Here is a 53,003-nt window from a genome sequence, read left to right on the forward strand (position 1 = left end):
CCCGAAGACCTTGTCGGCCGCCTCCGCGAACCAGCGGATCGACTCGATCGCCCCGGGCACGTCGCCGGTACGGCACTCGGTGATCGGCTTGCCCGCGTCCTCGCTGTCCAGCCGGGCCAGGAGTTCGGCGTCCCGTTCCATGAGGCCGGCCAGGCGCAGCAGCACCTCGGCCCGCTCCCGTGGGGACCTGCCGGACCAGACTCGGCTCTCGAAGACCCGGTGCGCCCGCTCGGCGGCGGCCGCGGCCTCGTCGGCGCCCACGGCCGGCACGCTCGTGATCAGCTCGCCGTTCGCCGGGTTGACGACGCGCAGGGTCTCCCCGGTGTCCTCGCTCCCGCCGCTCATGCTTCCTCCACCAGTTCCCAGCGGCCGCCGACCTGACGTGCCAGTCCCCTGCGGCGCAGGTCGTCCAGATAGCGGGCCATGCCCCGCTCGCCGCGCTTGCGGAACAGCGGGAGGAGCGTGGGCAGGAGGTTCGGCGCGAGCAACGCGAACCGCACCAGGCGGGACTCACCGGGCCGGACATAGGCTTCGAGCCGCGGCTTGTCCAGCAGGCTCACGACCGCGCGGACGACGTCCGCCGGCTGCTGCGGCCGGTCCTGGAACTGCAGGGCGTTCCCGCCGTCCACGGCCTCCTGGCGGAGCATCTGCGTGTCGGTCGCCGACGGCAGCACAGAGCCGGCCTTGATGCCCTTGCCCCGCAGATCCAGCCCGATGGCGAGCATCGCACCGCGCAGCCCGAACTTCGACGCGGTGTAGATCGGGGTCTCGCCGAGCGGGAAGATGCCGCCCAGGGACACGGTGGTGACGACGCGCGGGTCGCCGGAGGCCCGCAGCAGCGGAAGGGCGAGGCGGGTGGTGACCAGCGGGGAGAGCAGGTTGAGGTCGACCTCCCGCTCGATGCTCTCGACGCTGCGCACGTCGAAGCGTTCGGCGCTGGTCATGCCCACGTTGTTGACCAGGACGTCGATCCGGCCGTGGGCCGCGGCGACGGTGTCCACCGTTCCCTGCACGGCCGCCCGGTCCAGCAGGTCGCAGCCCAGGCCGGCATGACCGCTCCCCGGCAGGTCGGCCGCCGTCCGCCCGGCCCTGGTCTGGTCGATGTCGACCACGACGAGCCGGGCCCCGCCCAGGGCGAAACGGTGACACATCGCACTGCCGATGCCCCCGGCGCCGCCCGTCACCACGATGACCTTGTCACGGAAGTCGTACGTCACGACGCCACCGCCTCGTCCGTCCTGCTCGGCACGGCGTTCGCCCGGGGCGGCAGTCCCGTCGTACGCCAGCCCATCCCCGCGGCGATCCTGCCGAGGTGCTTCACGATGGCCTCGCTGTGGACGTAACCGGTGTGGCGCGGCGAGTCGACGAACTTCAGTCCACCGGTCAGGTCGGGCCGGTCGCTGCGGATCATGCGCGCGAACCGCTCGGCCGTCGGCAGCCCGCTGCGGGCGTCCCGGATGTAGGAGGCGATCAACTGGGCCTGAGTGTCGAAGAGTTGGTAGGCACCCGAGTTCGTCTCCACGAAGCCGACGCCGAACAGGCCCTCGTGCTCGCGGGAGAACGACGACAGGTAGAGGTCGGGGTGCTGTTCGTCGCCGAAGTACTTCTGGGCGGCGGGCACCTTGTGCACGTATCCGGTCGCCAGCAGGATCAGGTCGAAGTCGTCACTGCTGCCGTCGGTGAAGTGGACCGTACGGCCGTCGGTGCGCGCGATCCCCGGCTTGGCCGTCACGTCGCCGTGCTGCAGATGGTGGAGGAGCATCGAGTTGATGGCGGGGTGGGTCTCGAACAGCTTGTGGTCGGGCCTCTGCAGGCCGAGGCGGCGCGGATCGCCGTTGACGATCCGGAGCAGGGTGCCGAAGAGCTTCTGCTGCAGCCACATCGGCAGATGGGGGCCGCCGGCCGCGATGACGTCCACGGGTCGCCCGAACAGATGCTTGGGGATGAACCAGTATCCGCGCCGCATGCTGATCACCGCGTGGTCCGCGGCGCGGGCCGCGTCGCAGGCGATGTCGAGGCCGGAGTTCCCCGCGCCCACCACGAGCACCCGCCTGCCGCGCAGTTCGTCGGCGCTTCGGTAGGTGACGGTGTGGCGGATCTCGCCGGCGAAGTCGCCCGGAAGTCGGGGGATGTTGGGGTGCCACTGCGAGCCGGTGCACATCACGACTTGGCCGTGCACGCTCTCCCGCCCGTCGGCCCGGGTGACCGTCCAGGTGCCGTCGGCGTTCTTCGCCACGCCATGGACCTCGGTGCCGAACTCGATCCGCTCCCTCAGCCCGTACGCCTCGGCGAACGACGTCAGGTAGGCCAGTATCTGCCGGTGGGGCGGATAGTCCGCGAAGTGATCCGGCATGGGGTAGCCGCCGAAGCCGGACAGGGTCCTGCTGGAGATGAAGTGGGCCGACTCGTACATCGGGCTGCCCGGGTTGTCGATGTCCCACAGCCCGCCCGGCCCGGTGTGCCGCTCGATGTGGGTGTACGGCAGGTCGCGCTCCGTCAGCGCCCTCGCAACCGCCAGCCCGGCCGGCCCGGCCCCGATCACGCATGTGTCGTACTGGTTCTCGCTCACCAGTCGCCTCCTCTCCCTGCCCGCGTCGCAGGCCTCGCAGGGAACCTACGCACCGGTAGGTCGGGAGGGACTGACCTCTGCGGCCACGGAGGGGACCTCAGCGGCCAGGCCGCCGGTGCGGGCCCAAGGGACGGGCGACCACTCGGCGCGTATGCGACTCGACGGACCGGCCGCTGACGGCGGCACGCAGGTGCCTCGCCCGGCGCCGGCGGGCCGACCACCGGGCGCCGGCCTGCTCCGGCGGAGACCGGCGGGCTCCGCCGGAGCAGGCCGGACGGCCACGCTCCTCTGCCGTCACCCGCGCCGCGACACCCTCCTGCGTGCTGGGTGGGGTGGATCAGCGGGTGTAGGTGGTCCGGTGTTCCGCGAGGGAGCCGCAGTTGGAGCCGGTCACCTGTACGTAGGTGTTGGCGATACTGCCGCCCCAGTCGACGCAGTGGCCCCTGCCGATGACGTAGGCGGGTCCTGCGTAGGAGCCGTAGTGCCCGTAGTCGTCGTCGCCTTCGTTGGTGTCGGGGACGTAGATCCAGGCGGACATGTCCACGGCGGTGCCGGGGTTGTTGCGGATGGTGACGACGCAGTTGTTGCCGTTGGCGGCGTTGTAGGCGAGGTAGACGGTGCCCAGCGTGCCGACGGGAGCGGAGTTCACGGTCTTGTAGCCGCTGCCGCAGACCTTCTGCGGTGTGGTGTTGGGTGCGGCGGAGGCGGGTGCCGCCAGGGCGGTGGTGGCGCCCAGCGACACAGCGGCCAGTGTGGCGGCGCCCAGTATGGAGTGAGTCAAACGCATATTTCCCCCGGTGTGGTCTTTAGGAGCTGTTTGTTCCTGCCTTGTGTGACGGGCGCGCCCTTCGGATGGTTGTGCCGGAGTTACCGGTCTTTTCGGCCATAACCGGCGTCACGAATGGCCGAGACGGGGCGCAACCGGAGACGTGTGAGCGGTGCGCATGAGGTGCGGGCAGCCCGTATCGCCGCATCCACGAGGTCGTGGTCACTCGCCCAGCAGTCGGCGCAGCCACCGCAGTCGTGCCGCGCGGGCGTCCTGGGAGAGTGCGGCCTGCGGGACCATCCCGTCGAAGCCGTGGAATCCGCCCGGCCACACGTGCAGTTCGGCGATGCCGCCCGCCTGCCAGATGCGGTCGGCGTAGGCGACGTCCTCGTCACGGAAGGTCTCGGCCGAGCCGACGTCGATGAAGGCCGGAGGCAGCCCGGACAGGTCCTCCGCGCGGGCGGGCGCCGCGTACGGTGAGACGTCGGCGGTGCCCCGCGCCTCGCCCAGCAGCGCGCCCCAGCCGGTCTCGTTGGACGTGCGGTCCCACACGCCGAGGCCCGCCATCTGGTGGGCGGAGGGGGTGTCGTTGCGGTCGTCGAGCATCGGGCACATCAGCACCTGCCCGATCGCGCGCGGCCCGTTGCGGTCGCGGGCGAGCAGCGCCACGGCCGCGGCGAGCCCGCCTCCGGCGCTCCCGCCCGCCAGGACGACGCGGTCCGGGTCGCCGCCGATCTCCTTGGCGTGCTCGGCCGTCCACAGCAGGCCCGCGTAGCAGTCCTCGACCGGCGCGGGGTGCGGGTGTTCTGGGGCGAGCCGGTAGTCCACCGAGACCACGACCAGGCCCAGTTCCTCCGCCCAGTCGAGCGGCATGCCCAGTCGGTGGCTGCCCGCCACCATCCCACCGCCATGGATGGTGTAGACGACCGGGCGCGGTTCGCTCTCGGAGCTGGGCCGGCAGATCAGCAGCGGCACCTCCGGCGCGCCGGGCGGACCCGGGACCGACCGTTCCTCGACCTCGAAGAGACCGTCACAGGCCAGCTCCTCGTTCGTGGGGGGCGCGAACGGGCCGTCCGTCCGCCGTCCGGCCCCGATCATGTCGGGGGTGATCGTGGGCGGAAGCCAGGCACCGATCGCCTCGAGCTCGGGGGCGAGTTCGGGGTCGAAGGGCGGGGGGCGCATGACCATCTCGGGTCCTCCTCATGGCGTGTGCGGGGCAGCGGCGACCGTGGGCTTCCGGCGTGGGCGCGGGTGCTGTCTTCGTCGGGACCACGACAGCTCCATGGCCAAGACGACGACTGCCCGCGATCGTCCCCGACCGGACTGGCGAGCTCAGGTCGACGAAGCGGACGGTTCGGCCGGCCGGCGGTCGGCGAGCGCCGGGCGATCAGCCGTCGGGGCGGGCTGTTGTGCGGATCCGGGGGCCGGGGGCAGTCGGGGCACCCAGGCCAGGCCGATCACCGCCGCGAGCAGCATGAAGCCGAACAGCAGGCCGAAGAAGAGCCGGGTGTGGCCCAGGGCGAAGGCGGGCGTGCCCAGGGCGGCCAGTCCGGCGACGGCCCGGGTGAAGGCCATGGTCACGCCGGTGGCGGTGGCGCGCAGCAGGGTGGGGAACAGTTCCTGGGTCCAGACCTTGTAGACGGACTCGCCTGCGAAGGCGTTGCCGACGCCGGACAGGAGCATGACGGCGATCAGCGTGAACCTGTTCGCGCCGAGCAGGGCGGGCAGCGCCCACGCGATGACGATCAACGCTGAGCCGGCGGCGAACCAGAGGTGCCGGGCGGGCTTGTCGACGACCCGCAGGAAGGCCAGGCCGGCCAGGAAGCCGACGGGCAGTCCCAGCAGGGTGAGCCGGGAGAACTGCTCGACTGCTCCCCCGGCGAGGGCGGTCCACAGGAAGGTGCCGAACTGGCCGAGGGTGTTCGCGCCGAGGTTCCAGGCGGCGTAGTAGAGGCCGGTCGCGAGCAGGGCGTGGACCACCGGCGGCCGGAACAGCTCCCTGCCGCGGCGGAACTCGACGGCCTGCGAGGCGGCCGCGGAGTGGGCACCGGCGCCCTGGCGTGCGGCCGTCCACTCGGCGGATTCGCCGAGGGTGAGGCGCAGGAGCAGCACGGCGAGTGCCACGAGGAGCAGGTGGGCGAAGAGGATCCGGCCGCCGAGCATGCCCCGGGCTCCCATGAAGGAGCTCAGGCCGAGCACGGCGACGATGCCGGCGAGCCAGAGCATGCCGGAGAACACCACCATGGTGCCCTTCCTGCCCGGCGGTGCCTCTTCGTTGGCGAGCGCGAGCGAGACGGGCAGGTCGGCGCCGATGGCCACACCTGTCGCCAGGACACCGCCGTACAGCAGGGCGGGTCCGGCTGCCAGGAGGAGCAGCAGGACGCCGGCGGCGTAGAGCAGGAGGGAGAGGGTGAAGACCTTCCGGCGGCCGAACCGGTCGCCCAGCCGGCCGCCGAGGAGCGCACCGGCCGCGAACGCCAGGGTCTGCAGTCCCAGCAGGGTTCCGATGGTTCCGGCGCCGAGCCGGAGCGGGGCGGCGTAGTAGCCGCCGATCGCGATGCCCGAGGTCACCAGCGCCCCGGCGTCCAGGTAGGAGGCCATGCCGGCCAGAACGGCCGTCTTCCAGGGGCTTCTCGCTCGGGCCTTGAGGTCGGGCATGGGCCTCCTCGCTGAGGGCCGGGAAGAGGGGCTGGTGGCCTGGCCCCGCGTCGTTTGCGACCACGGAGAGGGCGGGGCCGCGGGCGGGACCTACTCGTTTCACTTACGCGTGCCAGTCAGGCAATCTGGCAGGTAAGCTAACCGCGGCCGTGGGCTTTGACAAGAGGTGGACCGAGGGCAGGGCGGGTGACCGGAGTGTCCGAAGGCAGGCGAGTGACCAGCGCGGATGTGGCGCGGGAAGCCGAGGTCTCGCGCGCGACGGTGAGTTACGTCCTCAACGACACCCCGCACCAGAAGATCCCCGAGGCCACGCGGCAGCGGGTGTGGGACGCGGCCAGCCGGCTCGGCTATGCGCCCTCGGCGGCCGCGCGGGCCCTGCGGATGGGGCGTTCGGACATCGTGCTCGGTCTGCTGCCGGACTGGCCGATCGAGCACGTCCTCGGGCGGCTGATCCAGCAGCTGACCAACGCTTTCGCCGAGCACGGGCTGACCTTTGTGGTGCATTCGTCGGCTCGCCCCGCGCGCCCCCTGCGGGAGCTGTGGAAGTCCGTGACGCCGGCGGCCGTGCTGGCCCTGCAGGAGTTCGCCGAGCCGGAGGCCCGGGCGATGCGGGCCGCCGGTGTCGAGGTGGTCATGGCGATGCACGGTGCGATCGCGGGGGAAACGCGGGCGCCCCTGGTGTCCGAGCAGCCGATCGGCGCGGTGCAGGCGCGCCACCTCGCGGCATCGCACCGGCGCCTCGGCTACGCCTACCCCGACCTGCCGGAGCTCGATGTGCTGGCGCAGCCGCGGCTGGACGGTGTGCGCAAGGTCTGCGCCGAACTGGGTCTGCCGGATCCCGATGTGCGAACGGTGCCGCTCGATGCGCAGGGTGCCGCCGAAGCGGTGAAGGCATGGCTCGCCCAGGAGCCGGCGGTGACGGGGGTGTGTGCCTTCAACGACGACGTCGCGCTCGCGGTGCTCGCGGGCCTGGGCCGCCTCGGGCTGCGCGCGCCGCGGGATCTGGCCGTGATCGGCGTCGACGACATCCCCTACGCGTTGCTGGCGCAGCCGCCCCTGACCACCGTCTTCCGCGACACGAACACCATCGCGCGGAACATGGCCCGCCGCGTCGTCGACACCCTCGACGGCAAGGCGATCCCCACCGAACCGGTCCAGGACGACCTCGGAATCCGGATCCGGCAGTCCGCCTGACCGGCGCCGCGAGGCCGGCTCCCTGTCGAAGGCCGCGCCGCCTTCAGGCTCCGCCCCGGTGAGCGGCAGGCCGGGCCGCACGTCTCGTGGCAGCGGGCGGGACGTGGCCCTCGGGCGGCGCGGCCGGCTCAGTGAGCGGTTGCTTCGAACTCCGTCCGCTGTCGGCGGCGGGCGCGTTGCAGGACCGGGTCGGGGACGGGCGCGGCCGCCACCAGGCGGCGGGTGTACTCGTGCTGCGGCCGGTCGCACACCTTGGTGCTGGGTCCCTCTTCGACGATGCGTCCGTGCTGCAGCACCAGGGCCCGCGCCGCGAACTCCTTGACGACGGCGAGGTCGTGGGTGATGAACAGGTACGCGCACCCGAGCGTGTCCTGGAGTTCGGCGAGCAGGCTCAGCGCCGCCGCCTGGGTGGTGACGTCCAGGGCACTGGTCGGCTCGTCGCAGATGATCAGCCTGGGCTTGCGGGCGACCGCGCGGGCGATGGCGATGCGCTGCCGCTGCCCCCCGCTGAACTGGGCCGGGTACCGGTCTGCCGCGTCCTCCGGCAGACCGACGCGGCGCAGCAGATCGCCGATCTCCTCACGGACCTCACGGGGCGAACCGCTCGCCCCCGCGAGCAGGGGCTCGGCCAGCGTCCGGCCCACGGGCAGCGCGGGGTTGAGCGACCCGTACGGGTTCTGGAAGATCGCCTGAAGGTCGCAGGACAGCAGCCGGCGGGCCCGGCCGGTGAGACGGGTGATGTCCCGCCCGCCGAGCAGGACGCGCCCGCCGCTGACCGGGGTGAGCCCCAGCACCGCCCTGCCGATGGTGGTCTTGCCCGAGCCCGACTCACCGACGAGGGCGACCGTCTCGGCGTGACCGACCTCGAACGACACGTCCTCGATGACGGTGGTCGGGGGCTTGCGGAAGCCACGGCCCGGGTAGCGGACCGCGAGGCCGTCGATCTGGAGTACGGGGGTTCCGGTCACGCGATCCTGCCCTCGGTGCGAGCGATGCTGGGGGTGCTCTCGATGAGCTTCTTCGTGTACGCGTGCCGGGGCCGGTAGAAGATGTCCTCGACCGAGCCCTCCTCCACGATCCGGCCCTGCTCCATGACGATCGCGCGGTCGCAGCTGTCCGCCACCACGCCCAGGTCGTGGGTGATCAGGACGATCGCCATGCCGTGCTCGTCGCGCAGCGACCGCAGCAGGTCCAGGATCCCTGCCTGGACGGTCACGTCCAGTGCCGTGGTGGGTTCGTCGGCGATCAGCACCTTCGGTGAGCCGGCCAGCGCCATGGCGATCACCACGCGCTGGAGCATTCCGCCGGACAGTTCGTGCGGGTGGCGGCGCGCGACGTCGTCCGGGTCAGGGAGGTGGACGCCGGCCAGCAGCTCACGGATCCGCCGGCGTACGGCGTCCTTGCCGCCCGGCACGTCACTGGTGCGCCGGATGACCTCGCCCAGCTGGGAGCCGATGGTGAAGTACGGGTCGAGCGCCCCCATGGGTTCCTGGGACACCAGTGCGATCTCACTGCCCCTGAGGCGCCGCAGCTCCCGTTCCGGCAGGCCGCTGATGCGGGTGCCGGACAGCCGGGCCGAGCCGCTCGTCACGGCCCCGTTGGGCGGGAGCAGCCCGAGCAGGGACAGGCCCGTCACGGTCTTTCCGCTGCCGGACTCGCCCACGAGACCGAAGATCTCGCCGGGACGGACCGAGAAGCTGATGGAGTCGACGACCTCGCGGGTCCCTTGCGCGGTGGCGAAGGCGATCGAGTAGTCGCGTACGGCGAGTACCGCCCCGGCCGGCGAGGTGTCCGACGGCTCGGCGGCATCGTGCGGAGCCACCGCAGGAACGGGCCGCCGCGACCGGCCGCCGGTCCCCTGCCTCCGGTCCTGTTCGAGGTCCCGCAGTCCGTCGCCGACCAGCCCGAAGGACAGGGCCATGAGGCCGATGACACCACCGGAGACGAACAGCAGGTAGGGGTCCTGCTGCATGATCTGCGCGGCTTCGCCGACCATGCCGCCCCAGCTCGGGGCGGGGGCCGGAGTGGCCAGTCCGAGGAATCCCAGGCCGGTCTGGATGGCGAGGGCGCTGCCGGAGAACAGGAACACCGGGACCAGCAACTGCCCGGTCAGCCGGGGCAGGATGTGCCGCGCCATGATCCGTGCCGGGCCGAGCCCGGACACCCGGGCGGCGTCCACGAACAGTTCCTCGCGCAGCGCGATGCACGAGCTGCGGATGATCCGGGCGAGGCCCGCGGAGGCGAAGAAGCCGAGCGTGAGCATGGCGGCGACGTTGCTCTGGTAGAAGATCGCGAGGACGGCGAGGGTGATGATGACCGCGGGAACGGAGAGCATGACGTCCAGGACGGCGACGATGATCCGGTCGGTCCAGCCGCGCAGGTAACCGGCCAGCATGCCCAGCGACATGCCGACGACGGCGTAGACGAGTACGGCCACCGCCACCCCGACCAGAGTGGGCCGTCCGCCGTACAGCAGTCGGCTCAGTACGTCGCGGCCGAGGACGTCGGTGCCCAGCGGATGGTCCGCCGACGGGCCGGCCAGGGTGTGGAGCAGATCCTGTGCCAGTGGAGGATGCGGTGCCAGGAGGGGGGCGAGGATGACGGCGACGCTGGTCCCCACGACCACGGCGAGTGCCGTTGCCGCGAGGGGACGGCGCCCTATCCCGGAGAAGGGGTTGGTCCTCGTCCGTGATCGCGCCTTCGGGGGTGCCTCGGCAGTGGTCATTCCGTACGTACCTTCGGGTTGAGGAGGCTGTAGAGGACGTCCACGAGAAGGTTCACCACGATCACCATGACCGTGAAGGTGACGGTGAGGCCCTGGACGACCGGCAGGTCGTGCTGGTTGGTCGCGTCCACGACCGTGGTGCCCAGACCGGGCAGGGTGAAGACGTTCTCGATGAGGATCGTGCCGGGAATGAACGTGATCATCATGAGGCCGATCGTGGTCACCACCGGCAGTCCGCAGCCCCGCAGGGCGTGCTTCCAGACGATCGACACGGGCCCGATGCCGGAGGCCCGCAGCGTTCTGATGTGGTCGAGGCCGAGGGTCGACAGCATGGCGTCACGGGTGACCTTGGAGATGAAGGCGACTCCGCCGATGGACAGCGAGACCACCGGCAGGACCAGGCCGTTCGCCCACTCCCCCGGCGACTCGGCGAACGGGGTGTACCCGGTGGCGGGGAAGAGCGCGAACTTGACGGCGAACACCGCGACCAGCAGCAGCGCGATCCAGAAGTTGGGCACCGCGCTGCCCAGCAGGGACACGATGTCGAACAGCCTGCGGCTGATCCGGCCGCGCGTCGCGCTGAACACGCCGAGCACGACACCGACCAGGCTCGCCAGCACGGTCCCGCCGACCACCAGCGCCAGGGTGACCGGCAGGCGTTGCCCGATCAGCCCCAGCACGGATTCACCGGTGAACAGCGAGCTGCCGAGGTCACCCCGCACCAGGTCACGGAGGTAGAGCCAGTACTGCACGGCGACCGGTTGGTCCAGGTGCATCGCGGCTCGCAACGCGTCGTACTGCTCCGGCGTCGCGTTGATGCCGAGCACCGTTCGTGCCGGATCTCCCGGCACGAACGACTCCAGGATGAAGGTGATCGCCGAGACGATCACCAGGAGTGGCACGGACAGCGCCAGCCTGCGGAGAATGATGGGAAACATCGGCCCTCGTCAGCGGGTGGTCCACAGGGTGTTGGAGGTCAGCTGGGCGCCGCCCTCCGGGAACTTCACCCCGTGCAGCTTGCTGTTGAACAGGGCGATCGTGTCGGTACCGGACACCGGAAGGGCGAGGGCCTTCCGCACGATCACGTCGGTGAGGTCCTTCGACGCCGCCTGGCTGGACTTCGCGTCCGAGGCGGCGAGCCGGGCGTACGCGGCGTCGACGTCCGGGTCGTCCACTCCGAAGACGTTCATGATGCCCGTCTTGGTGAATCCCGCCTGCTGCGCATAGAAGTTGGCCTCGCCACCCGTGCCGGGCGAGAGCACGGTGGCCGCGTACTTCTTCGTCAGCAGGTCGTTGATCCAGCCGCCGAAGTTGGTGGCGGCCCGCAGCTCCAGTTCGACGCCGACCTTGGCGAGCTGGTCCTGCACGGCCTGGACCATCTTGGTCGTCGAGGGGTCGAACGACCCGTAGTTCACCGGGATGGTCAGCCCCTTGGCGTATCCCGCCGCCTTCAGCAACTGCTCGGCCTTGGCCGGGTCGTAGGGGTACATCTTCGCGGCCGCCGGGCTGTAGCCGTCGTAACCGGGCATCTGCGGCTGCGCGACCGGGGAGCCGTAGTCCCCGTAGACCGCCTTCGTGATGGCGGAGCGGTCGACGGCGAAGTTCAGCGCCTGCCGGACGCGTTCGTCGCCCAGTCCCTTGACGACGGTGCCGTTCCGGTCCAGCAGGAACAGGCCCGCCCAGGTGGTGGGCTTCTGGAGCGTGGTGATCGACTTGTTGCCCTTGACGGTCGGCGCCACGTCCGGGGTGCCGTACATGAGGTCGATCTGCCCGGACTTCAGGGCCTGCACCTGGGAGTTGACGTTCGGCATCACCCGGACGGTGATCTTCTTGAAGTGGACGGCGGCCTTGTCGTAGTAGTTCTTGTTCGGGACGTAGACGTAGTGGTCGCCGGAGACCGACTGCTGGGCGCTGTACACGTACGGTCCGGCGCCGAAGGTGGTGGAGGCCAGCTTCTTGTGGGACTTCAGTCCAGCGGGGCTGATGACGGCGCCGCCCATGTACGCGGGAGTGAACAGGGTGCCCATGTCGGGGTTCGGAGTCGGGCTGCTGACCACCACGGTCGAGCTGTCCGGCGTGGAGAAGGACAGCGGACGGAAGTAGGCGACGGTGGGGCCGCTGCCCTTCTGGAAGTACTTGAACGAGTTGACGACGCCGGTGGCGGTGATCGGCGTGCCGTCGGCGAACTTCACGCCCTTGCGCAGGTGGAGCTTGAACTGGGTGTTCTTCTTGCCGACGTAGCCCCACTCGTCGGCCAGCCCGGCGCCGAGGGCGCCGTCGGCCTTGCGGGTGAGCAGCGTCGCGTAGGCGGGGTCCATGTAGTTCAGGAAGGGCCCCACGGCGACCTGGGCGGGGTCCAGGCTGTTGGGCGCCGAGGACAGGGCGATGGTCAGGTTCACCGGGCCGGCACCGCGGCCGCTGGTCTGTCCCCCGCCACAGGCGGCGAGCGTGAGCGCTGCGACCGCTCCGATCGAGGCGTGGAGGACGGTTCTTCTCTTCATCGAGGTCTCCGTGGTGTCGGGAGGGTGCGCCCAGCGCGGAAGGCTGCTGGAGGTGATGCCCCCGTGGATCCGGTGGCCGGGCGGATGATCGTCCGGACCTTGAACCGGTACGCGTGTGCCCAGGTCTTCGTCGCTTCCGGTGCGTCTCACCTGAGCAACTTGCACGTTTCACTTACACGTTTAATCCAGTGCCGGGTAACGTAACCGCGTCATCCGCATTGCGCAAGAGGTTCAGGAGACGATTTCGCGGAAACCGTCGAGCGCACGCGCGGCGAAGTCAGGCGGACATCCGCACGAGAACCCGCAGCGGGTCCTGCAGCGGATCGACGGGAACCCGCCCGCCGTCGAGAGCGTCGACGACGCGCCGGGCCAGGCCGCGCGCGAGAGCGTCGGTGTCGCGGACCACCGTGGTGAGCGCGGGCTGCGCCAGCGCCGCCCCGGGGATGTCGTCGACGCCGATCACGGCCATGTCGTCCGGGGCCCGCAAGCCCAGCGACCGCAGGGCGACCAGCACGGACAGGGCGACGGCGTCGTTGAACGCGCAGATGCCCGTCACCGGCGGGTCGGCGGCACGCCACGCCCGCACCGCCTCCACGGCACCCTCCGGGTCGAAGGGGACGGTGCGGACGTCCGGTTCGGGGAGGCCGAGTTCGGCGCAGACCCTGCGTACACCGTCCAGCCGCGGCCGGGCCAGGATCCCGAGTCCCGCCAGGTCCGGGCGGGCATAGCCCAGCCGGCGGTGCGAGGCGGCCAGGTGACGGGCCTGCACCGCTCCGATCGGCTCCTCCGACACCAGAGGGGGCCGGCGCCGGCCCCGCAGCGAGCCGTGCACCGACATCACGACGTCGATCCCCGCCGCCCGCATGGCACCGGCCTCGGACTCGGGGAACGCGTCCAGCGCCAGCACCGCCGCGGGGGTCAGGGCCTTCCAGATCTCCCGGACGGGGCGGGCGGGCTGAGCCGACGAGTGCACGAGGAAGGTGAGCCCGTGCTCGGCGAAGGCGTCGGTCAGCTGCTGGACGAGCCGGCCGAGGACATGCTCGATCGGCCAGTCCGGCAGCAGGCCGAGCACGATGTCCGAGCGGCCCTTGCGCAGCGAACGGGCGGCCGCCGAGGGGGCGTAGCCGAGCCGCGCCGCGGCTTCCCAGACCCGCCGGCTCGTCGTCTCGGAGATCTTCTGCCGAGGACTGTCGTTGAGGACGTAGCTCACGGTCGCGCGGGAGACCCCGGCCTCCCGCGCGACATCACCGCTGGTTACGCGTCTGCGGCCGGATACCCCGCTCATGACTCTCCCTCCGACAGGCGTCTTGTCAAAGCCGGTGACTGCGGCTACGTTGCCCGCTCAGGATACCTACACGTTTAAGTGGCGCGAGTAAGTAACTCAACGTGGCTTTGGCGTCGGGGCGAGGCGCAACATCAGCCCGGCCGGCCTCGGACCCGCCCCGCACCCGACACGACCCGAAAGGCAGCCGCGTGATCCGCCATCACGATTTTCCCCACAACGGCCTGACGCTGCGCTCCACGCTGCACCTCCCCGACGGACCGGCCGGAACCCGCTGGCCGACCGCGGTGTTCGTCCACGGCTTCACCTCCAACCGGCTCGAACTGCCCTCCTTCGTCGGCATGTCCAGATTGCTGGCAGCGAACGGCATCGCCTCGGTCCGGTTCGACCTCTCGGGCCACGGCGAGAGCGACGGCGACTTCTTCGACGTGACCATCACCGGCGAGATCGCCGAGACACGCGCCGTCCTGGGTGCCGTCCGGGCGTTCGACTTCGTCGACACCGAGCGGATCGGCCTGGTCGGTATGAGCATGGGAGGTGTGGTCGCCGGCATCGTCGCCGCGGAGGAGCCGGGCATCGGCGCGCTGTGTCTGTGGTCCCCGGCGGCAATCGCCCCCTTCGAGATCGGCAGGGGCTACCTCAAGGGGCGCAGCCTCGCGGCGGAGATCGAGGAGAAGGGCTACTTCGACGCCGACGGCTACCGGATGAGCCCCGCGCTCGTCGAGGACATCGCCGCTCTCGACGTCTACGGGCGGTCCGGCGCCTACTCCGGCCCGGTCCACATCCTGCACGGCGGCAAGGACGAGATCGCTCCCCTCGCGTACGTCCGCCGCTACCTCGACCACTACGACGGCAACGCCGAACTCGAAGTCGTCGACGGCGCGGACCACGCCTGGGGCAGCGTCCCGCACCGCACCGCACTCCATCAGTCGACCCTGCGATTCCTCCGGAGGCACCTGCGGTGATGACGACGTCCAGCTTCGAGGTGCGCCACGGTACGGACACCACCACGGCGGTCGTCGGGCTGCGCACCGCGGACGACTCCGGTCTCGTGGCCACCCCGTACTCCGCCCCTCGTCTGTCGTGGGCGCTGGCGAGCGACCGGCCCGGCGTCCTGCAGCACGCGTACGAGATCCAGGTCTCGGCCGACCGGGACTTCGGCGACGCCGCCTCCGGCGGAGAGGTCGAGTCCGACACGGTGACGGACCACCCGTGGCCCGCCGGACCGCTCGGCAGCCGCGAGGTCCGCCACTGGCGCGTCCGCGCCCGCACCGACCTCGGATGGACGGCATGGAGCGAACCCGCCCGAGTGGAGGCCGCGCTCCTCGACAACGCGGACTGGACGGCCCGTCCCGTCCGTCTGCCCAGTGACCGGGGCCGTACCTCCCCCGGCCCGGTGCCGCTGCTGCGCCGGGAGTTCGACCTCCCGGCGAAGCCGGTGTCCGCCCGGCTGTACGTGACCGCGACGGGCGTCCACCGCACCACGGTCAACGGCCGCCCGGTCTCGGACGACCTGCTGGAACCCGGCTGGACCAGCTATCCCCACCGCCTGCTCCACGCCACCTACGACGTCACCGGCCTGCTCACCGCCGGCCGCAACGCGCTGTCCGCCGCGGTCGGGGACGGCTGGTACCGCGGCCACCTCACCTGGCACAAGAACCGCGACGTGTACGGCGACACGTGCGCGCTGCTCGCCCAGCTGGAGGTCGCCCTGGCCGACGGCACCACCGTCACGATCGCCACCGACGACCAGTGGCGGGGTGGTTACGGCGACCTGCTGGCGGCCGACCTGTACGACGGCTGCGAGCGTGACCTGCGCCAGGAGCCGCACGGCTGGCGGTCACCGGGCTTCGACGACTCCGGCTGGGAGCAGGCCGCAACGCTCGCGCTGCCCGCCGGGCTGACCCAGCGCGCCCACCCGCCCGTGCGCGTCGTGCAGGTCGTCCGACCCGCGCGGCGGACACTGCCGGACGGCACGATCGCCGTCGACGCGGGCGAGAACGTGACCGGCTGGCTCCGGCTGCGCGCCGACGGCCCGGCGGGCGGCACGGTCACCGTCCGGCACGCCGAGGTTCTCGACGGTGACGGCCGCCTGCTGACCAGCATCCTACGCGGCGCCCGCGCCACCGACCGGTACACCTTGGCCGGTGAACCGGCGGCACTGGAGCCGGAGTTCACCTTTCACGGCTTCCGGCACGCCGAGATCAGCCTCTCCCCCGGCGTCACCCTCGAGGCGGTCGAGGTCTGCGTCGTGGCCAGCGACCTGAACCGGATCGGCACCTTCCACTGCTCCGACGACCGCGTCAACACGCTGTACGCCAACGTCGTGCGCTCCCAGCGCGGCAACTTCCTCGCCGTACCGACCGACTGCCCCCAACGCGACGAACGCCTCGGCTGGACCGGCGACATCATGGCCTTCGCCCCCACCGCGTGCGCCACGTTCGACAGCCGTTCCTTCCTCGACAGCTGGCTCACCGACCTCGCCGTCGAGCAACGCCCGGACGGGGCGGTCCCCATGGTGGTCCCCGATGTGGACCTCGGTGAACTGCCGCCGCACGAGCTGCCGTTCGCGGGCGCGGCAGCGGGCTGGGGCGATGCCGCCACCGTCGTGCCGGCGGCTCTCTTCGACGCCTACGGGCAGCTCGGTCCGCTGGGCCGGCACTACGCGGCGATGCGCGCGTGGGTCGAGTTCACGGCCGGTCGTCTGGACGCCGACGGGACCTGGAGCGGCAACGCACAGCTCGGGGACTGGCTCGACCCGGCCGCACCACCGGAGGATCCGGCGCGCGCCACCACCGATTCCGGGTATGTCGCCACCGCGTTCGTCGCGCACAGCGCCCGTCTGCTCGCCGACGCGGCCCGCGTTCTCGGCCATGCCGGCGATGCCGACCGGTACACGGCCCTGCACCGGCGTACCGCGGGAGCCGCCTGGCGCAAGTGGGGCGACCACGCCCGCACCACACAGACCGGCTGCGCGCTCGCCCTCGCCTTCGGTGTCGCCCCCGCCGCCGAGCGCGCCGCCGTGGGCGAAGCCCTCGCCGCCCTGGTGCGCGCCGGCGGCGGGCGCATCGCCACCGGCTTCCTCGGCACACCGTTCGTGCTGCCCGCCCTCACCGCCACCGGCCACACGGCCGAGGCCTACCAGCTCCTGCTCAACACCGAGTGCCCTGGCTGGCTCTACCAGGTCGCCCGGGGCGCCACCACCATGTGGGAGCGATGGGACGCCATCCGCCCCGACGGCACCATCGACACCGAGAAGGCCGGCACCATGCTGTCCTTCAACCACTATGCCTACGGTGCCGTGGCTGCCTGGCTCTACCGGTGCGTCGCCGGACTGCGCCCCGCCACCCCCGGCTACCGCACCGTCGAGGTGGCCCCGCGCCCCGGCGGCGGGCTCACCTCGGCCGGCGCCTCGATCGACACCCCCTACGGCACGGTGTCCGTCGGCTGGTCCATCGGTGGCGACGCCCTGACGGTGGACATCTCACTGCCGCCGGGCACCACCGGCCGGTTCAGCGCCCCGGACGGATGGCACTGCACCGCCCGGCCCGGCCCACTGGGAGCCGGGCAGCACCGTCTGGTCCTCCACACCGGCTCCTAGCTCCTCACACTCCGAGGAACGCGCACCATGGCGACAAGCGACGACCACGGCGCCGACGCCGACGCCGAGCTGAGTCCCGACGAGAAGTCCGCGCTGCTCTCGGGCCAGGACTTCTGGTCGACCAGGCCGGCCGAGAACGCGGGCATCCCCTCCCTCGTGCTGAGCGACGGTCCGCACGGTGTCCGCCGCCGGCGGTCGCCCTGGCCTCCAGCTGGGACCCAGACCCGGTGGGCCGGGTGGGATCGGCGCTCGGCCGGGAGGCCCGGGCGCTGGGCGTGGACGTCCGGCTCGGCCCCGGCGTCAACATCAAGCGCTCACCGCTGTGCGGCCGCAACTTCGAATACTTCTCCGAGGATCCGCTCCTCAGTGGCCTCCTGGGCGCAGCGCATGTGCGGGGTGTGCAGAGCCAGGGCGTGGGCTCCTCGGTCAAGCACTCCGCGGTCAACAACCAGGAGACCGACCGGATGCGAGTGAGCGCCGACGTCGACGAGCGCACCCTGCGGGAGATCTACGAGAGCGCCACCGTCGAGATCACCCTCGACCGCCGTGCCTTCGCGTACTGAGACATCACCCGCCACGACTGGACCGTACCGGGTGCACCTGGCGGACAACGCCCACGACGTCGTCGCCACCGCCACGCTCGACCTGCCCTGGGACGAGGTCGTCACGCCCCTCACCCTCGACTCGCCCATCGGCGACTGGTTGGGCACCAGGCCGTCGGCCCAGCCCTGACGGCCGCGACGAAGGACGGATGACCGGCTGATGGAGATGAGCGAAGGCCCCACGACGCCGGCCGACGCCTGATCCCCGCCCCGGCGCCGGTCTCCCCGCCGGCCCCGGTCGCGGCCCGCCGTGCCCTGACTCACGGCGGGCCGCTCGCACGGTCCGCCATGTGTCCGTGATGCGGGATCCGGCCGCCAGGTGGAGGGACCGGTCGCTCAGTCCTCGCCCGGCTCGTAGTCGAACCAGTCGAAGTGCACGGTGCCCGCCGAGGCGTATACGCCGATGACGCGGCCGGTGAAGCCGCCGGCGACCTCGGTGGACAGATACCGACCGTCGAGCCGGGCCAACTCGACGAACGTGCCGTCCGTGTCCTGCACGCCGAGGTGGACCGTGTCGGGTCCCTGGCGCGCGTCGTGGACCTGCCGGGTGGCCGCCGTCTCGATCCGAAGCACCACCGGGCCGCCGGACACCGGGTGGGTCGCCACCACCGATCGCAGCGGTCCGATCCGGGCGATCACCCGCACCTCGCCCGGTGCGGCCTCGATCTCGTAGTGGTGCTGTTCGTCGAGCCTGACAGCGAGACCGCCGCGTCCTTCGGCCGGGTCGACCAGGGTCCGCGCGCGACAGGTCGGGTGCTGCTGACGGCGGCCGACGAAGATGACCTCGGGGTCGTCGAGCGAGTGTCCGCGGGCGCGCAGGCTCAACCAGCCGGCCCGTTCCTTCGTCGTGCAGTGCTCCTCGGGCCGGGAGCGGGGCGAGATCCAGCCGGGGGCGAGTTCACCGAGTTCGAAGTCTTCCCGGACGGGCGCCACGAGGGGCTCCTGAAGAGGCCAGGGAGGCGCGCTCATGAGGGGTGTCACCGCACCGACCACCGGCCAGTCGTCGACCCAGATCACCGGCGCCAGGAAGGTCTCCCGGCCAAGGACGTGCCAGCCGGGCGAGCCCCCGTGCGGCCGCACGCCGAGGAACACCATCCACCAGGAACCGTCCGGCCCCTGCACCAGGTCCCCGTGGCCGGTGTTCTGGATGGGGTGGTCGGTGCCCCGGTGGGTCAGGATCGGGTTGGCCGGGCAGGCCTCGAACGGGCCCTGGGGGGTGCGGCCCCGGGCGATCGAGACACCGTGGCAGCGCTCGGTGCCGCCCTCGGCGATGAGCAGGTACCAGTAGTCGCCGATGTGGTAGAGGTGCGGTGCCTCCGGGGCCTTGGCGCCGGGCGTGCCGGACCACAGGCGCCGCGGCTCCCCCAAGGTCTCCCCCGTGTACGGGTCGATGCGGACCTGGCTGACACCCGCGACGGTGCACCAGCAGGTGCCGTCGTCGTCCCAGGCGAGGTCCGGGTCGATGCCGCGCACGCCGGGCAGCCGCACCGGATCCGACCAGGGGCCTGCCGCGTCGGTGGCAGTGAAGAGGAGGTTGCCGTCGCCGCTCACGTTCGTGACGATCAGCCAGAAGCGGCCGTCATGGTGGCGCAGGGTGGGTGCGTAGAGCCCGCCGGACGCGGCGGAGTCGGGCGGCAGCCGTAGCTGGCTCGGCCGCTCCAGAGCGTTGCCGATCTGGGTCCAGTGCACCAGATCACGGCTGTGGAAGAGGGGCACACCCGGGAAGTACTCGAAGCTGGAGCAGGCGAGGTAGTAGTCCTCGCCCACCCGGCAGACGCTCGGGTCGGGGTGGAATCCCGCGATGACGGGGTTGCCGAAGGTGTCGTCCGTCTCGGGTGTGCTCGCCACATCGAGTCCTTCCATGGTCGTTGACCGCATGATGACGCCGTCGGCCACCGGATCGGGGGACCGGGGTGATCAATTCTCAGCGGGCCGTGCGTCGAGCCGGCGTGCCGGACCGCGGCGGCCGGACCGCGGACCTCGGGATCCTGCGGGCCGGGGCGAGTGTACTTCCAACGCACCTGCCGGGAAGGGGAGTTCACTGCCGGCCGTCGAAGCGCTTGCGGGCTTCCTTCCAGTCAACGTGCCGGCGTTCGGCGAAGCCCTCGTAGCCGCGCCCGCTCATGGACTCGGGGGCGGGCGGGAACATGGCCACGAGATGCGGTCGCCTCGTCCGGGTCTGCCATTGCCGGGTCGGCGCCCGCCAACGGCAGAATGTGTCCGCAGGTCAGCGAACCCCCGCGCACGTCGGTCAGCTCACGACGAAGGTGTAGCTGCCCGCGGAGAGCCGGTAGACCGCCGTGGAGGCGGTCCGGGTCGCGGGCGCCGGTCGCGTGGATCCGGTGGCGGTGACGCGGTCCTGGGCTTCCGCCGGCACCCGGACCACCGCCGTGCTGCCCACCGGGATGCGGACCTTCAGGGTGAGGCGGCCCCGTCCGTCCTTCTGCCAGGCACTGCTCACCAGCCCTTGGGGCGTGCGGTAGCTGCCAAAGACGTGGGTGAGGTCCCCGACGACGGCCGGGGCTATCTCCAGCTCGCGGTAACCGACCGATTCCGGCGCCTGGTTGATACCGGCGAGCCCGTTGACGAGCCAGGCGTCCACCTGGCCGAGGAAGTGGTGGTTCTGGGAGCCGGAGCCGTCCAGGGACTCGGAGAGGGTGGTGCGGCCGCTGGTGACGAGGTAGCCGTAGCCGGGCGCTGCCGGGTTCACGACCATGTCGTAGAGGACGTCGTCGCGTCCGCCCGCGTGCAGCGCCCGGAACAGCGGCCCGAGCCCGACCGAACCGCTGGTGATGTGGTTGCCGGCCGCGCGGACGGAGGCGACCAGCCGGTCCAGGACCTGCTGCCGGTCGGCGGCGGGCACCAGGCCGGCGTCCAGCGCCATCGCGTTCGAGGTCTCGCTGTCGCTGCCGTAGTAGACACCCCTCGCGTCCTCGTGGCGGAACCTGGTGGTGAACTCGTCGGCCAGGGCGGAGGCGAGCGCGGTGTACTTCACCTGGTCCGCCTTCCTGTCCAGCACCTGGGCGATCCGCGCCATGTCGTGCGCGGCGGTGTGGTAGCCGGCGAGGATCGCCAGCTGCATGGGGGTGGTGTGGTCAGCGGCGGACCAGTCGCCGAGCCCCGGGATGTCCCCGTTGTTCGCGGCCTTGTTGGCGGCTTCGTAGTCGAGCCACCGGACCATGTTGTCGTAGTACAGCGACATGGTCCGGGTGTCCCCGTAGGTCCGGTACAGCTGCCAGGGGATGCGGATGACGGCGCTGCCCCAGTTGACCTCGTCGAGGAACTCGATCGTCCCCTGCGGGTACTGGAGCTTGACCGGGGCGACCCGGTGGAACTCCGGCGCGATGTTCGCGATCAGTCCGGGTGACTCGTCGCCGGGCCTACGCTGCGCGGTGGCCATGTTGCGGACCAGCTGCGGCTGGTAGGAGGACAGGTCGTAGTCGGTGAGCAGCGCGTCGATGTTGTGCAGGTTGTCGCCGGTGTACGGGCCCTTCTCACGGTCCGGGCAGTCGGTGAGGACCGACATCATGTTGCTCTGCATCGCCCGGAGCGTGATGGCGTGTATCTCGTTGACGATCTGGTTCGACGAGGTGAAGTCGCCGGCTCTGGGGTTCGCGGCGTGGATCACCTGCAGGGTGACGGTGCCGGCCTCCGGCGCGGTGGGCAGGCCGTCGACCTCGAGGTAGCGGAAGCCGCTGTAGGTGAAGCGCGGGTGCCAGGTCTCCGTGCCGTGGCCGGAGAGGGTGTAGCGGTAGGCGATCCGGTCCGCGGCCGTCGCTCCGGTGGAGGAGATGTCCGGGGTTCCGTCGGCCTTGAGTCTCTCCGCCGGAATCATGGAGACCGTGGTCCCGGCGGGCCCGGACACCCGCAGGTTCGGCCATCCGGAGCGGTTGGCGCCGAAGTCGAGGATGTACGCCCCCTTGCCGTCCGGTGTGACGGACACCGGCTCGACGGTCTCGGCGACCGTGACCGGGGGCCGCGGGTCGGCCCGCAGCGGTGTCGTGTCCCGCGGGGTCGTGGCGGACGTCAGCTCGACGAGGGACGCGTTCCGCCAGTCAGGGCCGTCCAGCCCGGCCGCCGAGGTCGGTGCGGTCGCGGAGCGACGGGCGTCGTACTCCTCGCCGCTCCACCAGGACGAGTAGGTGGTCGGGCCGAGGGCGGTGCGCCAGGAGGTGTCCGTGCCGAAGGTCTCCCGTCGGCCGTCCGCGTAGGTGATCTCCAGCTGGGCAATCGCCTTCGGCTCGCCGTAGACGGTGTACGTCTCCAGGCGGCCGCCGAAGAAGTAGTGGCCGGGCGTCTTGACCCGCTGGTAGGCGCCGCTGCCCGTCTCGATGCCCAACATGTTGGTGCCGTACCGCAGTTGGCGGGTGAGGTCGTAGGTGCGGTAGGCGACCTCGGCGGAGTACGTCGTCTGGCCGGGCTCCAGCACGTTCGTGCTGACGGGCTTCCCGTTGAGTGTGGTGGCGTACATGCCCAGCCCGGTCATGTACAGCCGGGCCTTGGCCACCTTGCCGTGCACGGTGAAGACTTTGCCGAAGACCGGCAGCGGCGAGTCCGTGCCGTCGGGACGGGTGTAGTCGTAGGAGGAGTTCTCGATCCAGCGGGCGGACCAGTCCGAGGCGTTCAGCAGGCCCATCTCGAAGGTGGCCGGAGAGCTCCACTGCGAGATGCGACCGCCGCCGTCCCATACGCGGACCTGCCAGGCGACCGTCTCCCTGGCGGTGAGCGTCCCGCCGAAGGGGATGTTGGCGGATGCGTCCGACACGACCTTGCCCGAGCGCCAGACGTCGGCCCGGCCGTGCCGCAGCGCGTCCGCCGAGTGTGCCGCCCGGATCTCGTAGGCGACTTGTGGGCCCGAAGGGCGGCCAGATCCGTCCAGATGCCAGGAGAGCAGCGGCGCGGGGTCGTCGAGGCCGATCGGGTCGGCCTTGTTGTCCGTCTTCAGGTCCACGGCGGACAGGGGTGTGCTGCCGGACTTCTCGGGCGCGGCCCGGGCCACACCGGGGACGGTGAGCGCCAGTGCGGCCGCGAGGGCGGGGGCGGCCAGGGTGGGGATGCCTCTCACAGGGTTTCCCTTCGGTGGGACAGGAGTGACTGACTCGTTTCAACGGAGGGCGGCGGGAGCTGCCCGCACATGCGCGAAACGGAGTCAGCGCAGCCGGCTCGTCAGGCGGTACGAGCCCGATGGCAGCCGGTACGACGCCACGCCGTCCGCGTGTCCGAGGAACCGCACGCCGCCGGTGCGGGCGAGGGGCGTCCGCCCCTCGCGGACGGCGTCGGCCGAGACCGCCGGGAGGCGCAGGGTGGCCTCGGTGTTCGGGGGGACCGTCGCCTCGTAGGACAGGAGCCTGCCTCCTTCGACGAGCCACTCGCTCCTGATCTCGCCGTACGGGGACTCGTGCGAGCCCACGACCTGCGTGATCCGGCCGGAAGGGTCGATGTGCGGCTGCAGGAGGAAGTGCCGGAAGCCGGGGTGGTCCGGGTCGCGGGCGATGCCGGCCATGTAGGCGTACATCCACTCCATGATCGCGCCGTATGCGTAGTGGTTGAAGGAGTTCATGCCGACCGGGCCGAAGCCGGAGTCGCTGGAGTAGGAGTTCCAGCGCTCCCACACCGTGGTCGCGCCGTTCTTCACCGAGTACAGCCACGACGGCAGCGCGTCCTGGTGCAGCAGTGCGTACGCCAGATCGGCGCGGCCCTCGTCGGTGAGGACCGGGGCGAGGACGTTGACGCCGAGGAAACCGACGGACAGCGTGTTCTCGGCATACCTGACCCGGCTGCTGTGGGGGTGGGCCGTCTTGTAGGCCGCGTCGTTGCCGATGTTGTCCGTCAACAGGCCCACCAGTGTGCGGCGTTGGGCCTCGGTGTCGTAGAAGCCGAGCTTCAGCACCCACAGCAGGGCGGTCTGGCTGTTGTCCTCGGTCTTCTGGTTCGGGTCCGCGCCGGGTTCGATCGGGGAGGCGTCGCCGAGGCCGGACTTCAGTGTGAGGGTGCCGCCCGCGGTGCTGAGGTACTTCGCCACGAACGCCCTCTTGATGTCGGCGAAGAGCTGCTCGTACGCCGTGGCCTGCGCCCGCCGGCCGACGGCCCGGGCCATCTGCGCCATGAGCCGGGCGGCGTATCCGTAGTAGACGTCGCTCATGAGCTGGGCGCTCGTCTTCTGCGGCGCGAGCCAGTCGCCGGTGAGGGAGCCCTGGCCCGCGTAGGTGTCGCCGGTCTGCCGGCGGATCCAGTCGAGGTAGCCTGTCATGGCCGGCCAGTTGGCCTCGACGAAGGCCGGGTCGCCGGTCATCTGCCACAGGGTCCAGGGCAGGACGATCCCGCAGTCCGCCCAGCCGCTGCCGCCTCCGGGGAAGTTGTAGCGGCCGCCGGGGGCGACTCCGGTGAACTGGGCCTGGTCCGTGCCGTAGAGGGTCTGGGAGTCGACGACCGTGTCCTGGAAGTGGCCGAGGAAGGGCGCGGCGTCCGTGTTGTACAGGCCGGTGGTGGCGAACACCTGGGTGTCGCCGGTCCAGCCGAGTCGCTCGTCGCGCTGCGGGCAGTCGGTGGGCACCCAGAGGTAGTTGCCGCGCTGGCCCCAGCGGATGTTGCTGATCAGCTGGTTGGTGTCGGCGTCGTTCGTGGTGACGGAGCCGGTCTCGTGGATCGCGGAGGTCGCGACCTTGCCGGTCAGTCCGGTGATCGTGACGGAATCGGTCGCGGTCACCGACACATAGCGGAAGCCGTAGAAGGTCAGCGAGTCCTGGTGGGTCTCACCATGGCGGTCGCCCTTGAGGATGTACGTGCTGGTGGCCTTGGCGCTGCGGAGGTTGGCCCGGTAGAGCGAACCTTCGGGACCGTCGGCGCCGGCGCTGCTGTCGTTGAGCATCTCGCCGAACCGGAAGGTGACCTGGGTTCCGGCGTCGCCGCGCAGACCGTAGCGGAGCACGCCGACCATGTTCTGCCCGAGGTCGTAGACGGCGGTGTCGCCCGGATCCACGGTCACGGAAGCAGTGGCCGCCCGCTGCGGGTCGGTCTGCGTCCGGTCGGCGTCCACGACGATGCGGCCTCTGCCGTTGGGGCTGTCCGCGCGTCCGGCCACTCCGACGGCGACGGTGACCGACTGGGGCCGGCGGTCCCAGCGGCTGATCAGGCGGGCGGACTCGGCCGGGTAGGCGAGGAGCCGGGTGTCCGGGTACATGGTGGCGAAGGGGACGCCTTCGGTGTCCGACCAGGTGGAGTCGTCGAAGCCGGACGACGTCCAGCCGGGCAGTTCCCTGCGGGCGTCGTAGGTCTGGCCGTCGTAGATGTCGTCGGCCCGGTAGGGGCCGGTGTCGGTGGCCTTCCAGCCGCCGTCGGCCCGGGTGACGACGGTCTGGGTCGCCCCGTCGCCGTAGCGGATGAGCAGCTTGGCCTTGAGCGCGAGGGAGTTGCCCTTCTTGGAGTAGTAGGTGCTGCCGTCGGAGATCCGGCCGTTGTACCACCCGTTGCCGAGGACGGCGGCCAGGGTGACGGCAGGGTCCCTGGCGACGAGGTGCGTGACGTCGTAGGTGAGGTAGTTGAGGCGCGCGTCGTAGTTCGTCCAGCCCGGGGGCAGCAGTTCGAGAGTGGTTCCGCCGTCCTGTGGGACGGTCAGGTGGTGTCCGCTGACGTAGGCGTCGTAGACCCCGAGGGCGGAGACGTACAGCCGCGCCTCGCTGACCCGGCCCCTGAGCGGTGCCTCGGTGCGCAGCATGGGCGCTCCGGGCGAGTTGGGTTGTTTCCCCTTCATGCCGATCCACTGGGCGTCGTCCCAGCCGGTGACGCCGTCCGTGCTCATCAGGCCCGTCTCGAAGGAGGCCACGGGCCCTCTGCCGAGCAGGCGTCCCTCGGTGTCCCAGACGGTGACCGTCCAGTAGTAGCGGGTCGAGGCCTTGAGGGGCTTTCCTCCGTAGCGGACGGCCACCGACGCGGAGGAGCTCACCCGGCCGCTGCTCCAGAGGTCCGCCCGGTGGGCGGACAGTCTGCCGGGCGAGCCGGCGACGAGGATTTCGTAGGCTCCTTGGCTCCGTCCGCGTCCGGCGAACCGCATGCGCCAGCCGAAGCGGGGGCGTGCGGCGTCCACACCGAGAGGTTCGGTGCGGTGTTCCACCGTGAGTCCGTACACTGCGTCATCCTTTACGGGGCGGGGGGCAGCGGCCCCGGCCGTCGCGACGCCGGCGGTCACAGCGACCGCCGCCGGTGCCGCGCCTGCGGTCGCCGCGAGCACGGTTCGGCGGCGCGGCCACGGCCGCCGTGCGCCGGTGTCACCGCTTCCCTGCTCCTCGGGCCGCGCACCGTCTCCGTCTCGTAACTCATGGTCCACGTCATCGTCCTTTGCGGCGTCGGCGTCGCGTTCACGAGCCGGCCTTGTAGTCGGTGTCCATCTCGTTGAGCAGCTTCTCGGGCGTCGACTGCCCGCTGAAGATCTCCTGGAGGCCGCTGAGCATGGTCTGCTGGACCTTGGCGTTGGGCCAGAGCTGGTCCATGAACGGCACGGTGCGGTTCGACGTGATGAACCGCGACAGCTCGGCGAGCGAGGGATCGGCCCGGTAGCCGGTGTCGGGGAGGGTGGGCAGGCCGCCCTGCTTCTTGACGAACAGGTTCATGCCCTCGGGCGACATCACGAAGTTCACGAACTTCAGTGCCAGTTCGGGGTTCTTCGCCTTGGCGTTGACGCCGTAGCCGGCGCCGGCCGCGGCCGGGACGAGGGTCTGGGCCGGGTCGTCCGTGGCGGGCAGCGCCTTGAGGGTGAAGGTGCCCTGGGGGTTCTTCTGCTTGAGCAGGGCGATGACCCAGTTGCCCTGGACGATGCCCAACGTCTTTCCGGTGGCCGCGAGTTGCTGGCTGGCCTCGTAGTTGGTGCCCAGGGGGTTCTTCTGGAAGCAGCCGGTCTTCTCCATCGTCACGTACTTGTCGAGCGCGGTCTTCCAGGACGAGTCGGCGAAGGTGGTCTGCCCGGCCTGCATCTTCTGGTCGAAGTCGCGGTCGGGGCCGTAGACGCTCGTGGCGACGAGGTCGTACAGCACCAGCTGGGTCACCCAGTTGTCCTGGTTGCCCAGGGCGAACGCGGGGGTTCCCTTGGCCTTGGCGTCCCGGCAGAAGGCCAGCAGCTTCGTCCAGGTGTCCGGCGGGGTCAGCCCGGCCTTGGTCATGGCCTGCTCGTTGTAGACGGCGCCGATGCCGTTCTGACCGAAGACCGCGGTGTACGTCTTGCCGTCGTACTGGGCGACGCTCTTGATCGCCTCGGGCAGCTTGGCCGCCCAGGCCTGGTCGGAGAGGTCGCGCAGATAGCCCGGTTCGGCGAGGACGTAGGTGGCGCCCGGGTTGCCGTTGCCCGGCCACACCGACATCACGTCGGGTGCGGTGCCGGAGGAGAGCTGCGTGCGGATCTGCTGCTGGTACTGGTCGGCGCCGCTGGTGGTGTAGCGCACCTTGACGCCGGGGTTGGCCTTCTCGAAGGCCTTGACGACGTCCTCGACGGAGCCCTGGTCGATCGAGGCCAGGGTCAGGGTCTTGGAGCCGCCGGCGGATCCGCCGGATCCCGCTTCGGTACCTCCGCTGCAAGCGGCCAGGAGCGCGGCGGCGGTCGTGGTGGCGGCCAGGGCGGTGAGGGTGTGTCTTCTCATGATGGCTCCCTTGCGGAGAGGAGAACGCGCGGAGAAGGAGGTGCGGGTCATCCCCGCAGTCCTCCGGCGAAGCCGTTGATGATGCTGCGTTGCAGCAGGAGGTAGACGAGCAGCACGGGCAGGATGCTGATCACCAGTGCCGCGAAGATGAGGTTCCAGTCGGTGACGTACTGGCCGACGAAGCCGGCGATGGCGACCGGCATGGTCTGCCGGGCGCTGCCGCTGAGGTACAGCAGTGGGGTGAAGAAGTCGTTCCACACGGCGACCGCGTTGAGGACGAGGGCGGTCACGGTGACGGGTTTGAGCATCGGCAGGACCACGTACCGGAAGCCCTGCAAGGGCGTGCAGCCGTCGATGAGTGCCGCGTCCTCGAAGTCCCTGGGCAGGGCGCGCAGGAAGCCGACGTAGAGGAAGACGGTGAACGGCACCTGCAGACCGGCGTAGAACAGGACCAGCGCCCAGGGGGTGCCGAGCAGGCCGAGGTCGCGCATGGTCTGGTAGAGCGGGAGCGAGGCGAGCTGGAAGGGCAGCACCAGGCCGAGGAGGACGAGCGGATACGTGCCCCGTGACCAGCGGGCCGTGACCCGGGCCAGTGGATAGGCCGCGAGGGAGGAGACGGCGAGCACGACCCCGACGCTGCACACCGTCACCAGGACGCTGTTGACCAGGGCCCCGCCGAGCGCGCCCTGCTGCCAGGCGTGGGTGAAGTTCTCCAGGGTCGGGGAGCCGGTCGGGCGGATGGGTGAGGAGGTGTCCGACGCGGGCCGTACGGCGAGGTTGACCAGGATGTACACCGGGAAGCCGACGACCAGGGCGGTCGCGATCATCGACAGTTCGAGTGCGAGGGTGCGAGGGCGGTAGCGGTTCACGAGGCGGCCCTCTCGCTGCGGGACAGCAGGACGTACTGTCCGGTGGAGGCGACGGCCACGATGATCGTGAGGACCACCGCGAGGGCGATGCTGTAGCCGAACTCGCCGAGGGTGAAGGCGTCCTTGTAGATGAGCGTGGACAGGGTGTCGGTCGCGTGGCCGGGGCCGCCGCCGGTCAGCGCGTACACCTGGTCGAAGAGTTTGATCCCGCCGATGATCGACAGCATCAGGTTGATGGTGAAGGCCGGGGCCAGCAGCGGGCGGGTCACCGACCAGAAGCGCCGTACGGGACCGGCTCCGTCGAGCGCCGCCGCCTCGTGGACCTCCTGGGGCACCGACTGCAGGCCCGCCAGGAAGATGACCATCGAGTAGCCCGCGAATTGCCACACGATCACTGCGACCACCGACCAGAGCGCCAGGTCCGGACTGCCCAGCCAGTCCTGCTCCCAGGCGCCGAGCCCGGCCGCGCCGAGCAGGCTGTTCAGCGCCCCGTCCGGACCGAGCAGGTTGCGCCACAGATAGGCGGTCACGATCGGGGTGATCACGGCCGGCGCGAACAGGAACACGCGCAGCAGGTTGCGGGACTTGATGGCCGAGTTGACGCCGAGCGCCAGCAGCAGCCCCACCGCGTTCTGCACGACCGTGATCGACACGGCGATCAGCAGCGTGTGCCACATCGCCTGGACCGCGTCGGCGTCGTCGAACATGTCGGCGAAGTTGCCGAGGCCCACGAAGGAGTGGTGGGGATCGAGGCCGTCCCAGTCGGTGAACGCGTAGTACACGCCCCGCGCGCTCGGCACGAGGACGACGAAGGCGAAAAGGAGCAGGGCCGGCGCCATGAACCACCACGGAGGTGTGGTGCGCGCACGGCGGGCGCGCACCAGCGGGGCGCGGTCCGGAGGGTGGTCGCGATCCGGAAGTTGGGCGTTCGGGGCGAGGGTCACGGGTGGACCTGCTTCCTTGGAACGTTTCAAAGAGGCCTGGTGAAGAGTGCACCGGCTCGACGGGCGAGGTACCTGCCGACTTCTCGGGTTGTGGGGTGCGGACGACACCAGGGGATGCGCCTCCGATGGTGATGGGTAACGTTTCCCATGGGGTGGTGCCAGACCCTAGAGAGCGCTCTGCGTGACGTCAAGATGCTGTGCATGCTGCATGCTTGTTACGGAAAGGCCTCGAACGGCCCTGCCGACCGGGCCGTGGTGGCCCTTACCAAGCAGGGGGTTCATCCGTACACTTTCCGCCAACGTTGCCCACGACGCCGGAGGAAGCCGCATTGCAGTCGCCCGCCTCACCCCGCCGCGTCACCATCGTCGACGTCGCCCGTCACGCCCAGGTGTCCACCACCGCCGTGTCCAAGGTGCTGCGCAACGCCTACGGGGCCAGTCCGGAGATGCGCGCCAAGGTGCGCCGCGCCATCGACGAGCTGGGCTACCGGCCCCTGGCGGCGGCGCGGGGGCTGCGCGGTCAGACGTACACGATCGGTGTGATGCTGCCCGACATCCGCAACCCCTTCTTCCCGGAGATCCTCGACGGCGTCACCGGGTGCCTGGCGGACACCGATTACCAGGTCCTGCTGGGCCCGGGGTGCAACGGGGAGAAGGAGGAGGCCCGCGTCACCGAAGCCATGATCGACCGCGGGATGGACGGCCTCGTCCTGGTCGCCCCCGTGTCGCCGCGCGCCCACCTCGAGCACGTCGCCTCCGTCGTGCCGACCGTCGTGGTCGGCCGGCACGGGCACTCCCCCGTGTACGACACCGTCACGGACGACGACGTGGCAGGCGCGGCCCTGGTCGTCGGCCACCTCGCCGCGCTCGGCCACCGCCGGATCGCCCACATCGAACACCACGAGACCGACCCGACACGCAGCGTCGAGATGCCCAACGCCCAGCGCGCCGACGGCTACCGGCGGGCCATGCGGGATCTCGGTCTGGACGAGGAGATCGACGTCGTCTCCACCAGCTACACCCAGCAGGGCGGGTACGACGGCGCGAAGCAGCTGCTCGCACGCCCGGTCAGGCCCACGGCTGTCTTCGCGGGTGCGGACATCGTCGCGATGGGGGTGCTGGAGGCGGTCGCCGAGGCCGGGCTGTCGGTGCCCCGTGACCTGTCGGTGGCGGGCTACGACAACACGTCCTTCGCCGCGCTCGGCTGGATCTCCCTGACCAGCGTCGACCAGGCGGGCCGCGAGATCGGCCGGAACGCGGCCCGGCTGCTGCTGGAGCGGATCACGGACCGGGCGAAGCCGTCGGTGCAGGTCAAGCTGTCTCCGACGCTGGTGGCGCGGCACACCACGGCCCCGCTGCCGACGTAGGTCCACGGTCGTCGGCGTCGGGCCGAGGCGGAGCGCTGGAAGCAGACCTTCGCCCTGCACTTCGGCGAGGTCAAGGGCGACCCCACGCCCGGCCGGCCCGGACCGCATCCCGGAGCCCGACCGGCGGCGGGGCTGCCGGTCACCGCTCCCGTACCTGCCCGTCGGGGCCGCGCCCTGGGCGGCCACTGCGGCACGGCGACCGGGTCACGGCAGGGGCGCCGGTCGTCGGGCGCCGGCGAGGCACGCCGTCTCGGGCCCAGGCGCCTGCACGTTTGAAGGCGTACCGGGCATCGGGATCGTGGTTCTCCGGCGGATCGCGCAGGACGGCGCCGGCCCTGGTCGGTGATCCGGGCGGGCACCGGGCGGGCACCGGGCATGCACCGGGCATGCACCGGGCGTGACCGTACCCGCCGGGCGACGGCGCGTGTCGAAGGTGAGGCGGTCGCTGTTCTCGGGCTCTCCGGCACAAGGGACTCCGCCCTGTCCTCGACGGACAGGGCGGTGGTGGCGAGGTGAGCGCCGGCGGCGGTCGTGTCGTCAGTGGTCGGGTTCCGTGCCGATGAGGACGAAGGCCATCGTGACCGGTCGGCCGCTGCGGTTGCGCCAGGCGTGGCGGGTGCCGTTCTGGATCACGATGTCCCCCGCCGCGAGCGGAGTGCAGTTGCCGTCGTCGAGTTCGAGGACGATCTCGCCCTGCAACACGATGCCGTAGTCCACGGTCGGCGTCGTGTGCATGCCGTCGGGCCCGATGAGTTCCGCGATGCCGGGCGAGTCGGCCCGCTGTTCCGCGTCGAAGGCAACGGGGTCGAACGCCGGGTCGGCCATCGCGGACTCCGGCGGGAAGGTCAGGACGATGAACCGAGTGCCGCCGGGAGCTGGGAGCACGTGGGTGACCTTCGGCGTGGGGTCCTCTCCGGTTCTGCTGACCGGTGCGCCGGGTTCGGTGGCCCAGGGCAGGCGGGAGATCCAACCCGGCAGGCTGGTGAATTCCCGGCTGCGCGGGACGGGGCCGTCGCTGACGACGACCGATCTGCCGTCCACATCGTGTCCGGTCACGACTCTGCGCATGGGTCTCTCCTCGGTCGGGCGGTCCAGTCCGCGGCAGCGCCGGGATCGTCGGTCCGGCCATTGCCCGGCTCGGTCGACGGTTCGAGGGCCTCCGCCCAGGCGGCCAGGGCATCCGCCACCGTGGCAGCCGGTGCCCGGAGCAGGGCTGAGGCCACCGTGCGTACGAACAGTCGGTGCCGGCCGTCGCCGAGGTACTCCACCGGGGACTTGCCGTCCACGCGCGCGAGCAGCAGAGCCGGCAGCAGTGTCGCGGCCCGCTCCTCGACGGCGGGTCGGGGCTCCCAGTCGACGCACCGAAGGTACTCCTCGGCCAACGCCCGGGCGGACCGCAGCAGTTCGCCACGTCGTCCCGGCACTACCAGGCTCTTGAGGAGCAGATGGTTGACACAGAAGGCCAAGTCGAAGGCAGGGTCTCCGTACCAGGCGCACTCGGCGTCCAGCAGCACGGGCCCGGACGGGCCGACGAGGATGTTCTTGGGGCTGACGTCGCCGTGCACGAGGGCCAGATGCGTACCTGCCGTGCGGTCGGCGAGGCTCCGGAGGACGGCGGCCAGGCCGGGGTGCGCTGCCGCGGTGGCCAGCAGGTACGGCTCGATGCGCAGGGCATGGAAGTTGTCGTCCGTGGCGAAGTCCGCGGCGATGGCCGCGTCTCCCGCGCTCGCCGCGTGCAGGGCACCGAGCACCGCTCCGACGGCCGCCGCGGTCTCCACCCGCACCTCGCCGCGGAGCAGCTGTGCCTTCCACATCGGGTATCGATCAGGGGGCAGGTACGCCATCGCGAAGAGGCCGGCTTCGGGGTCGTGGGCCAGTAGCTCCGGCACGCTGTCGGGGCGGTGCCGGGAGGCGAACCGCATCCACGCCCATTCGTAGGCGTTGCGCGAGACGGGTGCCTCCCAGTCGGCCGCGACTCGCAGCCGGGCCAGTGCCCGCTTGACGCACAGCGATCGTCCCGGCAGGTCCACCCGCCACAGGTCGGACGAGACTCCGCCGGCCAGCGCGCTCCAGTGTGCGGGTTCGTCGGGCCGGGCGAGCCCGTGGGCGATCAGGAAGTCGGCCGGCAGGGGGTCCCGGCTCTTCCGCGCGGAGGTCCGGTTCACCGCCTGCCGCCCGCTGCGTTCGGCCGGTCGCCGGGGTTGTTGCAGGGGTGCGCCGGTGCCTCGCCCGCGAGGACACGTACGACCTCCTCGGCGGCGCGGCGACGCAGTTCCGTCACGGAGGCGTCGGAGGAGAAGGCGACGTGGGGGGTGAGCAGCACGCCGGGCTGGTCCAGCAGCTCGGCGGGGACGTGCGGTTCGCTCTCCAGGACGTCGAAGGCGGCTCCGTCCAGCCGTCCGCCGTCCAGTGCCTTGGTGACGGCGCCGGTGTCCACCAGCCCGCCCCGGCTGACGTTGACCAGCAGTCCGCCCGGCTTCATCGCCGCCAGCTGTTCGGCGCCGATGAGGTGATGCGTGGCGGGTGTGAGCGGCACGTGAAGGATCACCACGTCGCTGCGTCGCACCAGCTCCTGCAGGCTCACCAGCTCGACTTCGGGGGCGCCCTTGGGCGGGAACGGGTCGTGGGCCAGGACGCGGCACCCGAACGCGCCGAGCTTGCGCGCGGTGGCGCGTCCGATCCGCCCGTATCCGACGACACCGCAGGTCAGTGTCGACAGCCGGCGCAACCGGGCGCCTGCGGGATTCCAGCGCCCGGCGCGGACCTCGCGGTCGAACACGGCCAGGCCCCGCGTCCAGGCCAGCACCATGCCGACGGCGTGGTCGGAGACCTCCTCGACGCAGTAGTCCGGCACGTTGGTGACCCAGACGCCCCGCTCGGTGGCCGCGTTCACGGCGATGTTGTCGAGGCCGACGCCGAGTCTGGCCACGATACGCAGGCCCGGCGAGGTGGCGACCGCGGTGGCGGAGACGGGCGCCCAGCAGGTGAGGATGCCGTCGGGCCGGTGCTCGGCGACCAGCTCCTCGACGGTCTCGGCAGAGCCGGGTTCCGCGGGACCGGACACCAGCGTGTGGCCCGCACCCTCGATGACGGATCGCTCCACGGAGTCGTCGGGCCAGGCGTGGTCGGTGAGCAGCACGGTGTGTGGGCGGCTCGGTGGTGTCATGGCAGATCGTCCTCGCAGAATCGTACGGCTGCCGCGGACGGCCGGGCGTGACGCCCGGTGGGTCCGGTCAGCAGGTCTGATCATCACCGCAACGGCGGCCGTCGGCTTGTCCGAGGGCCACGGCCGCCATGGGTGAGGGGGAAGGGTCGCTGGGCTCGGGTCGGGTGTCGCCGGCGCTGACCGACTCGTGGTCGAAAGGCGCCGTCGCAGGGCCCTGGAACCGGGTCACGAGATGCCGGGGCACGTCGCATTCACTTTGTCACAGCCACGCGATGCTAACGATAGCACTGAGAGTCTTCGATCCGTCAAGAGCACGGCGCACACCGGCCCACCTGCACCCCCGCCCGAATTCGAGAGACCGGCTCATCACGGGGAAGCGATGCATCGGGAGAAATCCGCTGCGAACGTCTTGACGCGCCGGGTACTACCCTTCATGGTTTCTGCCAACCCCGACCGTGCGGCCGATAAAGCGTCCGCACGAGGTCCGGTTGTCGAAGACGCCACAGCCACGGACGTCCCCGACGGGCGATATACGGCTGAATTCCGCACGCGGTGTCCGACCGCGCGGTGGCCGACCGCCCGCATTCCGTCAGACGGCGCCGATATCGCCGTCGCCGACTCGAGTCCGTGTTCAGCTCATCGCTTCTCGTCATCGCCGCACGCCCCCGTACGGCGACGGATCCGCCGCGGCCTGCCGTGGCCCATTCCCTCTCAGGAGCCGCTATGACTCACGCAGCGCAAGTCGACACCAGCGCGGTGCCCGGCAAGGACACACAGGAAAACAGCCGGCCACCCGTCTCCCGGGCCATGATCGGCGTGGGCTTCCTGCTGGTGGTCCTCTCCTACATGGTCAACGCGATGGACCGTCAGGTCTTCCCGCCGCTGCTGCCCGACATTCGGCAGGAGTACGGGTTCTCCCTGGAGCAGGGCGGGCTGCTGGCGACGAACTTCACCCTCGGGATGGCCTTGGCCGGTCTGCCCGCGGGCTATCTGCTGGACCGGTTCCGACGCAAGACCGTGCTGCTGGCCAGCATCGTGATCTACTCCCTCGGCACGATGGCCACACCGCTGGCGACCGGCTTCACCGACATGACCCTGTACCGGGTGGTCTCGGGCTTCGGTGAGGGCATGCAGTCCGCCGCGATCTTCGCTGCGATGGGCGCGTTCTTCGTCCAGCGGCGTGGTCTCGCGTTCGGCGTCATCGGCATGGGCTACTCCGTCGGCGTGTTCATCGCCCCGCTCATCGGTGTGGGCCTGGTGAGCACGCACGGTACCTGGCACTCGCCCTTCTACCTGTTCGGCACGGCCGGGCTGGTGATCGCCGCCGCCTCCCTGTTCCTGCTCAAGGCCGGCCTGACCGAGCACTCCGTCGAGAAGGCAGTCTCGACCGGGACGTACTCGCACATGCCTGCCTCCGCCTACAACCGCAACACCATCGCACTCGCCGTCCACTCGGTCATCAGCGGTGTGGCCGTCTACGGGTTCCTCGGCCTCTACCCGACGTACCTCATCACCTCGCTGCACTACTCCGCCGAGCATGCCGCACTGGCCATGAGCCTCCTCGGCTTCGGCGGTATGGCGGCCGTGTTCGGCGGCTGGCTCGGCGACCGCGTGAACCAGCGCAACCTGCTGATCCTGAGCCTGCTGGCCGTCTCCGCCATCAGCGTGTGCATCTACGAGACGCAGGCCGGGGTCGGCGTCCAGTGCGTGTTCGCCTTCCTCATGGGCGTCTTCGGCCTCGGGTTCATCTATCCCAACACCAACAGCGTGATGCAGCGGGCCGTCCGTCCGTCGCAGATCGGACGCGCCTCGGGTCTGTTCGTCACCAGCTACTACGGACCGGCGGCGTTCTCGGGACTGCTCTTCGCCTCCCTGGTGGACTCCTTCGGCTGGGACCGGGCCGGGCTCCTTCAGGTCACGCTCCTGCCGCTGGCCGGCGTCGTCGCCCTGCTCTTCGTCCGTCCCATCCGGTTCAACAACGCGGTCCGCTGACACCGCAAAGGGGGCTGCCCACCCGCCTGGCGGGTGGGCAGCCCCCTTTCGTGGTGTCGCCCCTCGGGCATCCTCGGGCATCCGCGGGCATCAGCCCGCGGTCAACGGCTCTCGGCCACGACCGGGTTGCGCAGGACGCCGATGCCCTCGATCTCGACCTCGACCTCGTCTCCGGGGCGGATGGGCCCGACACCGGAAGGCGTGCCGGTCATGATCACGTCTCCGGGCAGCAGCGTCAGATGGCGACTGAGGTAGCTGACGAGCTCCGGAACGGGAAGCAGCAGGTCGGCCGTGCTCGCCGACTGCATGACGGCACCGTTCACACGGGTCGTCAACGACAGCGCGGACGGGTCCAGTCCCGTGGCGATGATCGGCCCGAGGGGAGCGAAGGTGTCCTGGCCCTTCCCGATCAGCAGCGTTCCGTATGCGCTTTCCCGGCGCTGGACCACGCGGTCGCTGACGTCGTTGCCGCACGTATAGCCGAGAATGTACTCATGGGCCTCGGAGGCCTTCACATGGCGGGCTTCCTTTCCGATGACGACAACCAACTCGCCCTCGAAATGAATGAGTTCACCGTCCGCCGGATAGACGATGGCGCTCCCCGGCCCCACCACCGCCGTACTCGGCTTCATGAAGCACACGGGAACCTCCGGAATCTCACGGTCGGTCTCGCCGACATGTGAGGCGTAGTTGTACGCGAACCCGAAGATCCGGGGTTTCTCGACCGGCGGGAGAACAACGACGTCGCTCACTTTGTCGACGCGCCCCGCGGGGGACAATCCCGTGAAGGGATCACCCTCGAATCCGGCGATCGTGACGTCACCGGGTTCGAGTTCCCCGTAATGACACACGCCGCCGACGGCATACCTGACGATCCGCACGGACACCTCCGCTCCCAGGCAGCCGCAGACGGCTGCACGACTCAGCCAGCAATGCTAACGTTAGCATTGTACGAGGTGCCAGACCTCGGCGCCTCACCTCCCCGCCACGCAGCGCAACACGAGTGCTATCGTTGGCATACGGATAGTGACGACACGCGATCAGTCAGCCGGAGGGGACCCTCACGTGATCACGACCAGGGACATCGCCGAACGCCTCGGGATCTCCGTCTCGACGGTCGGCCGGGCGCTCGCCGACGACACGCGGATCAGCGAGGAGACCAAGTTCCGGGTCCGGCAGGCCGCTTCGGAGATGGGTTACGTCGGCAACCGTGCGGCCCGGATGATGAGGGGTGCCTCCAGCAACGTGGTCGCGCTGGTGATCCCGGACATCCGCAACAGCTTCTACTCCACCATCGCGCACGAGCTGTCCAAGAACATGGAGGCCGAGGGCTATCAGCTGATGCTCTCGGAGACCGACGACGACCGGATGGTGGAGCTGCGCCACCTGCGGGAGCTGTCCGCGAACCGGGTGGCCGGCGTCATCATCGTGCCGACCGCCCGCCCGCACAGCGAGTCCGTCAAACTGCTGCGCGCCGTGCCGCACCTGCAGCTGCTGCGCCGCCACCCCTCGCTCGGCGCCCAGTGGTTCGGCGTGGACGACCGCGAGGCGCTGCGTCAGGCCACCGCCCACCTGGTGGCGCTGGGCCACACCCGCATCGCCTACCTGGGCGGCCCCGAGGAGCTGCCCACGGGCGCGGAGCGTCTGCGCGGCTTCCGCAGCGCCCTGCGGGAGGGGGGCCTTCCGGACGATGCCGGGCGTGCCGAGCTGGGCCCGCCGTCGTCCGTGCAGCACGGTCGCGAGGCGGTGCGTCGGCTGCTGCGGGAGCCCGCGGCTCCCACCGCGCTCGTCCTGGGATCGATCCAACTCACCCTGGGTGTCCTGGAGGAGCTGTCCTTGCAGGGCGTGAAGGTGCCCGGCGAGCTGTCCGTGGTCGGCTTCGGGGACGAGCCCGGCTTCTCCTGGTGGGGCCCCGGGCTCACCACGGTCGGCCTGCCGATCCAGGAGATGGCCACCGGCTGCGCACTGTGGCTGATGCGTCGCCTGAAGACCGAGCCGGGAAACGACGGTCCCTTCACGTCGGTCTCCCCCGGGTCGCTGGTCCTGCGCGGCAGCACGGCCCCCTGTGACGGCAGGACTCCGCCCAGGTCCGCCTGAGCGAGCCGTGGACAACCCGGTCGGCACACAGGGAAGGCGCCCGGAGCACACCGCTCCGGGCGCCTTCTCGTGCCGAGCTCGGGATCAGTACGTTCCGCTGCGCAGCCGGCGCATGACGGCGGACGTGCGTACCAGCTCGTCGAGCATGTGCTCGGCGGCCGCCTCGTGGATCTTGCCGGGCCGGAAAGCGCCGTCGTCGATCTGTTCGTTGACGAAGGGAATGCTCACGGTCGGCCCGATCGGGAGCATCCTGAGGTTCGCCACGACCTGCTTGGCCATCTGCACCGCCCTGGTACCCGCCGAGACCCCGCCGTAGCTCACGAACGCGGCCGGCTTGTGCTGCCACTCCACGACGAGGTAGTCCCACGCGTTCTTCAAAGGCGCAGGAAAGCCTCCGTTGTACTCGGGGGTGACGAACACGAACGCGTCCGACGCGTCGACGATCCGGCTCCACGCGCGGGTGTGGCCCTTCGTGTACTGCCGCAGGGCGGGCGGATGCGGCTCGTCGTAGAAGGGAAGGGCGAGTTCGTTCAGGTCGACCAGGTGCGACTCGAAGGGGCCGTACTCCGCGACCCGGGAGGTGAACCAGTCCGCTACGGACCTGCCCACACGTCCGGGGCGCGTACTGGCCACGACCGTGGTGAGAGTCATGGGCGCCACAGAGGGCTCGGATGTCATGTCGGGCTCGCTTTCCTGTCGGCCGCGATCGGCCGCGATCGGCCCGGCGAACCCGCGCCGCCTGTGCTGTCCGTCCGTCCAGGAGTAGCGCGGGCCCGCCGGAGTTCTGGGCAGGGCGCCATGGAGTTGTGCGAACGATAGCATTGACGTCCAGCCGGACCAAGCAAGGAGAGATGAGTGGTCGCCCCGAGACTGGAACGCTCCCACCTCTTGACAGAGTCATCTCGCAGTTCGCACGATTGCGCTATCGATAGCACGCCGAGGGCAGGACCGATTCGGGTGCCGCCCCTGAGGGCCGACCGTCCGCGCCCGTTCGCCGACCAGGACCCTCCCCATGTTCCGGCCGGGCGGACATCCGCCCCTCGATGACCGGCACGGGCACCGCTCCACGCCCGGCCGTCCGAACTCCGAAAGGTTGCACCGCCATGACAGACGCGCGGATCACCCGGCTCCACGGCCGCAGGGTGTGGGACTCACGCGGTCGGCCGACCGTCGAGGTCGAGGTCCGCCTCGCGGACGGAGCCGTCGGGCGGGCCATCGCACCGGCGGGGGCCTCGACAGGCCGGGGCGAGGCGCTCGACCTGCGCGACGGCGGGTCCCGCTTCGGCGGGCTCGACGTCCGTCGCGCCGTCGGCTCGGTGAACCAGGAGATCGCGCCCGCCCTCCTGAACCTCGACGCCGCCGACCAGGAAACCGTCGACCGGCTTCTGGTGAACCTCGACGGAACGCCCGACCGCAGCCGCCTCGGCGGCAACGCCATCGTGGCCACGTCCATGGCCGTACTGCACGCCGCCGCCGCGTCGGCCGGCGTACCCCTGTGGCAGCACCTGTCGGGCGGGCAGCCGGTCCGCATCCCCCTGCCGGAGATCCAGATCTTCGGCGGCGGCGCCCACGCGGACCGTCGCGTCGACGTCCAGGACTTCATGGTCGTCTGCCCCGCCGCACGGAGTTTCTCCGAGGCCCTGGACTGGACGGCGGAGATCTACCGGGCCGCCGGAAGCCTGATGCGCACGGCGGGGAAGGCGCAGGGCGTCGCCGACGAGGGTGGGTTCTGGCCGGCGTTCGACTCCAACGAGGAGGCGCTGGAAACGCTGACCCTCGCCATCGAGGCCGCCGGTTTCACGCCCTCGACCGAGGTCGGCATCTCGCTGGACGTCGCGGCCTCCCAGTTCGGCAGCGGCCGGCGGTACACGCTCGCGCTCGACGACCGCACGCTGGACACCGCGGCCTTGATCGACCTGCTGGGCGGCTGGATCGAGCAGTACCCGATCCTGTCCGTCGAGGACCCGGTGGGCGAGGACGACCAGGAGGGCATGGTGGAGTTCACCCGGCGCTTCGGCCACCGCTGCCAGGTGATCGGCGACGACTACCTGGTCACCAACGCCAAGCGGGTCGAGGCGGCGGCCACCGACGGGGCGGCGAACGCCGTCCTCGTCAAGCCGAACCAGGCGGGCACCGTCACCGAGGCGCACCAGGCCCTGCGGGCGGGAAAGGACGCCGGCTTCGGCACCATCGTGTCGGCCCGCTCCGGTGAGACCGAGGACATCACCATCGCCCATCTGAGCGTCGGCTGGGACGCCGGCCAGCTCAAGGTCGGCTCGTTCACCCGCTCCGAGCGCATGGCCAAGTGGAACGAGGTTCTGCGCATCGAGGAGGCCCTCGGTGAATCCGCGGAATTCAGCGGTTGGTCGGCCTTCACATTCGCCGATTCCGCAGCTTCCGTGACCAATCCGTAAAACGAGCCAGAAGTATTACAGTCATCGAGATCAAGAGCCGATCGGAGCACGGAGACCAGCATGCTGCCACCCGTCAATCTGCGCCCGAGTTTCAACATCACCCGCTCCAGCCATGTCCGGCTCGGTGTCGCCGACCTGGCCGAGAGCAAGAGGTTCTACACGGCCACGCTGGGGCTCGTCGTCAGCGACGAGAACGAGCGCACCTGCTACCTCCGCGGTCTCGCCGAGGCATGCCACCACAGCCTCGTCCTGGAGCTGGACGAGGAGGGAGCCGGGTCCTGCCGGAGAATCGGCTTCCGCGTCTTCCTCGACGAGGACCTCGACATCGCGTACGACTGGTTCCGTGAGCGGGGACTGCCCGCGGAGTGGGTCGACATGCCGTACCAGGGCCGCACCCTGCATGCCTGCGACCCGGTCGGCACACCGCTGGAACTCTGCGCGCACATGGAGACGCGGCCCAGGCTGCACATCGACTTCGAGCACCACAAGGGTGCCCACGCGCAGCGGCTGGACCACTTCCAGACCTTCGCGCCGAACACCTACGAGCTGACCGCGTTCTACGGCGAACTCGGCTTCCGCAACTCCGAGTACCTGGCCCACGGCGACAAGCTGCTGAGCGCGTTCATGTACCGCAAGGGCACCTGCCTGGACCTGGCGATCGTGGAGAACACCGGCCCCGCCCTGCACCACTTCGCCTACACCGTCTCCGAGAGCCGCGACATCTTCACCGCCTGCGACTGGGCGGGCATCCTCGGCTACGGCGAGGGTGTGGAGCGGGGCCCCGGACGGCACGGACCGGGCGGGATGCTCTTCACCTACCTCCGCGACCCCGACGGCCATCGGGTGGAGGTCTTCAACAGCCACTACCAGACGATCGACACCGAAGTGGAGCCCGTGCGCTGGGACGCGGGATCGCTGAGCACGAACGTCCGCTGGGGGCTTCCGGCGCTGGAGAAGTGGTACTTCGAGGCATCGCCCTTCGCGGGAGTGAAACAGACCCCGCCGGCCGAGTCTCCGCAGCCCATGACTCTCGAGCGATTCCTGCTCGAACAGTCCGCCCACTGACCCTTCCCCCCCGAGGAGACGACATGGCACGCGTTCCCTACCTGCGCCGCGAGGACGCGGACGAGGCGAACAAGCCCCTGTACGACCGGCTCGAAGCCGAACGCAAGGTACCCACGGCGAACATCTTCCTCGCCCTCGCGGGCGCGCCCGAGCAACTGGACGGCTTCCTGACCTACGCCAACTCGCTGCGGGCCGGCGAGCTCAGCCCCGCGCTCCGCGAACTGGCGATCCTGACCGTGGGGCACGTGACCCGGTCCGCCTACGAGGTGGCGCACCACCACTCGCACGGCCTCAAGGCCGGACTCACGGAGGAACAGATCGCCGCGGTGGGTGACTTCGAGTCGTCCGAGCTGTTCGACGATACGGAAAAGGCTGTGATGCGTGTGGCCAAGGAGTCCACGCTCCTGGTCGACGTCTCCGAGGAGACATGGCGTGCCGCTGCCGAGCGGCTGCCCCAGAAGCAGCTGATCGAACTCGCGCTGTCCGTCGCCTGGTACAACTCCGGCGTCCGCGTCATGGGTCTGCTGGACATCGACCTTGAGGACAATTACCCGAACCCGTTCCCGAATTCGTAGTTCGCGGCACCCTGCGGCCCATCAATATCGGAGTATTTCAATGGCGAAAATGCTCGCTGCACGACTGCACGCGCTCGGTGAGCCGATGTCCGTGGACACAGTCGACGTACCCACGCCACGGGCGACCGACGTACTGGTACGGGTCAAGGCGTGCGGCATCGTGCCGAACATGGCCAACGTGATCAACAACTGGCCCACCTGGTACCCGCATCAGCCGCTGCCCGAGCTGCCCGCGATCTTCGGCCTGGACCCGGCCGGCGTGGTCGAGGCGGTCGGCGAGGCAGTGCTCAACACCAAGCCCGGCGACCGGGTCTACGTCAGCCCGCTGCGGTCCTGCGGCAGTTGTCAGATGTGCCGCGGCGGCGAGCTGAGCCGGTGCCGCTACTTCACCCTGAACGGCTACTTCAGCACGTCCCGCGACGGTCAGCGCATCTTCGACCTCTATCCCTACGGCGGCTTCTGCGAGTACATGACGGCGCCGCAGTACTCGATCGTCAACATCCCCGACAACATGACGTTCGAGCAGGCCGGCAAGCTCGGCTACATCGGCACCTCCTACCGGGCCCTCAGCTACGCCGGGGCCGGCCCCGGCCAGGTCGCGCTGATCGACGGAATCACCGGCACCCTCGGCGTCGCCTCCACCCTCCTCGCGCTGGCTTCCGGTGTCTCCAGGGTCCTCGGAACCGGCCGCAACGACGAACTCCTCAAGCGTGTCAAGGAGCTGGCCCCGGACCGGATCGAGGTCATGCGGCTGGGCGAGCGCTCCTGCGGCGAGTGGGTGAAGTCCCGCACCGGTGGCGAGGGAGCGGACTTCGTCATCAGCGCCCTGGGCGCCAAGGCCCCGGTGGAGACGATGCTCGACTCCATGCAGGGCGTCCGCCGGGGCGGCAGGGTGGTCAACGTCGGGGGCGTGGCCGACGCGTTGCCCGTGGACGTGAAGTGGCTCATGGACGAGCAGGTCCAGTTGATCGGCTCCAACTGGTTCACCACCGCCCAGGGTCAGCAGGTGGCCGACATGGTGGCGACCGGAGTCCTGGACCTCTCCTACCTGATCACCAAGCCCTTCCCCCTGTCCGAGGTCAACGAAGCGATCTCGGGACGCGCCACGGACCTCGACGGCGGATTCAGCAACTACGTCGTGATCCCCTGAGCCCCGGTCGCTCACACTCACCCCGCGGCGGTCCTGTTCTGCCCCGACACCGCCGCGGGGTGTTCTCACCACGGGCCACACCCCCACTGCCCGTGCCTTGGTCGGCGCGGGCCCGGCAGGACGGAGGAGCCGGTGGAACTACGCTGGCTGGAATCGTTCGTCGTCGTCGCGGAGGAACTGCATTTCGCGCGGGCTGCGGGTCGTCTGCACCTCGCACCGTCGGCACTCAGCACCCAGATCAGGGCGCTGGAGTCGCACCTGGGGGTGCGACTGATCGACCGCGGACGACGCACCCGCCCCGCACTGACCAGTGCCGGGGAGCTGTTCCTCGAAGAGGCGCGGCTGACCCTGGCACAGGCCGCCCGCGCCGTGGCGGTGGGGCGGCGGGCAGGTCGCGGGGAGCTGGGACAGGCCCAGATCGCCTACGTCGCCTCGGCCGCCTTCTCCGGCGTGCTCACCGATGTCCTCACCCGCTGCACGTCCCCCGGCAGCGATCTGACCGTGCAGGTGCGCGAGTTGGAGACACCGGCCCAACTGGAGGCGCTGGCCTGCGGTGACATCGACGTCGGCTTCCTGCGCTGGCGGCCGCGGTACCCGCCCGAGGTCACAGCCACCTGCCTGCTCAGTGAGGACGTCGTCCTGGCGCTGCCGGCCGGCACACCACTGGCGGCGTACGAGGCGATACCCGCGGCCACGCTGCGCGACGAGAACTTCGTGGCCCCGCACTTCGACGAGGAGTACGGCTGCCGCGACCAGATCCAGGAAGTGGCTGAGCAGGGAGGCTTCAGCCCCCTGTGCGCTCCCCCGGTGCGGGACTACATCGCCGCGCTGACACTCGTGGGCGGTGGTCTCGCGGTGGCCCTGGTCCCCGACTCGCTGCGGCGGGTCCACGTTCCCGGGGTGGCCTACCGTCCGCTGGCGGACGTACGACTGACCACCCGGCTGGTCGGCGCCTACCGCAGAGGGGAGACCTCACCCGCTGTGCGCGGGGTGATCCGCCGACTGCGGGAGACCGCGGCCGCGAAGGCCGCCGGCTGAAGCCCGACCCAGGCTACCGAACCCACGCATGTTTGTGCGCGGACGGCGCACTGTCCTAGCAGGTCAGAGGGGGTATCCCCAGCCTACGCTCAACACGGCAGCACATACCGTGGCGGCACCGGTCGACCGCGGCCCGACGGAGGGACAGGCGGAGAAGAGCATGACATCGATCAAGTACGTGGGCGTCGTCGGCGCGGGCCAGATGGGCCGGGGCATCACCGAGGTCTGTGCCCGCGCCGGACTGCACGTCACGTTGTGCGACGTGACCGAGGACCGGGCCCGGGCCGGACTGGCGGCCGTGGCGGACTCCCTGCTCAAGGCCGAGAAGCGCGGCGCCATCGCGCCCGAGGACCGCGCGCATGCCCTGGCCGGGGTCTCGGTCACCGACGACCTCTCCCGCCTGTCGAGGGCGGACCTGGTGATCGAGGCCGCCGTCGAGGACGAGCAGGCCAAGACCGAGATGTTCCGGCAACTGGACAAGGTGGTCACCGACCCGGCCGCCGTGTTGGCCAGCAACACCTCCTCCATCCCCATCGCCAGGCTCGCCGCGGCGACCAGCAGGCCGAAGGCGGTGGTCGGCCTGCATTTCTTCAACCCGGTCCCCGTCATGCCGCTGGTCGAGGTGATCCCCTCGCTGCACACCTCGAAGGCCACGGAACTGCGCGTGCGTGCCTTCGCCGGTGAGGTCCTGGGCAAGAAGACGGTCGTGGCGCGGGACCGCGCGGGCTTCGTGGTGAACTCCCTGCTGATTCCCTACCTGTTGGCGGCAGTGCGGATGGTGAGCTCCGGCACGGCGACGGCGGAGGACATCGACACCGGGATGACGGCGGGCTGCGCCCACCCCATGGGACCACTGCACCTGGCCGACCTGATCGGCCTGGACACGGTGGCGGCGATCGGCGAGGCGCTGTACGAGGAGTACCGGGAACCGCTGTACGCACCACCCCCGCTGCTGCGCCGCATGGTCGAATCGGGGCTGCTGGGACGCAAGTCGGGGCAGGGCTTCTTCAACTACCGGCCGGCCTGAGAGCCCAGGGGGATCGCCGCATGCGGATTCCCCTCGTCACCGCCGACTCGCGGAGAGACGTGGATCAGGGTCTTGCCTCGCCAGGGCGCCCGGGCCTCAGGAGCGCACGAGCAGCCCGCGTTCCAGGGCGACGACGACGGCGCGAGTGCGGTCGCTGACGTCGAGCTTCGCGAAGACCCGCAGCAGATGTGTCTTCACCGTGGCCTCGCCGATGACCAGGCGCCGGCCGATCTCGGCGTTGGACAGGCCGTCGGCGACCGCGTGCAGCACGTCCCGCTCGCGGGCGGTGAGCGCGACCGGTTCGGGGCGGCGCATCCGGGCCACGAGGCGCTCCGCGACCTTGGGCGCGAGGACCGTCTCGCCCCGCGCCGCCGAGCGGATGGCGTCGGCGAGCTGCTCACGGGAGGTGTCCTTGAGGAGGTATCCGACGGCGCCGGCCTCCACGGCCCGTTCGATCTCGACGTCCGTGTCGTACGTGGTGAGGATCAGCACCCGGGTGGCCACCGGCAGGGCGACGATCTCGGTGGTGGCGGCCACACCGTCGAGCACCGGCATCCGCAGGTCGAGGAGGGCCACATCGGGGGCGAGCCGCTCGACGAGGTCGACGCCCTCGCGCCCGTCGCTCGCCTCGCCGACGATCTCTATGGTGGGCTCGTCGGTCAGCAGGGCGATGACTCCGGCGCGCATCACGGCGTGGTCGTCGACCACGACCACCCGAATCCGGTTGTTCGCGGTGTCGGTCATGGTCAGTCCTGACTGTGCGTGGGAAGGCGGGCGAGGACACGGGTGCCGTCCCCGAGGGAGCTGGTGACGGCCAGTTCGCCGTCCAGTTCGGCCAGTCGGCGGCGCATGCCGTCGAGGCCGAAACCGCGGGACTCCTCGACGACGAAGCCGCAGCCGTCGTCGGTGATCTCCAGCTCGACGCCGCCCACGCATTCCGTGAGGACGACGCCGACGGTGGAGGCGCCCGAGTGTTTGCGCACGTTGGCGAGGGACTCCTGGGTGCAGCGCAGCAGGGCCACCCGGGTGCGCCGGTCCAGGTCGATGTCGGGCAGTTCGGCGGTGACGGTGAGACCCGTGTCCTGGACGAAACGGTCCAGGGTTCTGCGCAGGGTGGTGGCCAGCGAGCCGGGTGCGACGCCGCTCTCGGGGGCGGACCCGACGAGCACCCGGGCCTCGGCCAGGTTCTCGCGCGCGGTCTGCTCGATGGAGGTGAGCTGCTCGGCGCAGCGCACGGGGTCGGTGACGGCGGCGGCGCGGGCGGCCTCCGCGAGCACCACGATGGAGGCGAAGCCCTGGGCGAGGGTGTCGTGGATCTCCCGGGCGAGCCGCTCGCGCTCCTCGGCCGCGCCCTGCCGCTGATGGGCGGCAGCCAACTCCTCCTGGGCGACGACGAGTTCAGCGGTCAGTTGCTCCTGCCGCTCGTTGCTCTGTCCGACGAAGCGGTGCGCCCACAGCCCCAGGCCCACCCCGGCGGCATAGGCGACGACGGTGAACACCGTGTTCCCCGTGCGGAATTGAGGGCTCCAGCCCTGGTCGAGCGTGCCGCCGAACACGGTGAGGGCCGCGGCGGCCCCGCTGAGCGTGACCGCGTCCCGCGGGGCGCGGGTGAAGAGCCAGAACTGCGGCAGGGACACCACGTAGAAGGCGGCCCCGCCGTCCAGGAGGTAGGCCGTCGTCCCCAGGACGAGCGCGAGGACGCCGAGGTAGGTACGGGGATGCAGGAGGGGGTTGTCCGGCCGGGTGAGGACGACCGTGTGACACAGCGCGATCAGGGCGAGCAGGCCGATCATCCAGTACTTCCGGGCCGGCGACGCGTCGAGCACGGCGAGGGCCGGGGGCAGCAGGCCGAACAGGATCCAGCCTGCCAGGTTCCAGCGAAGGACACGGTCCCGGCTGAGCCGGTCACCCGGCTGCTGCCACTGACTCACGCTGATTCACCTCGTTCGTAGGGGAGTTGAGGGGCCGGCGGTCAAGTCGATCAGCGTACCGATTCCAGGGGACGGGGGGCCTGTTCGGTGGTGCGGTGGGCACGGCGCACTCCGCGGGAGGGCCACCAGTTGGCCTCGCCGAGCAGGAGCATCAGGGACGGCAGGACCAGCATACGGATCACGAAGGCGTCCAGCAGGACCGCGACCGCGAGGCTGAAGCCGATCTGCTTCATCTCGATGAGGTGCAGGGCGGCGAAGCTGGCGAAGACCGTGACCATGACCACGGCGGCGCTGGTCACCACGCCGGCCGAGCTGCCGATGCCCTCGATCACGGCCTTGCGGGTCGGGACTCCGCGCAGGGCGGCCTCCCGGATCCGGCTGATCACGAAGACCTGGTAGTCCATCGACAGGCCGAAGAGGATCACGAACAGGAACAGCGGGACCCGGGAGCCGATCGACCCGGTGGACGTGAAGTCGACCAGGCCCTCCGCCCAGGTGTGCTGGAAGACCATGACGAGGATGCCGAGCGAGGCGGCGGCGGAGAGGAGGTTGAGGACGATGCCGACCAGGCCGAGGACCACGGAGCGGAACGCCCAGACGGTCATGGCGAAGGTGACGAGGAGCAGCGCCCCGATGATGAGGGGCAGCTTCTGTTCCTGGTGGGTCGGGTAGTCGGTGTAGCGGGCGACGTCACCGGTCACCGCGGTCTCGGCGCCCTTCACCCGGCCGACGGTCTCCGGGACGTAGGTGTCGCGGATGTCCTTGAGCGAGGACTGGGCCTCGTTGCTGCTGACGTGGTACGGGACCTGCAGCTGGAGCATGCTGATCCGCTGGTCGGGGGACGTGGTCAGCCGGGAGGTGCCGCTCAGGCGCGGGTCGTCCCTGACGTCGGCCGCGAGTTCGCGCAGGGCGGCGGTCACCTCGGGCGACCGGTCGGCGTCGGCGCGGACGACGACCTGGTGCATGGACTTCAGATCCGGGTAGGCCGCGTTCAGCCGGTCGTAGACCTGCATGGCGACGATGGAGCGGGAGTGCGTCTCGCGGCCCATGTCGGTGAGCTCGAGGCCGAGCACCGGGGCGGCGAGGGCGAGCAGCCCGAGCACGGTGACGGTGAGCGTGGCGGTGGGGTGCTTGGCGACGGGGCGCAGCACGGCGGCGGTCAGCCGGCCGGGGCCGGCCTTGTGCGTCTTCTGCTTCTTCTGCCTCTTCGGCGCTGGCCCGCGGGCCGCCCGGCGCTCGGCCCGGCGCTCGGCGCGCATGCCCAGCTTTGCGAGGAGGGCGGGCAGCACGGTCAGGGAGCTGACGACGGCGACGAGGGTGACGAGGATCGCGCCGGTGGCGATGGACGAGAAGATGACGTCGTCGGCGAGGTAGAGGGTGGCGCTGGAGACGGCGACGGCGAGACCGGAGAGGACGACGGCCCGTCCGGACGTGGCGGCGGCGAGTTCGACGACGGCCAGCGGGCTCAGTTTGCCGCCGGCGCGCGCCCGTTCCTCACGTTCGCGCTTGAGGTGGAAGAGCGTGTAGTCGACCCCGACGGCGAGGCCGATGAGCAGGATGACGTTGGTGCCGACGCCCGCGTCGGGGAAGACGTGCGAGGCCACCATCGACAGGCCGACGGCCGCGGCGATCGAGGACAGGGCGAGCAGCAGCGGTACGAGGGCCATCGCCACGGAGCTGAAGACCAGCAGCAGGGTGATGAGGGTGACCGGCAGGGCGATCACTTCGGTGCGCGAGAGGTCGTCGCCGCGCAGCTTCTCGACGCCCTTGCTGATGGAGGGCGATCCGGTCTCCTCGACGCGCAGCCCGGGGTTCGCCTTCTGCACGGCCGCGGTCTGCCCGAGCAGCGGGTCGACGTGCTTCTTGCCCTCCAGCTCCGGGCCCTTCATGGTGATGGTGACGCGCACCGCCGTGTCGTCCGCGCCGCGTACCGGGTCGGTGACGGAGAGCACCTCGGGCAGCTTGGCCATCCGGGCGGCGATGTCGGCGGCGGCCGAGTCGGCCGCGGCGATGTCGAGCTTTCCGGTGCCCGGCTTCGCGGTGATCAGGACGTGTTCGACGGGGCGCTGCTGTAACCCGCCCTCCGCGGCGATCGCCTCGCCGCGTCCCGCCTCTCCGATGCGGAAGTCCTCGGTGGTCGCCGTGTTGGTGCCGACGGAGATGCCGATGCCGAGGCACAGGACGACGAACACGAACCAGCCGACGATGCCCCGCCAGGGGTGGGCGGCGCTCCAACGAGCCATGCGTACGGGAAGATTCTTCATGGCATCCATGCTCTTCGTCGGGGGTGTGGCGGCGACAGCGGCGACCGGTTGAACCTGAGGTCCACCAACTGGTGGACCCCCGTCAGGCTCAGTGGAAGCTGAGGGTGTGGACGACGCGGCTCCTTTGCTCTGGTTTTTGATCATCTGACGGAGGCTCGTGCGGGCGGCGCCGATCTGGTCGAGCTGTCGGCCGAGGTGGAGGCGCGCTACCGCAGGGCGATCACGAGGGATTCCTCCAGATGTGGATCCACGGTCGGGCCCGGGGTGGTCGTCCTCCTCGGGCGGTCGGTCAGCGAAACGCCGGGTGGCCGGTGATCGCCTGGCCGACGACCAGGGTGTGCATCTCGCTGGTGCCCTCGTAGGTGAGCACCGATTCCAGGTTGTTGGCGTGGCGCAGCGGCGAGTACTCCAGGGAGATGCCGTTGGCGCCGAGGACGGTGCGGCATTCGCGTGCGATGGCGATCGCCTCGCGAACGTTGTTGAGCTTGCCGACGCTGATCTGCTCCGGCCGGATCCGTCCCTGGTCCTTGAGCCGGCCCAGGTGCAGGGCGAGCAGTGCGGCACCGCTCAGGGACACGGTCATGTCGGCGAGCTTCTTCTGGGTGAGCTGGAAGGCGCTGATCGGCTTGTCGAACTGCACGCGCGCGTCGGCGTAGTCGAGGGCCGCCTGGATGCTGTCGCGGGCGGCGCCGACGGCCCCGAAGAGGATGCCGAAGCGGGCCTCGTTCAGGCAGGACAGCGGGCCGCGCAGGCCCTGGGCCTGCGGCAGCCGGGCCGAGTCGGGCAGCCGGACGTGGTCGAAGTACAGCTCCGAGGTGATCGATGCGCGCAGTGACATCTTCTGCTTGATGTCCTGCGTGGTGAAGCCGGCCGTTCCGCGCGGCACGAGGAAGCCGCGGATGCCGTCCTCGGTCTGCGCCCAGACCGTGGCCACGTCGGCGATGCCGCCGTTGGTGATCCACATCTTGGAACCGTTGAGGATCCAGTCGCCGCCGTCGCGGACGGCCTTGGTGCGCATCCCGGAGGGGTTGCTGCCGAAGTCGGGCTCGGTCAGGCCGAAGCAGCCGATCGCCTCACCGGCGGCCAGCCGCGGCAGCCACTCCCGCTTCTGCTCCTCCGAGCCCCACTTCCAGATGGAGAACATCGACAGTGAACCCTGTACGGAGACGAAACTGCGGAAGCCCGAGTCGGCTGCCTCCAGTTCCAGGCAGGCCAGGCCATAGCTGACGGCGTTGGTGCCGGCGCAGCCGTACCCTTCGAGGTGCATGCCGAGGACACCCAGCTTGCCCAGTTCGGGGGCGAGTTCGCGGGCGAAGTGCGCGTTCTCGAACCACTCGCCGAGGTGGGGGCGGACTCGGTCCGTGAGGAACCTGGCGACGGTGGCCTGGATCTCGCGTTCCTCGTCGGTGAGAACGGAGGCGAAGTCGAGCAGGTCGAGAGGGTCCTTCATCGGCTTGCCGCTCATGGTGGGCTCCTTGAGTTCGGGATGGGGATGGGGGTGGGGATGAGGGTGTTCGGGTTCGGTCGTGGTGCCGAGGCTGCGAACGGTCCGGTGACCGGTCCGTGTCACCCGGAGGCGTGGTCGGACTCGCCGGACGGGTCTTGGAGGAACTGCGCGGTGTGCTGGCCCAGGCGGGGTGGGGGCAGTCGGTACTGGGCCGGTGTCCCACTCAGCGCGATCGGGTGCGCGATCTGGCGGACGGGCCTGGCTTCTTGTCCGTCGGCGGTCACGGCGGGGATGTCGACGATGCCCGGAAGGCCGAGCTTGTGGGCGAAGGCGAAGGCATCGTCGAGTGTGTTGACCGGTCCGGCCGGCACCCCGACCGCCAGCATGACGGTGGTCCAGTGGTCGGCGCCCGCCGCGGCGAGCCGACCGGTCAGGATGTCCCGCAGTTCGCCACGACGGGCGACCCGGTCGGCGTTGGTGCGGAAGCGGTCGTCGAGAGCGAGACCGGGATCCCCGACGACCTCGGCGAGTGCCGCGAACTGCCGGTCGTTGCCCACGGCGAGAGCGATCGGCCGATCTGCGGTCGGCAGCGTCTCGTACGGGGCGATGCTCGGGTGCGCGTTGCCCATACGGCCCGGAACCACACCGGCAACGGCGAAGGCCGATGCCTGGTTGACCATGGCCGACAGCAGCGAGCCGAGCAGGTTCACCTCCACCAGTTGTCCCTCGCCGGTGGCATCCCGGTGGCGTAGGGCGGCGAGGATGCCGAGCGAGGCATGGAGTCCGGTGATCACGTCGACCAGGGCCACGCCCGCCTTCACCGGCTCCCCCTCCGCGGTCCCGGTCACGCTCATCAGACCGCCGATGGCCTGAACGAGCAGGTCGTAGCCGGGGATCGCGGCGCCCGCGCCGCTGCCGAAACCACTGATCGAGCAGTAGATCAGCTCCGGGTGCCGGGCCCGGAGTTCGCGCTGTCCCAGTCCCAGTCGTTCCATCGTCCCGGGACGGAAGTTCTCCACCAGAACGTCCGACTCGGCGATCAGGGCGCGGGCCTGTTCGCGGCCGGCCTGTGTCGTGAGGTCCAGGACGACGGACCTCTTGTTCCGGTTGACGCTCAGGAAATACGTCGACGTTCCGTCGTGGTCGGCCGGAGGGTGCCAGGCCCGGGTCTCGTCCCCGATGTCCGGCCGCTCCACCTTCACCACGTCGGCGCCGAGGTCGGCGAGGAGCATGGTGGCATAGGGGCCGGCGAGGACCCGGGAGAAGTCGGCGATGCGCAGACCGTGCAACGCGGTGCGCTCTGCTCCGTCGGCGTCGTACTGGGTGCTCACGCACCCTCCTCTCTGATCGTGAACGAACGGCGATGGGCCGCAGTGCCGCACCAGAGGCACCTCTGTCCGTTCCGGAGCATCGCGGCCTCCTGCACTCACTTCGGTAGCCGGAAACGGGCGATCGGAATGCGATATGTCTCCATCACCCTGGCCCTGCCGGGAATCACCGGTCAACGACGGGCTGACGCATCTTTGTGCGCGGAAGACGTTCCGTCCACCGAGGTCAGAACCCGTTTTCCGGCGCTACCCTCATCGAGGTCGATGCGAACGCAGTGAAGCCTTCTCTGCAACATCCCGCGCTATCAGGGGAGAGTCGTGACAAGCAGGTTCACCGAGTTGGTCGTTGACTGCCACGACCCGGAGAGGCTCGCTGCCTTCTGGTGCGAGGTCCTGGACTTCAAGGTGATCGACCGGAGCGAGGGCAAGGTGGAAATCGGCTCCTGGGTGCCGACCGTGGAGGATGTTCGGGCCCGCCAGATGCCGCCCACCCTGGTGTTCATCCAGGTGCCCGAGGGCAAGACCGTGAAGAACCGGCTGCACCTCGACGTCAGCCCGATCGACGGCAGCACCGAGGACGAGGTGACCAGACTGGTCAGTCTCGGCGCCACCACGACGGATGTGGGCCAGGGCCCGGACCGGAACTGGGTGGTCATGGCAGACCCCGAGGGCAACGAGTTCGACGTCCTACGCACCCTGGCACCGCAGAACTAGGGCCTGTCGTTTGGATCAGGTCGGCTGAGCCGACGTGGCCTCTCGGCCGAGCCGAGCGGGGTGTGGTGCGTGCGGCTGCAAGGCGGAGGAG

General features: G+C 70.5%; 41 protein-coding genes and 1 pseudogene (1 of these 42 only partly in view). 15 read left to right on the forward strand and 27 right to left on the reverse strand.

Going from position 1 to position 53,003, the window contains the following annotated elements:
• The 6 genes from ABZ464_RS37095 to ABZ464_RS37120 all read right to left on the reverse strand — a co-directional run.
• Positions 1-345: the start of an aldehyde dehydrogenase family protein gene (locus ABZ464_RS37095; protein ID WP_359284919.1), read on the reverse strand. It extends 1,083 nt beyond the left edge of the window; the window shows 345 of its 1,428 coding nt (coding positions 1-345); the start codon lies at positions 343-345; its stop codon lies off the left edge, out of view.
• On the reverse strand, positions 342-1,217 hold the full coding sequence (locus tag ABZ464_RS37100; RefSeq protein WP_359284922.1) for an SDR family oxidoreductase: 876 nt from the start codon (positions 1,215-1,217) through the stop codon (positions 342-344). The genes ABZ464_RS37095 and ABZ464_RS37100 overlap by 4 nt, the downstream gene beginning before the upstream one ends.
• Positions 1,214-2,569 (reverse strand): NAD(P)/FAD-dependent oxidoreductase, encoded by a 1,356-nt coding sequence (locus ABZ464_RS37105; protein WP_359284925.1) that lies wholly within the window; start codon positions 2,567-2,569, stop codon positions 1,214-1,216. Before ABZ464_RS37105 ends, ABZ464_RS37100 begins: the two co-directional genes overlap by 4 nt.
• A 337-nt stretch (positions 2,570-2,906) precedes the next feature.
• Complete coding sequence (locus ABZ464_RS37110; RefSeq protein WP_359284928.1) at positions 2,907-3,356, reverse strand: spore-associated protein; 450 nt, start codon at positions 3,354-3,356, stop codon at positions 2,907-2,909.
• Positions 3,357-3,557: 201 nt separating this feature from the next.
• The gene (locus ABZ464_RS37115) at positions 3,558-4,523 is read right to left on the reverse strand and encodes an alpha/beta hydrolase (protein WP_359284931.1); all 966 of its coding nucleotides are present in this window, start codon (positions 4,521-4,523) and stop codon (positions 3,558-3,560) included.
• Between the two features lie 144 nt (positions 4,524-4,667).
• Positions 4,668-5,993 carry an MFS transporter gene (locus ABZ464_RS37120; protein ID WP_359284933.1) on the reverse strand — a complete coding sequence of 442 codons (1,326 nt, stop codon included), beginning with the start codon at positions 5,991-5,993 and terminating at the stop codon, positions 4,668-4,670.
• Between the two features lie 213 nt (positions 5,994-6,206).
• Here ABZ464_RS37120 and ABZ464_RS37125 point away from each other — a divergent pair, with 213 nt between their 5' ends.
• Positions 6,207-7,187 (forward strand): LacI family DNA-binding transcriptional regulator, encoded by a 981-nt coding sequence (locus ABZ464_RS37125; protein ID WP_359284936.1) that lies wholly within the window; start codon positions 6,207-6,209, stop codon positions 7,185-7,187.
• Positions 7,188-7,315: 128 nt separating this feature from the next.
• On the opposite strand, the gene ABZ464_RS37130 is transcribed toward ABZ464_RS37125, so the two are convergent.
• From ABZ464_RS37130 to ABZ464_RS37150, 5 genes are all read right to left on the reverse strand, one after another.
• Positions 7,316-8,155: an ATP-binding cassette domain-containing protein gene (locus ABZ464_RS37130; RefSeq protein ID WP_359284938.1), complete on the reverse strand. Its 840-nt coding sequence runs from the start codon at positions 8,153-8,155 to the stop codon at positions 7,316-7,318.
• Entirely contained in the window at positions 8,152-9,912 is a 1,761-nt protein-coding gene (locus tag ABZ464_RS37135; protein WP_359284941.1) for a dipeptide/oligopeptide/nickel ABC transporter permease/ATP-binding protein, read from the reverse strand. Before ABZ464_RS37135 ends, ABZ464_RS37130 begins: the two co-directional genes overlap by 4 nt.
• Positions 9,909-10,850 carry an ABC transporter permease gene (locus tag ABZ464_RS37140; protein ID WP_359284944.1) on the reverse strand — a complete coding sequence of 314 codons (942 nt, stop codon included), beginning with the start codon at positions 10,848-10,850 and terminating at the stop codon, positions 9,909-9,911. The genes ABZ464_RS37135 and ABZ464_RS37140 overlap by 4 nt, the downstream gene beginning before the upstream one ends.
• Before the next feature lie 9 nt (positions 10,851-10,859).
• Positions 10,860-12,413 carry an ABC transporter substrate-binding protein gene (locus ABZ464_RS37145; protein ID WP_359284946.1) on the reverse strand — a complete coding sequence of 518 codons (1,554 nt, stop codon included), beginning with the start codon at positions 12,411-12,413 and terminating at the stop codon, positions 10,860-10,862.
• Positions 12,414-12,690: 277 nt separating this feature from the next.
• The gene (locus ABZ464_RS37150; protein WP_359284948.1) at positions 12,691-13,698 is read right to left on the reverse strand and encodes a LacI family DNA-binding transcriptional regulator; all 1,008 of its coding nucleotides are present in this window, start codon (positions 13,696-13,698) and stop codon (positions 12,691-12,693) included.
• A 188-nt stretch (positions 13,699-13,886) separates the two neighbouring features.
• On the opposite strand from ABZ464_RS37150, the gene ABZ464_RS37155 reads away from it, so the two are divergent.
• The 4 genes and pseudogenes from ABZ464_RS37155 (at position 13,887) to ABZ464_RS37170 (ending at position 18,028) form a co-directional block, all read left to right on the forward strand.
• Complete coding sequence (locus ABZ464_RS37155; RefSeq protein ID WP_359284949.1) at positions 13,887-14,660, forward strand: alpha/beta fold hydrolase; 774 nt, start codon at positions 13,887-13,889, stop codon at positions 14,658-14,660.
• Positions 14,660-17,296 carry a family 78 glycoside hydrolase catalytic domain gene (locus ABZ464_RS37160; protein ID WP_359284952.1) on the forward strand — a complete coding sequence of 879 codons (2,637 nt, stop codon included), beginning with the start codon at positions 14,660-14,662 and terminating at the stop codon, positions 17,294-17,296. Before ABZ464_RS37155 ends, ABZ464_RS37160 begins: the two co-directional genes overlap by 1 nt.
• A gap of 27 nt (positions 17,297-17,323) precedes the next feature.
• Positions 17,324-17,808 (forward strand): annotated as a pseudogene (locus tag ABZ464_RS37165) (glycoside hydrolase family 3 N-terminal domain-containing protein); the annotation flags it as partial.
• A 34-nt stretch (positions 17,809-17,842) separates the two neighbouring features.
• A complete protein-coding gene (locus ABZ464_RS37170) occupies positions 17,843-18,028 on the forward strand; it encodes a hypothetical protein (protein WP_359284954.1) in 186 nt (61 codons plus the stop codon).
• A gap of 206 nt (positions 18,029-18,234) precedes the next feature.
• Here ABZ464_RS37170 and ABZ464_RS37175 read toward each other — a convergent pair whose 3' ends face one another.
• From ABZ464_RS37175 to ABZ464_RS37200, 6 genes are all read right to left on the reverse strand, one after another.
• A complete protein-coding gene (locus ABZ464_RS37175; protein ID WP_359284956.1) occupies positions 18,235-19,746 on the reverse strand; it encodes a glycoside hydrolase family 43 protein in 1,512 nt (503 codons plus the stop codon).
• Between the two features lie 403 nt (positions 19,747-20,149).
• Positions 20,150-22,963, reverse strand: a complete 2,814-nt coding sequence (locus ABZ464_RS37180; RefSeq protein ID WP_359284959.1) for a family 78 glycoside hydrolase catalytic domain — start codon at positions 22,961-22,963, stop codon at positions 20,150-20,152.
• 84 nt (positions 22,964-23,047) lie between these two features.
• Complete coding sequence (locus tag ABZ464_RS37185) at positions 23,048-26,023, reverse strand: family 78 glycoside hydrolase catalytic domain (RefSeq protein ID WP_359284961.1); 2,976 nt, start codon at positions 26,021-26,023, stop codon at positions 23,048-23,050.
• 229 nt (positions 26,024-26,252) lie between these two features.
• Positions 26,253-27,524, reverse strand: a complete 1,272-nt coding sequence (locus tag ABZ464_RS37190) for an extracellular solute-binding protein (RefSeq protein ID WP_359284963.1) — start codon at positions 27,522-27,524, stop codon at positions 26,253-26,255.
• A 47-nt stretch (positions 27,525-27,571) separates the two neighbouring features.
• The gene (locus tag ABZ464_RS37195; protein WP_359284966.1) at positions 27,572-28,393 is read right to left on the reverse strand and encodes a carbohydrate ABC transporter permease; all 822 of its coding nucleotides are present in this window, start codon (positions 28,391-28,393) and stop codon (positions 27,572-27,574) included.
• A complete protein-coding gene (locus ABZ464_RS37200) occupies positions 28,390-29,337 on the reverse strand; it encodes a sugar ABC transporter permease (protein WP_359284968.1) in 948 nt (315 codons plus the stop codon). Before ABZ464_RS37200 ends, ABZ464_RS37195 begins: the two co-directional genes overlap by 4 nt.
• A 329-nt stretch (positions 29,338-29,666) precedes the next feature.
• On the opposite strand from ABZ464_RS37200, the gene ABZ464_RS37205 reads away from it, so the two are divergent.
• Positions 29,667-30,704, forward strand: coding sequence for a LacI family DNA-binding transcriptional regulator (locus tag ABZ464_RS37205; RefSeq protein WP_359284971.1), 1,038 nt, complete (start codon positions 29,667-29,669; stop codon positions 30,702-30,704).
• A gap of 537 nt (positions 30,705-31,241) precedes the next feature.
• Here the strand turns inward: ABZ464_RS37205 and ABZ464_RS37210 are convergent.
• Genes ABZ464_RS37210 through ABZ464_RS37220 form a run of 3 tightly spaced genes read right to left on the reverse strand, consistent with a single transcriptional unit; the run spans position 31,242 to position 33,870 of the window.
• The gene (locus tag ABZ464_RS37210; RefSeq protein WP_359284973.1) at positions 31,242-31,772 is read right to left on the reverse strand and encodes a cupin domain-containing protein; all 531 of its coding nucleotides are present in this window, start codon (positions 31,770-31,772) and stop codon (positions 31,242-31,244) included.
• The gene (locus ABZ464_RS37215; RefSeq protein WP_359284976.1) at positions 31,757-32,869 is read right to left on the reverse strand and encodes a phosphotransferase; all 1,113 of its coding nucleotides are present in this window, start codon (positions 32,867-32,869) and stop codon (positions 31,757-31,759) included. Before ABZ464_RS37215 ends, ABZ464_RS37210 begins: the two co-directional genes overlap by 16 nt.
• Positions 32,866-33,870: a C-terminal binding protein gene (locus ABZ464_RS37220; RefSeq protein ID WP_359284979.1), complete on the reverse strand. Its 1,005-nt coding sequence runs from the start codon at positions 33,868-33,870 to the stop codon at positions 32,866-32,868. Before ABZ464_RS37220 ends, ABZ464_RS37215 begins: the two co-directional genes overlap by 4 nt.
• Positions 33,871-34,593: 723 nt before the next feature.
• Here ABZ464_RS37220 and ABZ464_RS37225 point away from each other — a divergent pair.
• Positions 34,594-35,862, forward strand: a complete 1,269-nt coding sequence (locus tag ABZ464_RS37225; RefSeq protein ID WP_359284981.1) for an MFS transporter — start codon at positions 34,594-34,596, stop codon at positions 35,860-35,862.
• A 101-nt stretch (positions 35,863-35,963) separates the two neighbouring features.
• Here ABZ464_RS37225 and ABZ464_RS37230 read toward each other — a convergent pair whose 3' ends face one another.
• Positions 35,964-36,749: a fumarylacetoacetate hydrolase family protein gene (locus ABZ464_RS37230; protein WP_359284984.1), complete on the reverse strand. Its 786-nt coding sequence runs from the start codon at positions 36,747-36,749 to the stop codon at positions 35,964-35,966.
• Between the two features lie 178 nt (positions 36,750-36,927).
• Between ABZ464_RS37230 and ABZ464_RS37235 the strand changes: the two genes are divergently transcribed.
• On the forward strand, positions 36,928-37,959 hold the full coding sequence (locus tag ABZ464_RS37235; RefSeq protein ID WP_359284986.1) for a LacI family DNA-binding transcriptional regulator: 1,032 nt from the start codon (positions 36,928-36,930) through the stop codon (positions 37,957-37,959).
• A gap of 84 nt (positions 37,960-38,043) precedes the next feature.
• Here the strand turns inward: ABZ464_RS37235 and ABZ464_RS37240 are convergent, their stop codons facing one another.
• Positions 38,044-38,637 carry an NAD(P)H-dependent oxidoreductase gene (locus ABZ464_RS37240; RefSeq protein ID WP_359284989.1) on the reverse strand — a complete coding sequence of 198 codons (594 nt, stop codon included), beginning with the start codon at positions 38,635-38,637 and terminating at the stop codon, positions 38,044-38,046.
• Positions 38,638-39,062: 425 nt separating this feature from the next.
• Here ABZ464_RS37240 and eno point away from each other — a divergent pair, with 425 nt between their 5' ends.
• From eno to ABZ464_RS37270, 6 genes are all read left to right on the forward strand, one after another.
• On the forward strand, positions 39,063-40,373 hold the full coding sequence (eno, locus tag ABZ464_RS37245) for a phosphopyruvate hydratase (RefSeq protein WP_359284992.1): 1,311 nt from the start codon (positions 39,063-39,065) through the stop codon (positions 40,371-40,373).
• Between the two features lie 60 nt (positions 40,374-40,433).
• Positions 40,434-41,438: a VOC family protein gene (locus ABZ464_RS37250; protein WP_359284995.1), complete on the forward strand. Its 1,005-nt coding sequence runs from the start codon at positions 40,434-40,436 to the stop codon at positions 41,436-41,438.
• Between the two features lie 23 nt (positions 41,439-41,461).
• The gene (locus ABZ464_RS37255) at positions 41,462-42,013 is read left to right on the forward strand and encodes a carboxymuconolactone decarboxylase family protein (RefSeq protein ID WP_359284997.1); all 552 of its coding nucleotides are present in this window, start codon (positions 41,462-41,464) and stop codon (positions 42,011-42,013) included.
• Positions 42,014-42,062: 49 nt separating this feature from the next.
• The gene (locus ABZ464_RS37260) at positions 42,063-43,163 is read left to right on the forward strand and encodes an alcohol dehydrogenase catalytic domain-containing protein (RefSeq protein ID WP_359284999.1); all 1,101 of its coding nucleotides are present in this window, start codon (positions 42,063-42,065) and stop codon (positions 43,161-43,163) included.
• A gap of 132 nt (positions 43,164-43,295) precedes the next feature.
• Positions 43,296-44,201 (forward strand): LysR substrate-binding domain-containing protein, encoded by a 906-nt coding sequence (locus tag ABZ464_RS37265; protein WP_359285001.1) that lies wholly within the window; start codon positions 43,296-43,298, stop codon positions 44,199-44,201.
• A gap of 160 nt (positions 44,202-44,361) precedes the next feature.
• Positions 44,362-45,228 carry a 3-hydroxybutyryl-CoA dehydrogenase gene (locus ABZ464_RS37270; RefSeq protein WP_359285003.1) on the forward strand — a complete coding sequence of 289 codons (867 nt, stop codon included), beginning with the start codon at positions 44,362-44,364 and terminating at the stop codon, positions 45,226-45,228.
• 96 nt (positions 45,229-45,324) lie between these two features.
• On the opposite strand, the gene ABZ464_RS37275 is transcribed toward ABZ464_RS37270, so the two are convergent.
• From ABZ464_RS37275 to ABZ464_RS37295, 5 genes are all read right to left on the reverse strand, one after another.
• Positions 45,325-45,972 (reverse strand): response regulator transcription factor, encoded by a 648-nt coding sequence (locus tag ABZ464_RS37275; RefSeq protein ID WP_359285005.1) that lies wholly within the window; start codon positions 45,970-45,972, stop codon positions 45,325-45,327.
• Positions 45,973-45,974: 2 nt separating this feature from the next.
• Complete coding sequence (locus ABZ464_RS37280; protein ID WP_359285007.1) at positions 45,975-47,159, reverse strand: sensor histidine kinase; 1,185 nt, start codon at positions 47,157-47,159, stop codon at positions 45,975-45,977.
• Positions 47,160-47,209: 50 nt separating this feature from the next.
• Positions 47,210-49,423: an MMPL family transporter gene (locus tag ABZ464_RS37285; RefSeq protein WP_359285009.1), complete on the reverse strand. Its 2,214-nt coding sequence runs from the start codon at positions 49,421-49,423 to the stop codon at positions 47,210-47,212.
• Positions 49,424-49,712: 289 nt separating this feature from the next.
• Positions 49,713-50,888, reverse strand: a complete 1,176-nt coding sequence (locus ABZ464_RS37290; protein ID WP_359285012.1) for an acyl-CoA dehydrogenase family protein — start codon at positions 50,886-50,888, stop codon at positions 49,713-49,715.
• 101 nt (positions 50,889-50,989) lie between these two features.
• Entirely contained in the window at positions 50,990-52,201 is a 1,212-nt protein-coding gene (locus tag ABZ464_RS37295) for a CoA transferase (RefSeq protein ID WP_359285014.1), read from the reverse strand.
• A gap of 315 nt (positions 52,202-52,516) precedes the next feature.
• On the opposite strand from ABZ464_RS37295, the gene ABZ464_RS37300 reads away from it, so the two are divergent.
• Positions 52,517-52,912 carry a VOC family protein gene (locus tag ABZ464_RS37300; RefSeq protein WP_359285017.1) on the forward strand — a complete coding sequence of 132 codons (396 nt, stop codon included), beginning with the start codon at positions 52,517-52,519 and terminating at the stop codon, positions 52,910-52,912.
• Positions 52,913-53,003: the final 91 nt, after the last annotated feature.

The organism is Streptomyces sp. NPDC005820, from assembly GCF_040630255.1.
GTDB lineage: Bacteria > Actinomycetota > Actinomycetes > Streptomycetales > Streptomycetaceae > Streptomyces.

Coding starts and splice junctions, on each gene's coding strand:
- ABZ464_RS37110 (WP_359284928.1), bottom strand. CDS start 3,356: ATGCGTTTGACTCACTCCATACTGGGCGCCGCCACACTGGCCGCTGTG.
- ABZ464_RS37115 (WP_359284931.1), bottom strand. CDS start 4,523: ATGGTCATGCGCCCCCCGCCCTTCGACCCCGAACTCGCCCCCGAGCTC.
- ABZ464_RS37120 (WP_359284933.1), bottom strand. CDS start 5,993: ATGCCCGACCTCAAGGCCCGAGCGAGAAGCCCCTGGAAGACGGCCGTT.
- ABZ464_RS37135 (WP_359284941.1), bottom strand. CDS start 9,912: ATGACCACTGCCGAGGCACCCCCGAAGGCGCGATCACGGACGAGGACC.
- ABZ464_RS37140 (WP_359284944.1), bottom strand. CDS start 10,850: ATGTTTCCCATCATTCTCCGCAGGCTGGCGCTGTCCGTGCCACTCCTG.
- ABZ464_RS37145 (WP_359284946.1), bottom strand. CDS start 12,413: ATGAAGAGAAGAACCGTCCTCCACGCCTCGATCGGAGCGGTCGCAGCG.
- ABZ464_RS37150 (WP_359284948.1), bottom strand. CDS start 13,698: ATGAGCGGGGTATCCGGCCGCAGACGCGTAACCAGCGGTGATGTCGCG.
- ABZ464_RS37160 (WP_359284952.1), top strand. CDS start 14,660: ATGACGACGTCCAGCTTCGAGGTGCGCCACGGTACGGACACCACCACG.
- ABZ464_RS37190 (WP_359284963.1), bottom strand. CDS start 27,524: ATGAGAAGACACACCCTCACCGCCCTGGCCGCCACCACGACCGCCGCC.
- ABZ464_RS37210 (WP_359284973.1), bottom strand. CDS start 31,772: ATGCGCAGAGTCGTGACCGGACACGATGTGGACGGCAGATCGGTCGTC.
- ABZ464_RS37220 (WP_359284979.1), bottom strand. CDS start 33,870: ATGACACCACCGAGCCGCCCACACACCGTGCTGCTCACCGACCACGCC.
- ABZ464_RS37225 (WP_359284981.1), top strand. CDS start 34,594: ATGACTCACGCAGCGCAAGTCGACACCAGCGCGGTGCCCGGCAAGGAC.
- ABZ464_RS37240 (WP_359284989.1), bottom strand. CDS start 38,637: ATGACATCCGAGCCCTCTGTGGCGCCCATGACTCTCACCACGGTCGTG.
- eno (WP_359284992.1), top strand. CDS start 39,063: ATGACAGACGCGCGGATCACCCGGCTCCACGGCCGCAGGGTGTGGGAC.
- ABZ464_RS37250 (WP_359284995.1), top strand. CDS start 40,434: ATGCTGCCACCCGTCAATCTGCGCCCGAGTTTCAACATCACCCGCTCC.
- ABZ464_RS37255 (WP_359284997.1), top strand. CDS start 41,462: ATGGCACGCGTTCCCTACCTGCGCCGCGAGGACGCGGACGAGGCGAAC.
- ABZ464_RS37260 (WP_359284999.1), top strand. CDS start 42,063: ATGCTCGCTGCACGACTGCACGCGCTCGGTGAGCCGATGTCCGTGGAC.
- ABZ464_RS37270 (WP_359285003.1), top strand. CDS start 44,362: ATGACATCGATCAAGTACGTGGGCGTCGTCGGCGCGGGCCAGATGGGC.
- ABZ464_RS37275 (WP_359285005.1), bottom strand. CDS start 45,972: ATGACCGACACCGCGAACAACCGGATTCGGGTGGTCGTGGTCGACGAC.
- ABZ464_RS37285 (WP_359285009.1), bottom strand. CDS start 49,423: ATGAAGAATCTTCCCGTACGCATGGCTCGTTGGAGCGCCGCCCACCCC.
- ABZ464_RS37290 (WP_359285012.1), bottom strand. CDS start 50,888: ATGAGCGGCAAGCCGATGAAGGACCCTCTCGACCTGCTCGACTTCGCC.